Annotated in this window: 48 protein-coding genes and 6 pseudogenes (2 of these 54 running past the window's edge); 28 read left to right on the plus strand and 26 right to left on the minus strand. The window is 73.8% G+C overall.

Annotated features, from left to right (window positions below):
- Both IE185_RS12440 and IE185_RS12445 read right to left on the minus strand, forming a co-directional pair.
- A protein-coding gene (locus IE185_RS12440) for a serine/threonine-protein kinase (RefSeq protein ID WP_138893973.1) crosses the window boundary here: on the minus strand, positions 1-722 show its 5' portion. 1,525 nt of this gene lie to the left of the window's left edge; 722 of the gene's 2,247 nt are visible here — the first part of the coding sequence; it begins with the start codon at positions 720-722; the stop codon falls past the left edge of the window.
- A gap of 429 nt (positions 723-1,151) precedes the next feature.
- The gene (locus IE185_RS12445; protein ID WP_138893974.1) at positions 1,152-1,742 is read right to left on the minus strand and encodes a hypothetical protein; all 591 of its coding nucleotides are present in this window, start codon (positions 1,740-1,742) and stop codon (positions 1,152-1,154) included.
- Between the two features lie 119 nt (positions 1,743-1,861).
- On the opposite strand from IE185_RS12445, the pseudogene IE185_RS33085 reads away from it, so the two are divergent.
- Positions 1,862-2,098: pseudogene (locus tag IE185_RS33085) on the plus strand (DUF2252 family protein); the annotation flags it as partial.
- 237 nt (positions 2,099-2,335) lie between these two features.
- Here IE185_RS33085 and IE185_RS12455 read toward each other — a convergent pair.
- From IE185_RS12455 to IE185_RS12470, 5 genes and pseudogenes are all read right to left on the minus strand, one after another.
- The gene (locus IE185_RS12455; RefSeq protein WP_138893976.1) at positions 2,336-3,526 is read right to left on the minus strand and encodes an acyl-CoA dehydrogenase family protein; all 1,191 of its coding nucleotides are present in this window, start codon (positions 3,524-3,526) and stop codon (positions 2,336-2,338) included.
- A 53-nt stretch (positions 3,527-3,579) separates the two neighbouring features.
- Positions 3,580-4,509 carry a DUF72 domain-containing protein gene (locus tag IE185_RS12460; RefSeq protein WP_138893977.1) on the minus strand — a complete coding sequence of 310 codons (930 nt, stop codon included), beginning with the start codon at positions 4,507-4,509 and terminating at the stop codon, positions 3,580-3,582.
- A 2-nt stretch (positions 4,510-4,511) separates the two neighbouring features.
- Entirely contained in the window at positions 4,512-4,928 is a 417-nt protein-coding gene (locus IE185_RS33090; protein WP_167518848.1) for a CBS domain-containing protein, read from the minus strand.
- Between the two features lie 87 nt (positions 4,929-5,015).
- A pseudogene (locus IE185_RS33650) lies at positions 5,016-5,213 on the minus strand (CDGSH iron-sulfur domain-containing protein); the annotation flags it as partial.
- The gene (locus IE185_RS12470; RefSeq protein WP_138893979.1) at positions 5,197-5,847 is read right to left on the minus strand and encodes a HemK2/MTQ2 family protein methyltransferase; all 651 of its coding nucleotides are present in this window, start codon (positions 5,845-5,847) and stop codon (positions 5,197-5,199) included. The gene IE185_RS12470 and the pseudogene IE185_RS33650, both read right to left, overlap by 17 nt.
- 59 nt (positions 5,848-5,906) lie before the next feature.
- Here IE185_RS12470 and IE185_RS12475 point away from each other — a divergent pair, with 59 nt between their 5' ends.
- Positions 5,907-7,448, plus strand: coding sequence for an FAD-dependent oxidoreductase (locus IE185_RS12475; protein ID WP_138893980.1), 1,542 nt, complete (start codon positions 5,907-5,909; stop codon positions 7,446-7,448).
- Complete coding sequence (locus IE185_RS12480; protein ID WP_138893981.1) at positions 7,445-8,461, plus strand: iron-containing redox enzyme family protein; 1,017 nt, start codon at positions 7,445-7,447, stop codon at positions 8,459-8,461. The genes IE185_RS12475 and IE185_RS12480 overlap by 4 nt, the downstream gene beginning before the upstream one ends.
- A 12-nt stretch (positions 8,462-8,473) precedes the next feature.
- Here IE185_RS12480 and IE185_RS34095 read toward each other — a convergent pair.
- Both IE185_RS34095 and IE185_RS12490 read right to left on the minus strand, forming a co-directional pair.
- Positions 8,474-9,501 (minus strand): annotated as a pseudogene (locus IE185_RS34095) (MerR family transcriptional regulator); the annotation flags it as partial.
- A gap of 329 nt (positions 9,502-9,830) precedes the next feature.
- Positions 9,831-10,031, minus strand: coding sequence for a hypothetical protein (locus tag IE185_RS12490; RefSeq protein WP_138893982.1), 201 nt, complete (start codon positions 10,029-10,031; stop codon positions 9,831-9,833).
- 177 nt (positions 10,032-10,208) lie between these two features.
- On the opposite strand from IE185_RS12490, the gene IE185_RS12495 reads away from it, so the two are divergent.
- Positions 10,209-10,517: a hypothetical protein gene (locus tag IE185_RS12495; protein WP_138893983.1), complete on the plus strand. Its 309-nt coding sequence runs from the start codon at positions 10,209-10,211 to the stop codon at positions 10,515-10,517.
- A gap of 9 nt (positions 10,518-10,526) precedes the next feature.
- Here the strand turns inward: IE185_RS12495 and IE185_RS12500 are convergent, their stop codons facing one another.
- Both IE185_RS12500 and IE185_RS12505 read right to left on the minus strand, forming a co-directional pair.
- The gene (locus IE185_RS12500; RefSeq protein WP_189715148.1) at positions 10,527-10,829 is read right to left on the minus strand and encodes a type B 50S ribosomal protein L31; all 303 of its coding nucleotides are present in this window, start codon (positions 10,827-10,829) and stop codon (positions 10,527-10,529) included.
- 161 nt (positions 10,830-10,990) lie between these two features.
- Positions 10,991-11,550 (minus strand): annotated as a pseudogene (locus IE185_RS12505) (GlxA family transcriptional regulator); the annotation flags it as partial.
- A 135-nt stretch (positions 11,551-11,685) separates the two neighbouring features.
- Here IE185_RS12505 and IE185_RS12510 point away from each other — a divergent pair.
- From IE185_RS12510 to IE185_RS12525, 4 genes and pseudogenes are all read left to right on the plus strand, one after another.
- A pseudogene (locus IE185_RS12510) lies at positions 11,686-12,564 on the plus strand (MFS transporter); the annotation flags it as partial.
- Between the two features lie 152 nt (positions 12,565-12,716).
- The gene (locus IE185_RS12515; protein ID WP_189715149.1) at positions 12,717-16,658 is read left to right on the plus strand and encodes an nSTAND1 domain-containing NTPase; all 3,942 of its coding nucleotides are present in this window, start codon (positions 12,717-12,719) and stop codon (positions 16,656-16,658) included.
- A gap of 13 nt (positions 16,659-16,671) precedes the next feature.
- On the plus strand, positions 16,672-17,532 hold the full coding sequence (locus IE185_RS12520; RefSeq protein ID WP_138893985.1) for a C40 family peptidase: 861 nt from the start codon (positions 16,672-16,674) through the stop codon (positions 17,530-17,532).
- A 27-nt stretch (positions 17,533-17,559) separates the two neighbouring features.
- Complete coding sequence (locus tag IE185_RS12525; protein WP_138893986.1) at positions 17,560-17,952, plus strand: hypothetical protein; 393 nt, start codon at positions 17,560-17,562, stop codon at positions 17,950-17,952.
- 73 nt (positions 17,953-18,025) lie between these two features.
- On the opposite strand, the gene IE185_RS12530 is transcribed toward IE185_RS12525, so the two are convergent.
- Positions 18,026-18,517 carry a GtrA family protein gene (locus tag IE185_RS12530; protein ID WP_229843465.1) on the minus strand — a complete coding sequence of 164 codons (492 nt, stop codon included), beginning with the start codon at positions 18,515-18,517 and terminating at the stop codon, positions 18,026-18,028.
- Between the two features lie 265 nt (positions 18,518-18,782).
- Here IE185_RS12530 and IE185_RS12535 point away from each other — a divergent pair, with 265 nt between their 5' ends.
- Entirely contained in the window at positions 18,783-19,499 is a 717-nt protein-coding gene (locus tag IE185_RS12535) for a flavodoxin family protein (protein ID WP_138893987.1), read from the plus strand.
- A gap of 160 nt (positions 19,500-19,659) precedes the next feature.
- A complete protein-coding gene (locus IE185_RS12540) occupies positions 19,660-20,148 on the plus strand; it encodes an ANTAR domain-containing protein (RefSeq protein WP_229843466.1) in 489 nt (162 codons plus the stop codon).
- 63 nt (positions 20,149-20,211) lie between these two features.
- Here the strand turns inward: IE185_RS12540 and IE185_RS12545 are convergent, their stop codons facing one another.
- From IE185_RS12545 to IE185_RS12575, 8 genes are all read right to left on the minus strand, one after another.
- Positions 20,212-21,849, minus strand: coding sequence for a phytoene desaturase family protein (locus IE185_RS12545; protein WP_138893988.1), 1,638 nt, complete (start codon positions 21,847-21,849; stop codon positions 20,212-20,214).
- Positions 21,850-21,881: 32 nt separating this feature from the next.
- Positions 21,882-22,337: an SRPBCC family protein gene (locus IE185_RS12550; RefSeq protein ID WP_138893989.1), complete on the minus strand. Its 456-nt coding sequence runs from the start codon at positions 22,335-22,337 to the stop codon at positions 21,882-21,884.
- Positions 22,338-22,546: 209 nt separating this feature from the next.
- Positions 22,547-24,205: a catalase gene (locus tag IE185_RS12555; protein ID WP_138893990.1), complete on the minus strand. Its 1,659-nt coding sequence runs from the start codon at positions 24,203-24,205 to the stop codon at positions 22,547-22,549.
- Between the two features lie 130 nt (positions 24,206-24,335).
- Positions 24,336-24,467 carry a hypothetical protein gene (locus IE185_RS33655; protein ID WP_268245820.1) on the minus strand — a complete coding sequence of 44 codons (132 nt, stop codon included), beginning with the start codon at positions 24,465-24,467 and terminating at the stop codon, positions 24,336-24,338.
- Between the two features lie 159 nt (positions 24,468-24,626).
- The gene (locus IE185_RS12560) at positions 24,627-25,832 is read right to left on the minus strand and encodes a type III PLP-dependent enzyme (RefSeq protein WP_189715150.1); all 1,206 of its coding nucleotides are present in this window, start codon (positions 25,830-25,832) and stop codon (positions 24,627-24,629) included.
- The gene (locus IE185_RS12565; protein WP_189715151.1) at positions 25,829-27,586 is read right to left on the minus strand and encodes an IucA/IucC family protein; all 1,758 of its coding nucleotides are present in this window, start codon (positions 27,584-27,586) and stop codon (positions 25,829-25,831) included. Before IE185_RS12565 ends, IE185_RS12560 begins: the two co-directional genes overlap by 4 nt.
- A gap of 142 nt (positions 27,587-27,728) precedes the next feature.
- Complete coding sequence (locus IE185_RS12570; protein WP_189715192.1) at positions 27,729-29,504, minus strand: IucA/IucC family protein; 1,776 nt, start codon at positions 29,502-29,504, stop codon at positions 27,729-27,731.
- A 41-nt stretch (positions 29,505-29,545) separates the two neighbouring features.
- Positions 29,546-30,736, minus strand: a complete 1,191-nt coding sequence (locus IE185_RS12575; RefSeq protein ID WP_138895059.1) for an ATP-grasp domain-containing protein — start codon at positions 30,734-30,736, stop codon at positions 29,546-29,548.
- Between the two features lie 179 nt (positions 30,737-30,915).
- On the opposite strand from IE185_RS12575, the gene IE185_RS12580 reads away from it, so the two are divergent.
- The gene (locus tag IE185_RS12580; RefSeq protein ID WP_138895056.1) at positions 30,916-31,785 is read left to right on the plus strand and encodes a (2Fe-2S)-binding protein; all 870 of its coding nucleotides are present in this window, start codon (positions 30,916-30,918) and stop codon (positions 31,783-31,785) included.
- A gap of 7 nt (positions 31,786-31,792) precedes the next feature.
- Here IE185_RS12580 and IE185_RS12585 read toward each other — a convergent pair whose 3' ends face one another.
- Entirely contained in the window at positions 31,793-32,005 is a 213-nt protein-coding gene (locus tag IE185_RS12585; protein WP_229843467.1) for a hypothetical protein, read from the minus strand.
- Positions 32,006-32,160: 155 nt separating this feature from the next.
- On the opposite strand from IE185_RS12585, the gene IE185_RS12590 reads away from it, so the two are divergent.
- Both IE185_RS12590 and IE185_RS12595 read left to right on the plus strand, forming a co-directional pair.
- The gene (locus IE185_RS12590; protein ID WP_138895054.1) at positions 32,161-32,619 is read left to right on the plus strand and encodes an RrF2 family transcriptional regulator; all 459 of its coding nucleotides are present in this window, start codon (positions 32,161-32,163) and stop codon (positions 32,617-32,619) included.
- Between the two features lie 116 nt (positions 32,620-32,735).
- Positions 32,736-34,007, plus strand: coding sequence for an acyl-CoA dehydrogenase family protein (locus IE185_RS12595; RefSeq protein ID WP_138895053.1), 1,272 nt, complete (start codon positions 32,736-32,738; stop codon positions 34,005-34,007).
- A 44-nt stretch (positions 34,008-34,051) separates the two neighbouring features.
- Here IE185_RS12595 and IE185_RS12600 read toward each other — a convergent pair whose 3' ends face one another.
- Complete coding sequence (locus IE185_RS12600) at positions 34,052-34,540, minus strand: isochorismatase family protein (protein ID WP_138895052.1); 489 nt, start codon at positions 34,538-34,540, stop codon at positions 34,052-34,054.
- 432 nt (positions 34,541-34,972) lie between these two features.
- Between IE185_RS12600 and IE185_RS12605 the strand changes: the two genes are divergently transcribed.
- The 9 genes and pseudogenes from IE185_RS12605 to IE185_RS12645 form a co-directional block, all read left to right on the plus strand.
- Positions 34,973-37,132 (plus strand): hypothetical protein, encoded by a 2,160-nt coding sequence (locus IE185_RS12605; RefSeq protein WP_373303717.1) that lies wholly within the window; start codon positions 34,973-34,975, stop codon positions 37,130-37,132.
- Between the two features lie 69 nt (positions 37,133-37,201).
- On the plus strand, positions 37,202-38,707 hold the full coding sequence (gene pelF, locus IE185_RS12610; RefSeq protein ID WP_138895051.1) for a GT4 family glycosyltransferase PelF: 1,506 nt from the start codon (positions 37,202-37,204) through the stop codon (positions 38,705-38,707).
- On the plus strand, positions 38,704-40,065 hold the full coding sequence (locus IE185_RS12615; protein ID WP_138895050.1) for a hypothetical protein: 1,362 nt from the start codon (positions 38,704-38,706) through the stop codon (positions 40,063-40,065). Before pelF ends, IE185_RS12615 begins: the two co-directional genes overlap by 4 nt.
- 54 nt (positions 40,066-40,119) lie before the next feature.
- Entirely contained in the window at positions 40,120-41,127 is a 1,008-nt protein-coding gene (locus IE185_RS12620) for an SDR family NAD(P)-dependent oxidoreductase (protein ID WP_138895049.1), read from the plus strand.
- A 32-nt stretch (positions 41,128-41,159) separates the two neighbouring features.
- Positions 41,160-41,873 carry a nucleotidyltransferase family protein gene (locus IE185_RS12625; RefSeq protein WP_138895048.1) on the plus strand — a complete coding sequence of 238 codons (714 nt, stop codon included), beginning with the start codon at positions 41,160-41,162 and terminating at the stop codon, positions 41,871-41,873.
- Between the two features lie 7 nt (positions 41,874-41,880).
- Positions 41,881-42,786 carry an NAD-dependent epimerase/dehydratase family protein gene (locus tag IE185_RS12630; RefSeq protein ID WP_138895047.1) on the plus strand — a complete coding sequence of 302 codons (906 nt, stop codon included), beginning with the start codon at positions 41,881-41,883 and terminating at the stop codon, positions 42,784-42,786.
- A complete protein-coding gene (locus IE185_RS12635) occupies positions 42,783-43,481 on the plus strand; it encodes a spherulation-specific family 4 protein (protein WP_373303718.1) in 699 nt (232 codons plus the stop codon). Before IE185_RS12630 ends, IE185_RS12635 begins: the two co-directional genes overlap by 4 nt.
- Positions 43,478-44,263: an endo alpha-1,4 polygalactosaminidase gene (locus IE185_RS12640; protein WP_138895046.1), complete on the plus strand. Its 786-nt coding sequence runs from the start codon at positions 43,478-43,480 to the stop codon at positions 44,261-44,263. The genes IE185_RS12635 and IE185_RS12640 overlap by 4 nt, the downstream gene beginning before the upstream one ends.
- Positions 44,264-44,281: 18 nt before the next feature.
- Positions 44,282-45,550, plus strand: a pseudogene (locus IE185_RS12645) (FAD-binding protein); the annotation flags it as partial.
- Here the strand turns inward: IE185_RS12645 and IE185_RS12650 are convergent.
- A complete protein-coding gene (locus IE185_RS12650; protein ID WP_138895045.1) occupies positions 45,492-46,502 on the minus strand; it encodes an isopenicillin N synthase family dioxygenase in 1,011 nt (336 codons plus the stop codon). The pseudogene IE185_RS12645 and the gene IE185_RS12650 overlap by 59 nt on opposite strands.
- Positions 46,503-46,911: 409 nt before the next feature.
- Complete coding sequence (locus IE185_RS12655; RefSeq protein ID WP_138895044.1) at positions 46,912-47,703, minus strand: LysR family substrate-binding domain-containing protein; 792 nt, start codon at positions 47,701-47,703, stop codon at positions 46,912-46,914.
- 67 nt (positions 47,704-47,770) lie between these two features.
- On the opposite strand from IE185_RS12655, the gene IE185_RS12660 reads away from it, so the two are divergent.
- From IE185_RS12660 to IE185_RS12670, 3 genes are all read left to right on the plus strand, one after another.
- Positions 47,771-48,154, plus strand: coding sequence for a DUF5997 family protein (locus IE185_RS12660; protein WP_138895043.1), 384 nt, complete (start codon positions 47,771-47,773; stop codon positions 48,152-48,154).
- Positions 48,155-48,829: 675 nt separating this feature from the next.
- Positions 48,830-49,459: a hypothetical protein gene (locus IE185_RS12665; RefSeq protein ID WP_138898456.1), complete on the plus strand. Its 630-nt coding sequence runs from the start codon at positions 48,830-48,832 to the stop codon at positions 49,457-49,459.
- A 274-nt stretch (positions 49,460-49,733) separates the two neighbouring features.
- Positions 49,734-50,636, plus strand: coding sequence for a DMT family transporter (locus IE185_RS12670; RefSeq protein ID WP_138898457.1), 903 nt, complete (start codon positions 49,734-49,736; stop codon positions 50,634-50,636).
- 46 nt (positions 50,637-50,682) lie between these two features.
- On the opposite strand, the gene IE185_RS12675 is transcribed toward IE185_RS12670, so the two are convergent.
- Positions 50,683-51,972: an AI-2E family transporter gene (locus IE185_RS12675; RefSeq protein ID WP_229843469.1), complete on the minus strand. Its 1,290-nt coding sequence runs from the start codon at positions 51,970-51,972 to the stop codon at positions 50,683-50,685.
- A gap of 206 nt (positions 51,973-52,178) precedes the next feature.
- On the opposite strand from IE185_RS12675, the gene dhaK reads away from it, so the two are divergent.
- The 3 genes from dhaK (at position 52,179) to IE185_RS12690 (ending at position 54,313) form a co-directional block, all read left to right on the plus strand.
- The gene (gene dhaK, locus IE185_RS12680) at positions 52,179-53,171 is read left to right on the plus strand and encodes a dihydroxyacetone kinase subunit DhaK (protein WP_138898458.1); all 993 of its coding nucleotides are present in this window, start codon (positions 52,179-52,181) and stop codon (positions 53,169-53,171) included.
- Between the two features lie 156 nt (positions 53,172-53,327).
- On the plus strand, positions 53,328-53,906 hold the full coding sequence (gene dhaL, locus IE185_RS12685; protein WP_138898609.1) for a dihydroxyacetone kinase subunit DhaL: 579 nt from the start codon (positions 53,328-53,330) through the stop codon (positions 53,904-53,906).
- On the plus strand, positions 53,903-54,313 hold the full coding sequence (locus IE185_RS12690) for a PTS-dependent dihydroxyacetone kinase phosphotransferase subunit DhaM (RefSeq protein WP_138898608.1): 411 nt from the start codon (positions 53,903-53,905) through the stop codon (positions 54,311-54,313). The genes dhaL and IE185_RS12690 overlap by 4 nt, the downstream gene beginning before the upstream one ends.
- 64 nt (positions 54,314-54,377) lie before the next feature.
- Here IE185_RS12690 and IE185_RS12695 read toward each other — a convergent pair whose 3' ends face one another.
- A protein-coding gene (locus IE185_RS12695; RefSeq protein WP_189715152.1) for a phosphodiester glycosidase family protein crosses the window boundary here: on the minus strand, positions 54,378-56,703 show its 3' portion. 1,196 nt of this gene lie beyond the right edge of the window; only the last 2,326 of its 3,522 coding nucleotides appear in the window; the start codon falls outside the window, past its right edge; its stop codon occupies positions 54,378-54,380.

Raw genomic sequence — 56,703 nt, forward strand, 5'->3', positions numbered from 1 at the left:
GGCGGCTCCGGCTGCGTGTCCCGGTGGCCGACGAGGACGGCCCAGGCGTCGTCGAGGTCGAACGGCGGCACGCCGGTCGCGATCTCGTACAGCACGCAGCCCAGCGAGTAGAGGTCGCTGCGGTGGTCGACCTCGACGCCGCTGATCTGCTCGGGCGACATGTAGTGCGGGGTGCCCATGGCGATGCCGGTGCCGGTGAGGCGGGAGGTGAAACCGATGTCGTGACCCAGGCGCGCGATGCCGAAGTCACAGATCTTCACCGTGCCGTCGGCGAGCCGCATGATGTTGGCCGGCTTGAGATCCCGGTGGACGATGCCCTGTTCGTGCGTGTAGGCGAGCGCCCAGGCGACCTGCTCGGCGATGTCGACGACGTCGGCGACGTCCAGCGGGTCCGCCTTGTTGTCCTCCAGGAGCTGGCTGAGGTTGCGCCCGTCGAGCAGTTCCATGACGAGGTAGAGCACGCCGTCGTGCTCGCCGAAGTCGTGGACGACGGTGACGCCTCGGTGCTGGAGAGCGGCCGCGACGCGCGCCTCCCTGCGGAAGCGTTCCCGCAGCACACCGGTGAACGACGGGTCGTGCTGGGGTCCCACCGGCTTGAGGCATTTGACGGCGACCTTCCGCCCCAAGGACTCATCGTGGGCACGCCACACCTCGCCCATGCCCCCGCGCCCGATCTGATCGAGCAGCCGGTACCGGCCCTGGATCAGCCTCGTGTCCGCCATCTCGTACTGTCGCCCCCGTCACTCCGCTGCGCCCTCCCCGGCCCGTCCAGTATGGCCGCCTGTCTGCGGAGTTTGTACGGTGCGGGGCGCGCGTCGGGGCCGGCGCCGGCCATTGCATTCAGAATGTGACCGGGCGCCGGTCACCGCCGCGTACGGGACGAGCCGCGGTGCGGGGATCTGTCCGATCGGTACGAGTCCGCGGGGCGACCGTTTCCGGGGGCGGCGCGGGGCGTCCGTACAGCTCCGTGCGTGTGGGGAGGCGCAGGGCGGCAGTGAGGCGTACGCGCGTCAGGCCACGCGCCGCCGCAGCCGTGCGCGCGCCGGTGCCGGCAGCGGGCGCGCCGGCGGCCGCGCGACGGAGACCGTCGGCATCACGGCCTTCCGTCCGGAGCCGTCGTACGCCGCTCCCGCCGAGGGCAGCCCCGGTGGTCACCAGCCGAGCTGCTCCTCCCCCAGGACCTCGCTGCCGATGTGCGCGGCGAGCTTCCGGGCCCTGGGGAGGTCGCCCCACTTGTCCACGTGCACGAAGACGGTGTGGTGCTCGGTCCACCGGCCCCACTGGGCCTGGTCGCCGTGAAAGACGACCTGGACCCCGTCGTACTTCGCGACACCGTGGCACTCCGCGTCGGGGTCGTCCGGCCATCGGCCCGACCAGTCGATGCCCGCCATGCCCCGCCCGAGCGCCGGGACGAAGAGATCCTCGACGCTTCCCTGGGCGATGTCCTCCATGATCTCCAGCGGCAACTCCGCCTGGAGCGCGGCGTCGTCCGCCGTCGTCACGTCCAGTTCGCACCAGAGGTACTCGCCCGTCGCCGGGTCGGTCCGGGGGTCCACGTACTCGTACCGCGCCCCCGGCAGCAGCTCGGCCATGCGGCGGACATCCTCGACCGTGTTCAGTTCGGCCATCAGGCCCACCTCGTCGTCGCACCGTTCCAACAGCGCGCACAGGCGCCTGGCCTGCGCGTATGCCGCGGCGGCGTCGGTGGTGCGGAAGACGGGGTATGCCCTGGAGTTGCCCATGCGCCGAACCGTCGCACGCCGCCGCGGCCTCCCGCCACTGAATTGCTCCGGTCCGAAAGCCTGGTCGGCAGGGACCTGTACGGACTTGTCCGACCGGCGGGACCGTACCGCCGTGCCGACCCGCTCGATGTGAACCCAAGGAGGCCGCCGACTCCGTCCTGAGCCCTCACCTGGGAGGTACCCGGTTCGCCACGCAGGGCGAGCGGGTGGTCGCCGGGCAGCGGCTGATGCAGGCCGCCGGCGACATCTTCCTGGGCTGGGAAAGGGTCCAGGGGATCGACGGCCGCGAGCGGGACTTCTCCGTACGGCAGTTGCGGGACTGGAAGTACGTACCGGAACCGTCCCTGATGGTCCCGTCACAAGCGCACCGCGGCGGAGCAGCTCGAACGCAGAGCGCCCCGCCGTGAGCGAACCCGAATCGAGGCATGATGACCTCCATCCCTGAGCACCGCACCGACACGCCGACAGGCAGGGGCATGGGGCCGACGGGCCGGGGGCGTGCGAAGTGAGGCGTACGGAGGCTGCGGCCGACCGCCGTCGGCGTGGCCACTGTCGTGCGCCGCCGGTGGTGATCTGCTGCCGGCGCCCGCGAGTCAGCGGCGTACCCGTGGCATGCCCAGGCCGATCCAGGAGATGATCTCGCGCTGGATCTCGTTGTTGCCGCCGCCGAAGGTGAAGATGACGGCGCTGCGGTAGCCGCGTTCCAGTTCGCCGTGCAGGACCGCGCCCGCCGAGCCCTCCTTCAACGGGCCCGTCGCACCGACGACTTCCATGAGCCAGGCGTAGGCGTCCCGGCGGGCCTCGGAGCCGTAGACCTTGACGGCGGAGGCGTCCTGCGGGGTGAGCGTGGCGTGCTGCAGGGCGGACACCATCTGCCAGTTGAGGAGCTTCATCGCGTCGAGCCTGGTGTGGGTCCGCGCGAGGCGGCCGCGCACCCAGCCGAGGTCGATGACGCGACGCCCGTCGGCGAGTTCGGTGTCCGCGGCCCAGCGCTGCACGTTGTGCAGGGCGCGGATCGCCATGGTGCCGTGGGCGGCGAGGGTGACGCGTTCGTGGTTGAGCTGGTTGGTGATCAGCCGCCAGCCCTTGTTCTCGGCGCCGACGCGGCGGGAGACGGGGACCCGGATGTTCTCGTAGTAGCTGGCGGTGGTGTCGTGCGAGGCGAGGGTGTTGATGAGGGTGCAGGAGTAGCCGGGGTCGCTCGTCGGGACGAGCAGCATGGTGATGCCCTTGTGGGGCGGCGCCTGCGGATCGGTGCGGACGGCGAGCCAGACCCAGTCGGCGGTGTCCCCGTTGGTGGTCCAGATCTTCTGCCCGTTGACGACGTAGTGGCCACTCGCCTCGTCGCCCTCGCGTACGGCGCGGGTCTTCAGGGCGGCGAGGTCGGTGCCCGCGTCGGGCTCGCTGTAGCCGATGGCGAAGTCGATCTCCCCGGCGAGGATCCTGGGGAGGAAGTACGCCTTCTGTTCGTCCGTACCGAACTGCATGATGGTCGGGCCCACGGTGTTGAGGGCCATGAGCGGCAGCGGTACGCCGGCCTGCGCGGCCTCGTCGAAGAAGATGAACTGCTCCACCGGCGAGAGACCGCGTCCGCCGTACTCCTCCGGCCAGCCGACGCCCAGCCACCCGTCGGCTCCGAGGCGGCGGACGGTGGCGCGGTAGAAGCGCTTCTGGGCCGCCGGTTCGGCGTACCGGGCGTAGGCGTTGTCGGGCACCAGCTCGGCGAAGTACGCACGCAGGTCGGCGCGCAACCGCGTCTGCTCAGGCGTGTATTCGAGGTGCACGGCCCCTCCAGGGTGTCGCGTTCCCTACGGCGGCGCACAGACTAGAACGCGTTTCAAGAATCTGGAAGGGCTTCCCGCACCCGATCGCTGCTGTCGCTTGGGCCCGGCCCTTCCGCCAGCAGCCCGGACATGGTCTCGGCCGCCTCGACCGACGCCCGCGCGCAGCAGTTGTTGAAGAGCACGTGGACCTGTTCCGTGCGCTCCGCGAGCGCGCGGACGCGCGGGACCCAGCCGCTGAGCTCGTCGCGGGTGTAGTGGTGCCGGTACTTGCTCTCCTTGGTGCCGGTGCCCCAGTGCGGGCTGCGTCCGTGGAACCGTACGACCGAGAGTCCGGGAGCCGTCGCCTCCGCGACGGGCGGCACCGAATCGGGCAGTCCCTGGAGCGTGTCGACGGCCACCAGCGGGATGCCCCGCTCGCGCAGGAAGCGCGTCGTCGCGGCGATACGGTCCGGTGCGAGCCACTGCGGATGCCTGAACTCCACGGCGATCGGCGCCCCGGCACGCTCCGCGCACTCCTCTATGTACGCCTGCGCCCGGGCGCCCGGGCGGAACCAGGGGGAGAACTGGAACAGCACGCTGCCCAGCCGGCCCGCGTCGCGCAGTGGTGCGACACCGGCCCTGAACCTCCCCCACACCTCCTCCACCACGCCCGGCGGCATCTGCGACTTCCGTACCCACGCGGCCGGTTCGAGACCGGTCGGCCGCAGGGGCGCGGGCAGCGCGCCCACCCGGGCGCCGTGGCCGGTGAGCAGGGCGAACGCCTTCACGTCGAAGAGGAAGCCCTCGGGAGTGCGTTCGGCCCACAGCGCGCTGACGCGCTCGGCGGGCAGCGCGTAGAACGTGCTGTCCGCCTCGACGACGGGGAACCGGGAGGCGTAGTGCCGCAACCGCCCCTCGGCTCCCCTCGCACCTTTCGGGTACCAGCCGCTGGAGACCAGGGCCGGGTCGGTCCACGAGCAGGTGCCCACGAGAATCTCGCCCATGGTCAGTCGGTGGACAGCGCCTCCAGGAGCTCACCGACGCGTGGTTCGGGCAGCGCCCTGGCGACGTCGGCCTGGGCGATCATCCCCACCAGCCGGTGGTCGTCGACGACCGGAAGCCTGCGCACCTTGTGCCGTGTCATCGTGCGGAGCACCTCCTCCACACTGTCGTCGGCCCGTACGAACACCACGTCCCCCTGGGCGAGTTCGGCGGCCTTCGTGGTGTTCGGGTCCTTGCCCGCGCCGAGAGCCCGCACCACGATGTCGCGGTCGGTCACCATGCCCTTGAGCCTGTCGTCGCTCCCGCAGACGGGCAGGGCGCCCACGCCGAGCCGCGTCATCGTACGGGCCGCGTCCCCGAGCGTCTCCTGCTCGCCCACGCACTCCGTGCCCCTGGTCATGATCTGGCGTGCGGTTGTCATCGTCCCTCCCGATGTGACGGTCCGTTCGCTGGAGTCCGTCGGGTACCCGGGCGCGGGGCGGTCAACCTTGCGGCGGCGATGACTGGTGTCGCACCAGGGGTAGCGGCGGCTGCGCCGGCACGTGCAGACGGCCACCATGAACCGGTCGGACCGGGCCGTCGTACCGTCCGCCAGCGTGATCTCGACCGGCCCCTCCACCAGTACCGGCCCCTCGGGATCGACGACGACCCGCCGGGCCGGGCACACGTCCGGCACTGCTTCGCGGCTCTCAGTCTCGCCAGGCACGGATCACCACCAGCTCCTCCTTCGTCTCGCCCGGGTCCACCAGACCCTGGGCCTCCAGCCACGCGGCGTGCCGGCGCATCACCGGGCCGTACGGGACGGTCTCCCGCGCCACGGGCTCCGCCCGCAGCCCCTGGGCGGCGAGGGCCGCCACCGTCGGCCCGACCCCGGACAGCGCGGACTGCACCAGGAGGAGTACGCCGCCGTCCCGCAGCAGGGGCGGCGCCTGGACGCACAGCCGGTCCAGCACCGCCCGCCCGTCGGCACCCGCCCACCAGGCCAGGTCGGCACCCCGCACCGGTACGCCGCCGGGCGAGGCGACGTACGGTGGGTTGGAAAGGATCAGGTCGAAGCTCCGCCCCGCGAGCGAACTCAGCAGGTCACCGCGGTGCACCCGGATCGGATGCCCTCGCAGCCGGGCGTTGACCCGGGCCGCGAGGACGGCTCTGCGCGACAGGTCGGTCGCGGTGACGCTCGCGGCGCCGCATTCGGCGGCCACCAGGGCGAGGGCGCCGGTGCCCGTACCGACGTCGAGCACGTCGGCTCCGAGCGTCCGCGGTTCTTCCCGCGTCACCCGTGCGAGGAGTTCGGTGTCTTCCAGTGGGGCGTAGACCCCAGGTGGTCTGAGTAGGCGCATGGGACGGGGGTACCTCAAAGTGCCCTGGTCATAACGGCCACCGCCGTAAGGAGCAGCTAATGAGGGATGTCCCCGACCGCCCCTTTTCCTACTGGATGGAGTACGGCGACGCACCGGCGCACCCCCCGCCGCCCGACGGCCTCGACGTGGACGTGGCGGTGATCGGCGCGGGCATCGCCGGAATCTGTACGGCCTGGGAGCTCGCCCGGGCCGGGAAGAGCGTCGCCCTGCTGGAGGCGGACCGTGTCGCCGCGGGAGTCACCGGCAACACCACGGCCAAGCTCTCGGCTCTGCACGGCGTCGTCTACCAGCGGCTGCGCGGTACGCGCGGCCGGGAGGGCGCAGCGCTGTACGCACGGTCGCAGCAGGACGCCATCGGCCATGTCGTTGCCGTGTGCGAGGAGCTGGGGATCGACTGCGACCTGGAACGCGTCCCCGCGTACACCTACGCGGAGACCCACGCGGAGGCCGTCACGGTCGAGGCGGAGGCGGAGGCCGCGCGCGCCGCCGGGCTGCCCGCGTCGTACGTGAGGGAGACGGGGCTGCCGTTCCCCGTCGCGGGCGCGGTGCGTGTCGAGGAACAGGCCCAGTTCCATCCGCGCAAGTACCTCTTCGCGCTCCTCGTTGATTTGGAGCGGCACGGCGGGCAGATCTTCGAGGGCACCAGAGTCGTCGGGCTGCGCGAGGGCGAGCCGTGCCGGCTGACGACCGAGGACGGCCGCACGGTCGCCGCCCGCGACATCGTGGTCGCCACGCACTACCCCGTCTTCGACCGCTCACTGCTCTTCGCCCGCCTGAAGCCGCACCGCGAGCTGGTCGTGGCCGGGGTGATCCCCGCCGCGCAGGACCCCGGGGGGATGTACCTGACGCCCGAGGGATCGACGCGTTCGGTGCGGACCGCCCCGTACGGCGACGGGGAACGGCTGCTCATCGTGACCGGCGAGAAGTTCACCCCGGGAGCGGGCCGTGTCGAGGAACGGTACGAACGGCTGGAGCAGTGGACCACACAGCGCTTCCCCGACGTACGCCTCACGCACCGGTGGGCCGCCCAGGACAACGAACCGACGGACGGCGTGCCGTTCGTCGGCGCGCTGCACCCGCGCGCGCACCACGCCTTCGTGGCGGCCGGTTTCAACGGCTGGGGCATGGCGAGCGGGGTGATGGCGGGCAAGCTGCTGGCCGCGCGGATCACCGGGCGGAAGCTGCCGTGGGCGGACCTGTACGACCCGGTGCGCCTCCAGCCGCTCAAGGAGGCCCCGTCGCTGCTGCGGTTCCAGGCCGCCGCGGCCGGGCACTTCGTGGGCGACCGGCTGCCGTTCGTGACGGGCGGCGGGCCCGCCTCGGCGATCACGCCCGGTGCGGGTGCGGTGGTGCGCAGCGGCGCCCGTCATGTCGCGGTGCACCGCGACGACGCGGGTGAGCTGCACGCCCTGTCGGCCCGGTGCACGCACCTGGGCTGTCTGGTGCGGTTCAACGACGGGGAGCGCACCTGGGAGTGCCCCTGCCACGGCTCGCGGTTCGGTATCGACGGCGAAGTGCTCCAGGGACCGGCCGTACGCCCCCTGGAACGGATCCACGACTTCGAGGACGACGAGAAATGACCGCTGTCGCGGAGCTGCCCCCCGCGCGCGGGCCGCTTTCCGGCGCCGTGCGCGACATACTGCTCGGCTCTCCCCCGGACGCCGGGCCCCTGCTCGACGAGGCCGCCTCGGCGGACCCGTTCGGGGAGGATCTCCAGCTGGCCCTCTACCTGGCGTACGAACCGCACTACCGGGGCTTCCGCGGCGTGCCCGACACCCGGGAGTGGGATCTGGACCTGCTGCGCCTGCGCGCCGCCCTGGAGGAGGCGTTCCTCGGAGCGCTGCGCGAGGCGGCGTCCGGCGCCGACGACGTGAGCGCCGAACTGGACGCCCTGCTCGTCGAACCGGTCGAGGGGCGCGGCGTCTCCCACGAGCTGATGCACGACGGCACGTGGGAGCGGATGCGCGAGTACCTCGCGCACCGTTCGCTGTACCAGCTGAAGGAGGCCGACCCGCAGGCCTGGGTGATCCCGCGCCTGGAGGGCCAGGCGAAGGCGTCCCTGGTGGCGGTCGAGTTCGACGAGTTCGGCGCCGGACGCGGCACCCAGGTGCACGCCAGGCTGTTCGCCGGCCTGATGCAGGGCGCGGGCCTGGACGCGCGCTACGGGCTGTTCCTGGAGTTCGCGCCCGCCGTCACGCTCGCCCCCGTCAACGCGATGTCTCTCTTCGGCCTGCACCGCGCTCTGCGCGGCGCCCTGGTCGGGAACTTCGCCACGCTGGAGATCACCTCGCCGCCGGGCGCGCGCCGGATGGCGAAGGCGCTGGAGCGGCTGGGCGCGGGCGAGGAGTGCACGCGCTTCTTCACCGAGCACATCGAGGCGGACGCGGTGCACGAGCAGGTCATGCGCCGTGACGTGATCGGGGACCTCCTCGACAGGGAGCCGGAGCTGGCGGCGGACGTGGCGTTCGGCATCCGGGCGAGCGTGCTGCTGGAGTCGCGCTGGGAGGAGCACGTGCTGGGCGCCTGGCGGGAGGGCCGGAGTTCGCTGCGGCCCGGCGCCCCCGGCATCAGCCGCCCCGCACCGCCCCGATGAGCTCCAGGGCTGCGCCAGGCCCTTCGCGCGGTGCACGCCCTCGGTGGGGCGCGTACGGCTCCAGCCGGGGCCCGCGACCAGCACGGCGGGCCGGTACGGGCCCCTGTGATGCCCCAGGCCGTGGCGCGTATCCGGCCGGGCAGCGACCGGTCGGCGGTGGGGCGCGTCTGGGACCACAGGACGACGCCGCACGGCCCGGTCCTGCGCACAGCCTCGGTCAGGGCGCCGGCGGGCACCGCGGCGCCGAACATCCTCACCGGCGTCCCGAGCTCCCCGAGGGCCGCCGTCAGGGCCTCCAGCGCCAGGGTGTGCCCCTCCCCGGGCGCGCAGGCGAGCAGGACGGGGCGGTCGTGGGCCGCCCGCCGCCGTCCGGGGCGTCCGGGGCGGGCCACGGGCGGCGCAGGGCGCAGGAGAGGTGCCAGGACAGCAGGCGCTCGGCCTCGACGTAGCGCTCGGCCGCCTCGTCGCCACTTGCGCCCACCTGCGGCCGATGGCGCGCAGGGCGGGCGTCATCACGTCCTCCCAGGCGGGGACGAGGCCGTAGTCGGCGACGGCGGCGAGGAGGCCGTCGAGCAGGGGCGAGTCGAGCCGTACGGCGGCCCGGCACAGCCCCCGTGCGACCCGCGCCGGGTCCGTGCCGCCCGCCCCGCGCTCCCGGTCGCTCCCGCCGTCCTCGTCGGCCCGTGGCGCGCCGCCCGCCGCCGAGGGCGCCGGGGACGCGCCCGCCGGCCGGCCGCCGCCGTCCGTGCGCGGGCCGGGCACCGTGGCGGCCCCGGGGCCCGGCCACTCCTGGGGCGTGTCCTGTGCACGGGCCGGCCTGGCGGCCTCGGCCGGCGCGACGCCCCGCGCGGTGAGCCGGCACATGCGCTCCAGTACGGCCACGTCGGCGGGGGTCCAGCGCCGGTACTGCCGCCCTCGCGCGCGGCGGGTCCGAGGCCGTAACGCCGGTCCCAGGACCGCAGGGTCGTCGGCGCGACACCCAGCCTCAGGGCGAGTGCCCCGGTGGTCGGTCCGGCGTCCTGCGAGGGCTGTCGTGCCACGTCCACGCACGGACGATACGACACACGAACGACGCGAGTTGCCCGCTCACGCGAGCCGGTCCGAAGGTGATGCCGGAAGGACGGCGGCCGGCCCGCGGTTCCGGGGCATCCGTGTGGTCGGCCATGCGGATGCCACCGGGCGCACCGTACGGGGCAGGCGGGCTCGAAGAGGCGTCACCGGAGCAGCGGCCCCCGTGACGCCGAACCGGCCGCCCGGCCCGCTCCAGGGCTCCCCCCGGGGCCGGGCGGCTCCCCGCCGGCACTCCGCCCCGCACAGAGCGTTCTGTGCGGGGCGGAGTGCGTGCGTACCGGTGTGATGTCAGGGCTCTCTAAGGAAGCTGGGTGTCGAGCGCCGCCCGGCCCTCCTTCTCCAGCCGGCGCCGCGCCCACTCCAGAGTCGCCGGAGTCACGTCACGCCCCGAGGAGAGCACCAGGTCCTCGGGCGTCACGTTGTCGGTGGCACCGGTGTGGAGCAGGCTGTCGGGGGTCACCTCCGACGGCTTCGGCCTCGAAACGGATTCCTCGCTCATACCGCCTCCTTGTTTCGTCGATCAGTCGGCATTCTGGTTCCCGCGTACCCGCGGCGCATCCGGTGCACATCCCCGGCTCCGCTCGTTCTCACGTTCCGGATGCGAGGGGCGCCCGCCTGCGGGAGCGTGGGCAATGTGGGCAGCCCAATCGGGCCAACGAGGCACGGAGTGGGACACATGAGCGAAGACAACACGGTTCCTCCCGAGGACGACGGCGTCCTCGACGCGCAGGACACGCTCGAGAGCGACGACCTGGAGTACGACCCGCTCGATGCCGGGATCGCGCCCCCCGAGCACTGGTCGCCCGCGGAGTTCTTCGGCAACACGGCGGAGGAGGCGCATCGGGGCGAGTCGCTGGACCAGCTTCTCTCCGAGGAGGAACCGGACGTCGATCCGGACGCCCTCGACGATGAGGAGGAGGACGACGAGCTCAAGGGCCTGGACGAGGAGCTCGAAGGCCTCGACGAGGAACTGGAAGACATGTAGCCGACGGCTCTACGCCGGTGGCCGGTCCTGGCCGGCCGGACCGCTCTGCCCGTGCCCATCGCCCTGCCCTTCCTGCCCGTACCGCCGCTGGAACTGCGCGACCCGCCCCTCCGTGTCCACGGTCCGTGCCTTGCCGGTGTAGAACGGGTGGCTCTCCGAGGAGATCTCGACGTCGACGACGGGATACGTGTTGCCGTCGTCCCACTCGATGGTGTTCTCGCTGGTGGCCGTCGACCGGGTGAGGAACGCGTAGCCCGCGGCCCGGTCGCGGAAGACCACCTGCTGATAGGAGATGCTGGCGTCCGGCTTCACGTGTGGCTCCTTGCCTCGTGGTACGGGGAGTGCGCGCGTACGGATCGGGCCTTCTCAGGCTAAGCCGGACGGCGCCCGTCGGCATCCGTCACCGCGGGGGAGACCCCCAGGGCGGCATGCAGGTGCTGGCGCAGCGACACCGCCGTACCGAAGCCGACCGCCGCCTGGCCCCCGTCGCGGTGCGGCGGCACGACCGTGCCGCGTGCCACCTCGTTGGCCACCCGTGAGCCGTGGTCGGCGCGGATCATGTGCAGGCACAGGTCGATGCCTGAGGCGACGCCCGCCGCCGTGAGTACGCCGTCGTCGTCCGTGTAGAGCACGTCCGGGTCGACCCGCACGCGAGGGTGCAGCCGTTGGAGGTCGGCGGCCGAGCGCCAGTGCGTCGTGGCGCGCTTCCCGTCGAGGAGTCCGGCCGCCGCGAGGACGAAGGAGCCGGTGCAGATGGAGGCGACGCGCGCGCCGGGACGGATCCGGTGCAGGGCCTTCGCCAGCGCGGGCGGGAGACAGGGCGCCGCGCGGGGGGTGCAGTCCTCGTCGGAGGCCGGGACGATCACGGTGTCGGCTTCGGCGAGGATGTCCGTGCCGTGCGCGACACGGACGGTGACATCGGCGTCCGTGCGCAGGTCGCCGGTTCCGGGGTGCACGTCAGGACCTCGTAGAGCGGCTCGCCCGCCGGGGACAGGGCCTGTCCGAAGAGCCGGTGGACGATGCCCAGTTCCATGGTGAGCAGCCCGTCGCGGACGAGTACGGCCGTGGGGGTCTCCTGCGGAGCGCTGTTCACCGCGGTGATGACGGAGCCCTGGCAGTACGTACTGGGGTGGGCTTCCTCGTCGGAACGGGCTGCGGGTCGATGGCGATGACGGTGGCCGCGACCGTGACCGGCCGCTGGTTCGCGCGCCGCCGCGGCCTGGTCACCGGCGCGCTCACGGCGGCCGGCGTGTTCGGGCAGTTCGTGTTCCCGCCGTTGCTGTCCTGGACGGTCGAGCGGTACGCGTGGCGCGCCGCGACCGTGACGCTCGTGGTGGCGGCGCTGGCGGCGCTGGCGGCGCTGCCGCTCGTACTCCTGGTGCTGCGCGATCGTCCGACGGATGTCGGACTACGGCCCTACGGCGCTCCGGAGAACGACGCCGACGCGTCCCGGGAACGGTCCGCGACCGTTCGCGGGGCGGCCCGTCGGACGGTTCACGTGCTCGCGCGATGGGCGCGCACGGGTCCGTTCTGGCTGCTGGCGGCGACGTTCGCGATCTGCGGCGCGTCCACGAACGGCGTCATGTGGACCCACTTCACCCCCGCCGCGCACGACCACGGCATGCCCGGGACGACCGCGTCCTCGCTGCTCGCCACGATCGGCGTGTTCAACATCGCGGGAACACTCGCCTCGGGCCGGCTGACCGACCGGTTCGACCCCCGCCGGCTGCTCGCCGCGTACTACGCGCTGCGCGGCCTCACCCTCCTCGTCCTGCCCCTGCTGCTGACCGCGCACGTCGGAACGCCGCTGGTCGCCTTCGTCGTGCTCTTCGGGCTCCTCGACGTCGCCACGGTGGCGCCGACCCTGGCGCTGTGCCGGGAGTTGTACGGCGGGGACAGTGCCATCGTGTTCGGCTGGGTCGCGGCGGCGCACCAACTGGGCGCGGGCCTGGCCGCGTTCGCGGGTGGCGTGGCGTGGGACGCGTTCGGTTCGTGCGACCCGCTGTGGGTGGGGGTCGGCGCGCTGTGCGGGACCGGCGCGCTGCTGGCGCTGACGGTCGTACGGCCCCGGGCGGCGGCGTCAGGAGGATCCGGCCCCCTACCCCAACCCAGGGGACATCAAGCCCCGCTCAGCAGAATTCAGGCAAAGGCGGTACTACGCGAGGAAACTGACTGTAATCGACCTGTACGGTGCCCGGCATGGACGGGGTTCGGGGCGCATGCTCCTTCGGGGAAGAGCTACGGCGCCTGCGGGGCGAGCGGGGCATCTCGCTCACGGCGCTCGCCCGGTCGATCCACTACAGCAAGGGCTACCTCAGCAAGATCGAGAACGGTGGCAAGCCGCCCACGCCGGACGTGGCCAGACGCTGCGACGAGGCACTGGACGCGGGCGGCGCCCTGCTGCGGCTGGTCGCCGACGTACCGGCGGCCCGCCGCCCGCCCGCACCGTCGTCGTCGGCAGCGGCGCCGGCTGCGCAACTGCCGCACCCCGCCGACGCGGTGTGCCCGTACCGGGGCCTCGCCGCCTTCGGGCCCGAGCACGCGCGGTGGTTCTTCGGGCGGGAGCGGGCGACGGCCGAGCTGGTCGGCCGGCTCGCCGAACGGGCCGGCACCGGACCTCTCGCGGTCGTCGCCTCCTCGGGGGCGGGCAAGTCGTCGCTGCTGCGGGCCGGTCTGGTGCCCGCGCTGCGGCGCGGCGCACTGCCCGTCGAGGGTTCGAGCGGCTGGCCGGTGGCGGTGTGCACGCCCACCGCGCACCCGCTCAAGGAGTTGCTGCGCTGTGTGACCGAGGCGCTCGGATCGGGGCCCGCCGTGAGCCCGGAGTCGTTGCGCACCCGGCCCGGGGGGCTGGCCGACGCCGTACGGACGCTGCTGTCGACACGTCGGCTGGTGCTGCTGGTGGACCAGTTCGAGGAGACGTTCACGCTGTGCGCGGACGAGGCGGAGCGACGCGCGTTCGTCGCGGTGCTGTCCGCGCTCGCCGTCCCGGCGGACACGGACGGGGACGATGTACCGCCGCCGGGCGTCGTGGTGCTGGGGGTACGGGCCGACTTCAGCGGCCGGTGCCTCGACCACCCGGAGCTGGCGGCCGTCTTCTCGCACGGCCTGTTCGCGCTCGGCCCGATGACCGGCGCCGAACTGCGCGAGTCCATCACGCTTCCCGCCCGGCGGGCCGGGCTGACCCTGGAGGCGGGGCTGGTGGGCCTGCTGCTCCGCGACGTGGGAGCCGCCGGCACCGGCCGGGGCGACGGCCAGGACGACCTCGCGCCAGCCTCTCCCGGCGCCCTGCCCCTGCTCGCCCACGCCCTGCTGGTCACCTGGCAGCAGCGCACCGACCGCACGCTCACCGTCGCGGGGTACGAGACGACCGGCGGCATCCACGGAGCCATCGCCCGGACGGCCGAGGCGGTGTTCACCCGGCTGCGGCCCGTCGAGCAGGAGATGGCGCGCCGGGTACTGGTGCGACTGGTCCAGGTCGGCGCGGGGGACGGCGGCGGCGACGGGGGCGGCGACAGCGACGCGGCGACGCGGCGCAGGGCGAGCCGTGAGCGGCTGCTGGAGCAACTGCCCGACCGGCACGCGGTGGAGACGGCGCTCGACGCGTTCGTCCGGGCCCGGCTCGTCACCGTCGACCGCGACGCGGTGGAGATCACCCACGAGGCGCTGCTGCGCGCCTGGCCCCGGCTGCGCGGCTGGATCGGCACCAACCGCGCCGGGCTGCTCATCCACCAGCAGCTCGCCGAGGCCGCCGCCGAGTGGGTGCGCGAGGGTCGCGACCCCGGGCTGCTGTACCGGGGGACGCGGCTCGCCGCCGTGCGGGAGTGGGCGGAGCAGACCGACGGGCGGGCCGGACTCGGTCCGTACGAGCACGAGTTCCTGGACGCGAGCCGGGCGCAGGAAGTGGCCGGGAAGGAGGCCCAGCGGCGCCGGGTCCGCACCCACCGCAGGCTGCTGGTGCTGCTGGGGGCGCTGCTCGTCCTGGCGCTCCTCGCCGGCGGCACGGCGTTCCACCAGCGCTCGCGCGCGGTCGACGAGCGCCGGGTCGCGCAGTCCCAGGCGATGGCGGTACGGTCCGGCGCGCTGGCGTCGGGACAGCCCGAGGCGTCGATGCGCCTGGCGGCCGAGGCCTATCGCACCGCGCCGACCACCGAGGCGCGCGGCGCGCTGCTGAGCACGCAGGCGCAGTACTTCGCCGGGCGTCTCGTCGGGCACACGGGGCGGGTCAACAGCGTGGCGTTCAGCCCCGACGACAGGCTGCTGGCATCGGCCAGTTCGGACGGCACGGTGCGGTTGTGGGGCGGCGCGGACCACCGTCGCGCCGTGGACACGCTCACGGGTCACGGCGGCCCGGTGCTCTCCGTGGCGTTCAGCCCGGACGGGCGGCTGATCGCGTCGGCGGGCGCCGACGGCACGGTGCGGCTGTGGGGCGCGGCGGACCGTCACCCGGCCGGGACGCTGCTCGGCCACGGGGGCGCCGTACGGTCGGTGTCCTTCGGCCCGGGCGGGCGGACCCTCGCGTCGGGCGGCGCGGACCGCACGGTGCGGGTCTGGGACGTGCCGCGCCGCCGGGCGCTGGCGACGCTGCGGGGCCACCGGGACAGCGTGCACGGGGTCGCGTTCAGCCCGGACGGGCGCAGCGTCGCCTCCGGGAGCGCGGACCGCACGATCAGGATCTGGGACGCGGCCGGGCGCGGGACGCCGGTGACGCTGCGGGGGCACAGCGACGGCGTTCTGGGGATCGCCTTCAGCCCGGACGGGCGCGGCATCGCCTCGGGCGGCGCGGACCGCACGGTCAGGCTCTGGGACGTACGCCACCGGCGCGCCGAGGCCACCCTCACCGGGCACAGCGACGACGTCAACGCGGTGGCGTACGGCGCGGACGGCGCCACCGTCGTCAGCGCCGGCGGGGAAGGAGTGGCGAAGGTGTGGGACACCGCGAGCCACCGGGTGACCGCCGCGCCGGCGGGGCACACCGACTACGCGCTGGGGGCGGCGGTCAGCGGCGGCAATCTCGTGGCGACGGCGGGCTTCGACCAGTCGGTGGTGCTGTGGGACCTGGACCGGGCGGCCCTGACGGCGCGCCCGTTCGCCGAGGCGTGGCAGTCCGCGGTCGCCCCGGACGGCCGGGTCGTGGCGTCGGCGAGCGTGGACCGTACGGTCAAGGTGTGGGACGTGCGGCGGCACCGACCGCTGACCACCCTCACCGGCCACACCGGCTCCGTGTTCGGCGTCGCCTTCTCCCCCGACGGACACCTCCTCGCCTCCGCGAGCGCCGACCGTACGGTCAAGCTCTGGGACATACGCCGCCACCGACCGCTGACCACCCTCACCGGCCACACCGGCTCCGTGTTCGGCGTCGCCTTCTCCCCCGACGGACACCTCCTCGCCTCCGCGAGCGCCGACCGTACGGTCAAGCTCTGGGACATACGCCGCCACCGACTGCTCACCACCCTCACGGGCCATCAGGACTTCGCGAACGCCGTCGTGTTCAGCCCGGACGGGCGGACGCTGGCGGCCGGCGGTGACGATCTGACCGTGCGGCTGTGGGACGTGGCGGACCACCGGGCACGCGGTGTGCTGCGCGGGCACACGGGTTCGGTGCGCGGTGTGGCGTACAGCCGGGACGGGCGGACCCTGGCGAGCAGCGGCAACGACGGCACGGTGCGCCTGTGGGACCCCGTGCGCCGGCGCCCCACCGCCACGCTCACCGGCCACAGCGGCGCGGTCCGGGCGGTCGCGTTCGACCCCGGTGCGCGCACGGGACCTGCCGGAGGCGGCGGGATGCTGGCGAGCAGCGGGAGCGACGGCACCGTGCGGCTGTGGGACACCACGCGCCACCGGCTCACCGCCACCCTCACCGGCCACACCGGCGCGGTGTGGGGCGTCGCCTTCGACCCCCGGACGCGAGCCGTGGTCAGCAGCAGCAACGACGGCACCGTGCGGCTGTGGAACACCGACGTGAGAGCCGTTTCCCGGAGCGTTTCCCGTTTCCTGTCGCACCAGGAGACAGCTGAGTCCTCGACAGCCGCGGGCTCCACGCCCCAGGCTCGAAGGGCCGGACCGAACGGGTCGAACCCGGCGAACACCACGAACCCGGTCAAGCCTCGCGAGGCGACCGGCCGGACTCCTGACGGAACATGAACGGGGATCAGACATGCGCAACCGATGGAGAGCGGCGGCAGCGGCGGCGGCCGTGGCACTGTCGCTCGTCGCCCGGCCTGCCGCTGCCGGGCAGCCCGCCCGGGCCGCGGCGCCGCAGGCGGCGGCCGCCGAGGGGTGCGACGTCCTCGCGCCCGGAGCCTCGGCGGCGGCCGAGAAGGCGGTACGCACCGCCTGTTCGCAGATCGGTGTCTGGTACTCGTGGGGCGGCGGCCACGGCCCGGCGCCCGGACCCACCTACGGGACGGTGGATCCGACCGACCCGGCCAGCGCACACGACCCCCAGCGGCGCGGCTTCGACTGCTCCGGTCTGGTCAGGTACGCCTACGCCGAGGCGACCGGCCGGGACATCCTGAACGGCACCGCCCACAGCCAGTACACCAGCCCGTACGCGACGGCCCGTTTCGGCGCCTCGGACGGGACCGGGCCGCTGGTGCCCGGCGACCTGCTGGTCTGGGGCAGCGCCCGCAAGGTCCACCACGTCGCGCTCTACCTGGGCGCCGGAAAGATGGTCGAGGCGAGGCAGTCCGGCACCCGCGTCACGGTCAGCGACGTGCGCACGGGCGGCGACTTCTTCGGAGCCGTGCGCGTCGGCGGTTCGCCGGGGCAGGGAACGTTCAGCACGTGGGGGACGGACGTGTGGACGCACGTGGAGCCGTCCACGACGAGCGCCCGGGTGCACAGGTTCGCCGGCCCGACATCCGTGCGCGTCGAGTGTCAGAAACACGCGCAGTCCGTGACCGCGGAAGGCATCACCAACGACGCCTGGTCCTATCTGCCGGACCACAGGGCGTGGATCACCAACATCTACATCAAGGGCCCGGCCTGGCTCGACGGCGTGCCCACCTGCCGATAGCACACACCACACCTCAAGGAGACAACGATGAACACCAACCCGAAGCTCACCCTGGCCAAGAAGCTCGCGATCACCGTCGCCGCGACCGCGCTGACGGCCGGCCTTGCGGGCGCCACGGCCCCCGCCACGGCCGCGCCCGCCGGACCGGCCGCCGAGTGCGGGGTCCGCTCGGACGGCAAGCTGTACTGCGGGAACCGGGCCGGCGCCAAGGGCTACGAGCACCGCTCGTACGCGTCCGCGGTGCGCGGGCAGATGAACACGACCTTCAGCTGGTTCTCCTGCTGGGGCCGTGGCGACAGCCACCCGGGCGGCAACAACATCTGGTACTGGACCAAGCTGGACAACGGCCAGTGGGGCAACATGGCGGCGGTGGACGTCCACACGTCGGTGGACCCGGCGCCCGGCCTGCGCGAGTGCTGACGGGTCCTGAGTGAGCCGTGTGCCGCCCCCGGCCGACGAGGGGCGGCACACGTGCGTTCCAGGCAGCCAGGCGCTACGCCGCGATGACCACGGCCGCCCTGCTGAGGGCCGGTTCGGCGCCCGGAGCGGGGGATCCGGCGGCCGGATCCGGGCATTCGGCGAAGACGACGAGCCGCAGGACCGCGAACCGGCCGACGCCCGCCAGAGCCGAAGCGCCGAGGTAGACCGCCTGCTCGGTGAGGACCGAGGGATCGGGCCGCAGGGCGTACAGGCCGAGCAGCGCACCGGTCGTGAACGCGTAGCCGACCAGGACGGTGAGGCCGGACTGGAGGTGGACCGCCCAGCCGCTCCGCTCGCTGCGGAACGACACCCGGCCGTGCAGTTCGGTCGCGACGAGGGTGGACACGACGGTGACCAGAGCGTTGGCGACGGCGAGCGGCATGTGCGCGTGGAGCAGCAGGAGCACACCGCTGGAGGCCAGCCCGACACCGCCGCCGCAGACGACGAAGCGCGCGAAGGCGAGGGCCGTCGGGTGAAGCGGACGCGGGTGCGTACGGGTGGTCACGGGGAGCCTCCGGGGAGCGGGTGAGCCGGTGGTCCGATTCCACCGCACGGCTCCCCGCCCGCACATCACCCGGACGGCAGGACCCGACCCCGACTCTTGTCGGGGTTCCTCCCACCGCGTCCCTAGGGCCGAACCCGGGCCCGGCGAGAACCCCGTGCGGCGCGGTAACCGGCCGGACGGTGTGTGGCGGCCGGGTCGGTGCGCCGGATCCGTCCCTCCGTGCGCCAGGGTTGTCCGGGGGGACGACCCGCGAGGAGAACCGCCGATGACCACGCCGACGTACCGCTACGACGACCTGCGCGCCCTGTTCCTCAACTGCACGCTGAAGCGCTCCCCGGAGGTCAGCAACACGCAGGGGCTGATCGACAGGAGCCGCGCCGTGATGGAGGACAACGGCGTCACGACGGACGTGGTCCGCCCTGTCGACCTCGACCTGGCGACCGGTGTGTGGCCGGACATGACGGAGCACGGCTGGGAGTCCGACGCGTGGCCGGGGCTGTACGAGCGGGTCATGGCGGCCGACATCCTGGTGCTGTGCGGACCGATCTGGCTCGGTGACAACAGCTCCGTGATGAAGCAGGTGACCGAGCGGCTGTACGCGTGCTCCGGCATCCTCAACGACCGGGGGCAGTACGCCTATTACGGGCGGGCCGGCGGCTGCCTGATCACCGGCAACGAGGACGGCGTCAAGCACTGCGCCATGAACGTCCTCTACAGCCTCCAGCACCTCGGCTACACCGTCCCGCCGCAGGCCGACGCCGGGTGGATCGGTGAAGCGGGGCCCGGGCCCTCCTACCTGGACGCCGGCTCGGGCGGTCCCGAGAACGACTTCACCAACCGCAACACGGCCTTCATGAGCTGGAACCTGATGCACCTGGCGGCGATGCTCAAGCAGGCGGGCGGCGTACCGGCCCACGGCAACCAGCGTTCCGCGTGGGACGCCGGCTGCCGGCCGGACTTTCCCAACCCCGAGCACCGCTGAGGCGGTGGCCGGCAGCCTTCGGACATCAACATCACCCCCCACCGCCTCAAAACGGCAGAAACAGGGAATCAAGCAGGAAGCACGTCCGAACGGCGGGCCGCCGACCGCCCCCCGCATGCGCCCCGGGGCCGTCGGCAGACTGGTCAGAAGGGCCGGAGTCATGACAACGAACGACGACCGCACCACCACCGCGGACACCACCACCGCGGACTCGCTCGCCGCGGACATGCTCGCCGCGGACAGCGAGGCTCCCGTGCACCGGGAACACGACGACCAGTCCTGGCACGCGTCGGACGCCGCCCAGTGTCACGCCGCCCAGGCGGCCCTGGAAGCGGTCCCGGCCCCGGCGCCCGTCGCGGACAAGGCACGCAAGAAGGAACTGACCGTCCTGTGGCACACCTTCGAGACCCGCCCGGTGATCGGTCTGGCGCGCACCGTCGTCATGACCCTGGGAGGCTGCACCCACGAGGAGGCGTTCCAGGTACTGGTGGACGTCTCGCGGCACACCAACATCGAACTGCGCGAGATCGCCCAGCGTCTCGTCGACAGCGTCGACGGGCCGCCTCCCAGCGGGCCGCTGCGCACCGCCCTGCACCACGCCTTCGCACGGCTCGAATCGCGCTCCGCGCGGCCCGACACCGCCGTGTGAACGGTCGCCCGCCCCCGTCCCCGGACGCCGGGCGGGCGTTCCCCGGCCCCGGCCCGGCGTGGTTCACGCCCGGTCGGGGTCTTCGCGTTCGCCGCTCCGGTCGCGCCGGCTGAGCACACGCTGGCCACGGGTGAGCACGCCGCGCACGGAGCGGGCGCGCAGCGCCGCCCGGGCCGCGTTGGCCCCCGGGGCGCCGTGGACGCCGCCGCCGGGGTGCGCGCCGGCCGAGGCGAGGTAGAGCCCCTCGACGGGTGTCTCCGGGCGGCCCGTGCCGGGGACCGGGCGGAAGACGAGCTGCTGGTGCACGGCGGTCGTGCCGCCGTTGATCGCGCCCCCGTGGAGGTTCGCGTTCATCGCCTGGAGCGTCGGCGGAGCGAGGACGCGGCGGGCCAGGATCCTCGACCGGAAGCCCGGAGCGTACCGCTCCACCTGGGCCTCCACCCGGTCCGCCATCGCCTCCCGCTCGCGCTCGTCCCACGCTCCCGTCAGGCCGTCGTCGCCAGCGTCGCCCTTGATCACGTGCGGGACGTGGGTGTAGGCCCAGGCCGATTCGGTGCCGGCGGGTGAACGGGTGGCGTCGGCCGTCGTCATCTGGCCGAACAGCGCGAAGGGCCGGTCGGGCACCTGGCCCATGGCGATCTGGGCGGCGAACCGGGTGAGGCCGTCGACGCCGTCGGCCAGGTGCACCGTGCCCGCGGTCGACGCCTGCCCGGCGGTCCACGGCACGCGGCCGTCGAGGGCCCAGTCGACCTTGAACGTGGCGAAGTCCCACTGGAAGCCGCGCAGGTCGCGTACGAACCGGCCGGGCAGGTGCCGTACGTCGACCAGCCCGCCGTAGAGGTCCGGCACGGCCACGTCCGCCAGTACGGCCTTCCCGGCCGGCACCGTCTCGCCGCCCGCCGTGCGCACGGCCACGGCCCGCCCCGCCCGTACGACGACCTCGACGACGCGCTCGCCGCAGCGCACCACGCCGCCCCGGCCCTTCAGGCGTCGTACGAGCGCGGCGGTGAACTCGCCGGCGCCACCGGCCGGCACCGGGAAGCCGTGACTCTGGCCGAGCATCGACATGAGCCAGCCGAAACCGCCACTGCCCGCCGCCTCCGGGGCGAGGTCCGCGTGCAGGGCGTTGCCGGCCAGCAGCAGCCTGCCCGCCTCGCCCCGGAACTCCTCCTCGCCCAGCCGGCGTACCGGGAGCAGCATCGTCCGGGCCAGACGCAGCCCGCCCGCGCCGCGCAGCCGGGCCGCGAGGCGGACGCCGGAGCGTACGGGCGGGAACGGGGTGAACAGGGCACCGAGGATGTCCGGACCGAGCCGGCCCCAGACGTCGCACAGCCCCTGCCACGCCGCGCCGTCGCCAGTGGCGAACTCCTCCAGTCCGGCGACGGTGTCCGCCGCGCGGCGTTCGAGGACCGCGCACCGCCCGTCGGCGAGCGGATGCGCCAGAACGGCGGGGGCGTGGCTCCAGCGCAGCCCGTACTCGTGCAGGCGCAGGCGGGCCAGCACGGGGGAAGCGGCGGCCAGCGGATAGAAGGCGCTGAAGAGGTCGCTGACGAAGTCGGGGTGGACCCCCCGGTCGCTGCGGACGGCGCCGCCCGGTTCCGGCTGGGCCTCCAGTACCTCCACGGTCCAGCCGGCGTCGGCCAGCAGGTTCGCTGCGACGAGCCCGTTGGGGCCCGCGCCGATGACTACGGCGTCCGGCATCGCTGACTCCTGTCCACCCCGGCCACGCGGCTTCAGTACGACGCGTTCGCGCGCCTCTGCGTGCTCTCGACGACCTTGGCCAGTCTGCTCAGCATGCTGCGGTGCCGCAGTTGGATCACGGCGTCGAGCGCCGTGTTGTGCAGCGCGCCGCCCACGCCGCGCAGGGGGTGCTCGTCGAGGACGACCAGGGCGTCGTCTCCCCAGGGGCGGACCTCGATGGCGATCCTCGCGGTGCCGAGCGACCCGCTGTCGGCCTCCAGCTCGATCTCGTACGGGGGCGCGGTGCGGCGGACGATCGTGCGGCCGGTCAGCGTCCAGGGCCCGATGGACACGGTGTACTCGATCGACGCTCCGACGTCCGGCCAATGCCCCTCGGCGGGCCGGGAGTCCGAGGTGCCGACGACCCAGTCGCTGTACCGCGACCCGTCCGCCAGGACCGCCCACACCGCTTCGGGCGAGGTGCGGATCAGCTGATGACGTACGGCCATGGGCCCTCCAACGGCTGGACGGATTCGATCACCGGCCCCCGGGTGCCCAGCCTAGGACGCCCCACTCCTGCCGGCCTCCCGGAGACAGCGAACGGGCCCGGTGGGTGGCCTCCGCACGTACTCGCCACGTGCGCCGCGCGTGCACGTGACGTGCACGCGCGGAGGCCGCCCGCCGGGCCGCTCCCTGCCCGCCGCTCCCCCGGCGGACGTCACCGGGTGACGACGTGCCGTTCGTTGGGAACGCAGTGCGTCATGGTCAGGCCGGTCACGTCGCGCGGAGGGTTGTCGCCCAGGTTCGCGAGGCGCTTGCGGTCGTCGTCGGTGAGGTCCTGGCTCGCCAGCGGCTCAAGGCCCGCGACGTCCTGCGGACTGATGCCGAGTCCGTCGCCCACCCGCAGCCCGAGCTCGTTCTCGACCAGCAGGAAGTGCCACACCATCCGTTCCTGCACCGGACGGTCGCAGTCCGAGAGCAGGGTGACGAAGTTGTGCACCAGGTCGTCCCGCTCCCAGTCCTCCATGAGCCGGAAGCGCTGACCGGCCTGCATGTAGTCGTTGGTGCGCGGGATGCGCTTGCGCGTGAGCCGGCCGCGGATCTCGGGGCCCTGCTCGTCGTGCGTGGGGTACTGGCCCTCGCGCAGGCCGCCGGTGATCGACGGCTCGTAGTTGACGCTCGGGTTCTCCCCGGCCCCGTCGGCGTGGTACGTCATGAGGCCGTCGCGCTGGTTGGTGCGTACGTCGGCGTTCTTGGCCTGGTTGACGGGGAGCTGGAGGTAGTTCGGTCCCACGCGGTACCGCTGGGTGTCGCTGTAGGAGAACGTACGGCCCACCAGCATCTTGTCGTCGGAGAAGTCCAGGCCGTCGACGAGCACGCCGGTGCCGAAGGAGATCTGCTCGTTCTCGGCGAAGAAGTTGTCCGGCATGCGGTTGAGGACCATCTTGCCGACCGGCTTCGGCGGGAAGTCCTGCTCGGGCCAGGTCTTCGTGTCGTCGAGCGGGTCGAAGTCCAGCTCCGGGTGGTCGTGGTCCTCCATCATCTGGACGACCAGCTCCCACTCCGGGTAGTCGCCCCGGCCGACGGCCTCGTAGAGGTCCTTCGTGGCGTGGCCGAGCCCCTCGGCCTGGACGTTGGCCGCGTCCTCCTCGGTCATGCTGCGCACGCCCTGCTTGGGCAGCCAGTGGTACTTGACCAGGACGGAGTCGCCGTCCGCGTTGATCCACTTGTACGTGTTGACGCCGAACCCCTGCATGTGGCGGTAGTCCGCCGGGATCCCGCGGGGGCTGAACAGGTTCACCAGCATGTGCATGCTCTCGGGGGTCTGCGACATGAAGTCGAAGATCCGCCGGGGCTGTTGCTCGAAGCTGATCGGGTTCGGCTTGAGCGCGTGGATGACGTCGGGGAACTTGATGGCGTCGCGGATGAAGAAGACGCCGAGGTTGTTGCCGACGAGATCCCAGTTGCCGTCCTCGGTGTAGAACTTCACCGCGAAGCCGCGCGGGTCACGGGCCGCCTCGGAGGAGTCGCGGCCGCCGATGACGGTGGAGAAGCGTACGGCCAGGTCGGTGCGCTTGCCGCGCTCCTGGAAGATCTTCGCCCTGGTGAAGCGGCTGATCGGCTCGTCGCCCCAGGCCCCGTACGCCTCGAAGTATCCGAACGCGGTGACGCCCCGGGCGTGCACGACTCGCTCGGGAATGCGCTCGCGGTCGAAGTGGCTGATCTTCTCCAGGAACTGGTAGTTCTCCAGGGTGGCCGGCCCCCTGGCTCCCACCGTGCGCTGGTTCTGGTTGTCGTAGACCGGGTGGCCCTGCCGGTTGGTCAGTACCTTCCGGTCATCGTCCGGGGACGGGCCCTTGCCGGATACATCCGTCACGATCTTCAACCCCTTCTGTGCCCTTTTTGTGCCGATTACTCCACACTATTCCCCTTCGAGCAGAAGCCCGGCTCGCCCGAAGGTGTTGCGCAGGCGCGTTGCTGCCCCCCAGTACCCCTCGGCACCGAAGTCATACGGCCGCCCCGGCGGAATCCGGCTCCGGCGCGACGGCCCGCTTCGGCCGGTCCACGGACGCCCCGGACGCCGGGCCGCCGGGGTTCTCGGCGGCGAGGGCCTGGTGAGCGTCGGCTGAGGGCCGCATGCGGTGCCCGGTACGGCGTAGTCGCGCCGCCACGCAGTGCCACGAGGGCTTCGTCGGGTCCGGCCGCGCTGTCGATGCGCGGTGCCACGCCGTGTGGGCGCTGACCGCGCCGCCGGACGGCTTCGCCGTCGTCGTCGGCAACGCGCGGCCGCCCGGTCCTCAGCCGCCCAGGTAGTGGAAGCCCGGGCGGGGGTGCATCAGGAAGTCGTGGTGCGAGATGTTCCACGCGTACGCCCCGGCCAGTGAGAAGGCCACCCGGTCGCCCGCCCGCAGACCCGCCGCCGGGACGTGCCGGGCCAGCACGTCCTTCGGCGTGCACAGCTGTCCGGCGAGGGTGACCACGTCCCCCCGGGCCGCCGGGCGCGGCCAGGGGTGCGGCCAGTCGTCCACCGGCAGGACCGAGCACGGCTGGTCGTGTCCCTTGGTCGCCGGAGTGCGCAGGTGGTGCGTTCCGCCGCGTACGACCGCGAACTCCTCGCCGTGGCTGTGCTTCACGTCCAGCACCTCCGTCGCGTACCAGCCGCAGTACGCGGTAAGGGCGCGGCCCGGTTCGATGCGGAGCGTCAGCTCCGGGCGCTCGTCCGCGAGTTCGCCGAGGCCCTTGCCGTACGCGGCCCAGTCGAAGCGGGTCTCCGGCCGCGTGTAGTCCACCGCCATGCCGCCGCCGACGTTGACCTCCGCGAGCCGGACGCCGTGCCGGTCCGCGAGCGCGGTGGCCCAGACCACCACGGACCGCGCCACGGCCAGCTGCTCGTCGGCCTCCAGGCCGCTGGCGAGGTGGGCGTGGATCCCGCGCAGCTCCAGTCGCGGGTACGTGCCGTCGGTGAGCAGCCGTACGACGGCGTCGGCCTCCGCCGGGTCGATCCCGAACGGCGTCGGGCGGCCGCCCATCGCCAGGGCGCTCTTCTCCAGCGAACCGTCCGGCACCGGCAGGTTGAAGCGCGGCAGCACCGCGAGGCGCGCGCCGGGGACGGTCCGCTCGGCGAGCACGGCCAGCATGCGCACCTCGTACGCACTCTCCACGTGGAAGCGGCGTACGCCCAGCTCCAGCGCGGTGGTGATCTCCCCCGGGGTCTTCCCGGGGCCGCCGAAGGCCAGCGGGCGGCCGGGGACCGCTCGGTGCACGTGGCTGAGCTCTCCCCCGGACGAGACGTCGTAGCCGTCCACGAACGGGGCGAGCGCGGCCAGGATCTCCGGGTCCGGGTTGGCCTTCGCGGCGTAGTACAGCTCGACGCGTTCGGGCAGGGCGGCCCGTACCGCCCCGGCGTGCTCGCGCAGCGCCGCCAGGTCGTAGAGGTATGCGGGCAGCGCGGTGGAGGGCAGGGACAGCGCGCGCTCGCGCACGGCGGGGGTGGGGCGGGTCATCGGGCGTTCCAGGGGGTGTCGGCGCCGGTCGCTCCGCACAGGACGTCCTCGGCGAGCGGGGAGGGGAGCCGGACGTAGCCGGCCTCCCGGTCTGCCTTGCGCTCCCAGCGGGTGAGCAGGTTGGCCTTGGCGGGCAGCGGTACACCCGCGAGCAGGGCGGCGAGCCGGGGCGGGCAGCCGTGCCGGCCGGCGTGGTCGCGCAGGGTGGCGCGGACCTGGGCCCACAGGGCGGGCTCGGTGTCGGGGTACAGGTCGGCCAGGGCGGCGAGCATCTCGGCGACGTGGTTGACCAGCAGGCAGTAGACCACCCGGTCCCAGCCGCGCTCCGCGTCGTACGTGAGCGGCCCGGCGACCTCGGCGGGGAGCGCCGCGAGGGCGTCCGCGTGGTGCTCGGGCAGCAGTTTCACGCCTTCCAGGTCGCGCAGGAGCACCTGGGCGGGCATGGAGTCGTCGTCGACGCAGACGACGACGTTCTGCAGGTGCGGCTCCAGCACCACGCCGTGGTCGAAGTAGGCGGCGAGGACGGGCGGCAGGAGCAGGCCGAGGTACGCCTCCCACCAGTCCAGCGCGAACCGCGGGCCGGCGCCGCCGACGAGGTGGGAGATGTGGCCGGGCCCGGTCGGGTACTCGTCGGCGACGGCGGCCGCGAGCAGCGCCGTGGTGCCGGGGAGCTGCCGCCGCGCCAGGCCCTCGCGGACGATCACGCCGAAGCCTTCGAGCAGGCCGGGATCCGGTACGCCGCCGGGCCCGGGCAGGGCCAGGCTGCGGTAGGCGGGCTCGCGGAGCAGGGCGGCGCCGGGGAACCGGGCCGCGAGGTCGGCCAGGGCGGGGCGCAGGAGGCGGGTCAGGGCGACGGCTCCGGCCAGCTCGTACGCGGCGCTCTTGCGCACGCAGTTGGTGATGCGCACGTTGAGGCTGAACTTCAGGAACGTCTCGCCGTCGTAGAGCGTGCGCACCGACGCGGTGGCGGCGAACGGGGCGCCGCCCTCGCCGAGGTCCACGATGTCGCCGCGCGCGGTCGCCGCACGCAGCGCGGGGTGCTCGCGCAGCAGCCCGTACTGCCACGGGTGGGCGGGCAGCAGCCGGTAACCGGCGGGGACCGGGCCGGTCCCGTCCCGCAGCCGGTCCAGTGGGCCGGCGGCCCCCGGCTCGGCGCTCTCCTCGGCGATCAGCTCCTCGCGTACGGCGAGACGGCGCAGCGGGAAGGAGGCCCCCGCCTCGGGGGCGTACGACGCCCAGGCACCGGGGTCGCCGCCGCGCGCCTTGGGCGTCGGGTGGAAGCGGTGGCCGAGGAGGAGGGACTGCTCGGAGGCGAGGTACGTGCGGTGGCGGCCGGCGACGGCCGGGCGGGGGCCGGCCGCGAGTGCGGCGCGTACGCCCCGGTGACTGGAGGCGACCTGCTCCAGGAACTCCTCGTTGTGTGCGCCGGTACGGAGCGAGAGCTCGGCGTGCGCGCAGTCGGCGAGCCGGCGCCAGCCGATCTCGGTCCAGGCACCGCCCCGCCGCTCGGTCACGGGGCCGGTGAAGCGGTGCGCTCCGAGCAGCGAGGTGCGGCGCAGCGCGACCCGCAGGAGTACGCCGCACCGGGGCAGGCGCACGAGGAGCCGTCCGGCGGCGACGGCGGTCTGGTGTTCGGGGCCCGAGACCTCGCGCAGCAGGCAGTTCAGGAGGGTGTGGGCCACGGCCTCGTCGGCGGTGGGCAGGCCGCGGGGGGCGGACGCGCGACGGGGTGCGGCGCCGGTGGGCAGTGTCATCAACGGCTCCCGCGAGGACGGAACGTACGGCGGACCGGTGCGAGGAGGGCGGCCCGTGACCTGGCGACCGCGGCGGCGCGGCCGTCCGGCGCGGCCGCGCCGGGGCGTGACCGGTCGCCTGCGGCGGTGTGGCAGGGGGCGCTCATCCCGCGTCCCCGGTCCGGGCGAGGTAGTTGGGGCCGTCGGTGTAGTGCTTGTTGATGTCGGCGGCGCCCGAGCGCTCCTTGCTGAGGAGCGTGCCGGCCGTGACCATCGCCTTGACGGGCAGGCGGACGGCGTCGAGCACGTGGTCACGCAGCACCGCGCCGGGCTCGCCGCCGAGACGTTCGACGGCCTCGGCCAGCCGGTCCCGTACCAGCGTCAGGAGCACGTCGAGGGGCGCCCGGCCGTGTCGTGCGAGCCCGAAGGCGTACGCGCCCGCGCAGAGGTGGACCGTGATGGTGGTGAACAGGTCGCTGAGCTGCCGGTCGTCGTCCGTGAAGATCCGCCGGTCGGCGAAGTCGGCCGGTGCGGGAGCGTCGGCGCCCAGGCGCTCGCGCAGCCGGGCGGTGTGCAGGCGCGGCCCGTCGTTGTCCTTGAGCAGGAGCCGCAGCCGGGTCGCTCCCTCGCGGGTGTCGAGCACCAGGGAGATGTTCTGCTGGTGCGACTCCAGCGCGATGCCGTATCCGAAGAGGGTGGTCTGCCAGTCGAGGAGGAGGGTCAGGCAGGTGTCGAACAGGGCGACGGGGTCGCCGCCGTAGAACCGGTCGGCGAGATGGTCGATCACGAGCCTGCCGTCGGGCGCCTCGCTCAGCAGCGCGGCCATGGGGACGACGGACGAGTCGTCGAGGCCCGCCGGGTGGCGGCGGCAGAGCACGGCGAGCAGTTCGTGTCCCGCGTGGGCGTACGTCGACTCGTCCGCGAGCAGGACCGTCTCACCGAACCGCCGTTCGCGGCCGATCACACGCTCCAGCAGCCGCTGTCCCGCCGCGCCGTCGACGAGCGTGCCCGGCTTCATGGTGCGCCGGTTGCGCAGCCCCAGGGAGGAGGTGGCCAGCGGCATCTTGAGGTGGAGGGCGGGGTCCTCCGTGAGGGCGACCGTACGCATGGACAGCGTCGGCACGGCTTCCAGGTACGGGCGCTCCGCGAGCACCGCACGGTCCGCGAGCCCGGTCTCGCGCAGGGCGTCGCGCAGTGGGGCGCCGGCCGTCAGCGGGTGGACGGGGAGCACCAGATGGCTGGTGTCGAGGCCGGGCAGGCCGAGGAGCGCGGGGGTGGGCCAGCACCCGGGCAGTGCCGCCCGGCCGGCGGCCAGGGTGACCGCCTCGCGGGGGACGGCGATCCAGCGCAGCGCCAGACGCGGGTGGAACTCGGGTGCGCAGGCGCGTAGTTGGCGTCTGCCGAGTCCGGACCGGCCGCGGGCGGTCGGGTAGACGGGATGGTCGTGGTGGGCGGCGAGGGTGTCGTGGGCCAGGCTGCCGGCCGGGCCGGTCCAGTGGGCGGGGGCGGCGCCGTACCGGGTGGTGAGGGCGCGCATCACCTGCGGGCGCGCCTCGGTGTGCAGCCGGACGGTGTCGAGGGTCTGGCGGCACTCCTCGGCGAAGTCGTCGAAGCCGCCCCGGTCGACGGGGTCGGCCAGCGCGCGCAGCGCCGCGAGGATCTCGTCGGTGGTGGTCAGTGCGGCGCCGTCGGACTCCCGGCGCAGGAGCGGCAGCCGGGCGGTGTCGGCGCACTGGAAGCCGTCGGTGGTGACGGGGAGCAGCAGCGCGTCCCCGTCACCGGTGGGCAGCCGCAGCCAGCGGCCGTCCGGCAGACGTACGGGGGCGCCGCGCGTCCGCAGGCCGACGACGTCCTCGCGCAGCAGCGCCCCGAGGACCCGCAGCAGCAGAGCCTCCTCGGCTGCGTCGGGCTCGGGGGCGGGGGTGGCGGGCCCGGGCAGGGCGGCTGCCCCGGCGGCCGGGGCGGGGATGCGGCCGGCGGTCACGGGGTGAACTCCCAGCGGTGCTCGGCGAGGAACGCGGTCGCGGCCCGGTCGACGGCCTCCTGGTCGGCGCCGACGGTGCGGAGCGCGCCGAGGTAGTCGCGGTTCGTGTGGTGCACCGCGTGCCGCTCCCCCACCTCACGCAGCGGCCGGTACGCCAGCCGTACGCCGCCGACGGTCAGGTCAGTGGCCGGCGGGGCCGCGACGAGCGTCCCCGCGCTGTCGGCGCACGGGTAGTCGACGCGGGCCCGCCCGTCGGTGCGCGCCCCGAGGTCGGCGGGGAGCGGTTCCCCCAGATGGGTGCGCAGGATGTGCTCGAACAGGGGTATGCCGAGCAGCTCCCGCAGCATCAGGTCGCACTGGTCGCCGATCACCCGGTAGTTGACCTCGATGATCCGCGCCCGGCCCTCGTGCACCACGAACTCGGTGTGGCAGGCCCCGAATCCGACGCCGAGCGCGTCGAGCTGCGCGAGCACCTGGGAGACGACCGGCGCGGGGTGCTCGGGTACGTACGTGAGACGCGTCTCGATGAAGTACGGCGGCGGGGACACCTCGGTGCGGAAGCCGCCCAGGACATGGCGCAGCCGGCCGTCGCCGAGGGTCTCCAGCGTGCGGAGCTCACCGGCGAGATACTCCTCGACGACCAGCGCCTCCCCCGGCCGCCGCGCCTGTATCTCGGCGCAGCGCGCCACCAGTTCGCCGGCGTCCGCGGCCAGCACGACGTCCTCGCTGGCCACGCCCTCGCGGGGCTTGATCACACAGGGGTAGGGAACGGCAAGCGCCGGCAGCTCCACGGGGGTCTGTCCCGCCGCGAGTTCGGCCGACCACACGGTGTCGGCGCCGGTGGCGGCGAGGTGTCTGCGCATCTCGGCCTTGTCCTTGGTGCGCAGGGCGGCCCGCCAGTCCTTGCCGGGCAGGCCGAAGTACGCGGCGGCCAGGGCGGCCTGGGTCTGGAGGTGGTCGCTGTTGGTGAACACCGCGTCGGCCGGGTGGTGGGTGGCGATCCGGGTGACGACGGCGCGGTGGTCGCGTACGTCGCACTCCAGGACCTCGACGTCCGGAGCGAGGCGCCGGTGCGGTGCGGGCCGGTCGGTGAGCAGGGTGACGTCGAGACCGAGCCGACGGGCGGCGGGAAGGAAGCCCTCGGTGACGGAATCGGTCGGGTTCAGGGCAAGCAGGTACATCCGCACGGGCGGCAGGCCCTTCCGGTCCGGGGGTCGCAAGCCGTCAGATTAAGTTAGGGCGACCTAACTCTGTCAACTTCACCCGGCCGCCCGCCATGTGACGGCGTATCCGCTGGTCAGTCGGCGAGCACCGCGACTAAGGTTAGGCTGACCTTACGTCCTGTGCCACTGAAGGGGAGTTGACGATGCCGGTCCCGGCACCCACCGCGCCCGCCCCGCCGGTGCGCCGCGCCGTACCGCTGCCGGCCGACGCCCTGGCCGGCACGTACCGGCACCTGACGCGGGTCTGCGCGTCGCTGCGCGTGGAGGTCGCACGGACCGCGCACCCCACCGCCGGGTGGACGGACGGCGCGCGGCTGGTGGCCGAGGACGCACGGCTCGACGGCTTCGTCACCGGAGAGGCCCTGCGCATCGAAGCCGCGCACGGGCACACCGCCCGTCCGGACGTCGCCGCTTCCAGGGCGCTGCACCACTACCTCTGGTCGGTCTGCCTGCTGATGAGCGGGCCCTGGTACCTGGCCCGCCGGGTGCCCCGCCTTCGCCCCGAGGACGTACACGTCGAGCTCGGCAGCGGCGACTTCGCCGTCGTCCCTGGCTCGTTCACGTGCCTGCCGGACGATCCGGCAGCCGGGTCCCCCGGCGTAGGCGTGGCCCCCGACGAGGAGGCGCTGCGGGTCGAGCTGCGCGCCGCCGTGGTGGATCACGTACGTCCGCTGCTCGACGCCCTGGGGCCCCGGCTGCGCCGGCGGCAACGGGCGCTGTGGGGCATGACCGGCGACGACCTGGTCTCGGGCATCTGGCACCTCGGGCGCGTACTCGGGGAGGAGGACCGGTCGGTGCGCGCGGCCACCGCACTGCTGCCGGGTCCGACGGCGCCGTTCCCCGGCGGCGCCGACTTCCGCCGGCTGCGCGCCGCCGGCGGCGGTCCGCCGCACACGACCCGCACGCGGCTGGGGTGCTGCCTCTACTACACGATCAGCCCCGGCGACGCGTGCCTGACGTGTCCTCGCGTCTGCGACACCGAGCGCCTGGCACGGCTCGCCCCGCCGTCCTAGGGGCGCGTCAGTGGCGGGGCTCGGCTCCCCAGTAGTCCGGGCCGCCACCGCGCCAGTCGATCAGCGGGGAGACCACGGCCTCGGTGTCCTCCATGTCGAGCCCCGCACGGCTCAGGAACTCGACCAGGTCGGGCAGGCCCGAGGCGAGGCCGACGTCCTCACCGCGCACGGTCACGCGACGGCCGCTGTCGCCGAGCGGCGGGTGAACGATCACAGGCATGTGTCCGGACATGGCACCTACCCTCCCCCGACTCGCCGCCGTGCGCATCCGGACAAGGGGGCCATGCCCGCCGGCACGGCCGGGAGCCGGGGCGCCGGGTTCATCCGTACCGGCACGGCCGGGCGCACCCGTACCGGTGCGGGATAATGCGGGGCATGCGGATTTCAGCCAAGGCGGACTACGCGGTACGTGCCGCCCTGCAACTCGCCGCCGCGGGGGACGGCGAGCCCCTCAAGGCGGAGGCCATCGCCGAGGCCCAGGAGATCCCGCACAAGTTCCTCGAAGGCATCCTCAACGACATGCGCCGGGGCGGACTGGTGGTCAGCCGGCGCGGCGGCAACGGCGGTTACCGGCTGGCGAAGCCCGCCGGGTCCATCACCGTCGCGGATGTCATCCGCGTCGTCGACGGACCGCTCGTCTCGGTGCGCGGGGTCCGGCCGCCCGAGCTGACGTACACGGGGCCGGCCGAGTCGCTGCTGCCGCTGTGGATCGCGCTGCGGGCCAACGTCCGCGAGGTGCTGGACGGCGTGACGCTGGCCGACCTCGCCTCGGCCGAGCTGCCGACCGCCGTTTCGGCCCTCGCCCGGGAACCGGACGCCTGGACCAATCCCTGACCGTCCCGAGGGGCGGAATCGAACGTCCACTCCTTGGTCGCCCTCTTGGGCTGGAGCACCACCTCTGACAGTATCCCTACCAATCCAGTGGGAATACTAGGAACGGGGGCGCCGGGGTGAGCAGCGGAGCACCGGGGAGATCCGCCACGAAGGACGGGGCGTCCGCCGATCCGGACGGGGACGCCGACGAGGCGATATGGCCGCGCGTCACCCGGGAACTCGCGGACGACCTCGCGGTGGACGCCATCGTCCGCGACCGGGCGGGCAAACCGCCGTACGACGAGGTCTCGCGGCTGCGGGAGGCCGGGCTGCCCGCCCTGCTGACGCCGCCGGGCCCGGGGCGGCCGGGTACCGGCTGGCGCACCGCCTGTACCGTCGTCCGGGAGATCTCGGCGGCCGACAGCTCCATCGGTGAACTGCTGGCCCACCACTGCGCGTTGTCCTGGAGCGCCCGCTTCTTCGGCGGCTCGCCGAAGGACGTTCCGTTCGAGAGCCGGGCCGTCGCGGAGCAGTGGCTGCTCGGCGGCAGCACGCGTCCGCCCGAGAAGGACGGGGGGCCGGGCCTGACGCTGACACCGACGCGCGGAGGGTACGTGCTCAACGGCCGCCGGGACTTCCGCGCGGGCGTGACCGTGGCCGACCGGCTGGTCCTCGGCGCGACGTGCGGGAGTACCGGTGACTTACTGATCGCCCTCGTCGACCCGGCTCAGGCCGGTGTGCGGACCGACACGGCGAACGAACGCCTCGGCCAGCGCCTCACCGGAGCCGGCGGCATCGGGGTCGACGGCGTGGCGGTGAGCGCCGACGACATCCTGGGCGCCGTCCCCGGCGACGAGGACACCGCCACCCCCTTCGGCTCGCTCGCCCCCGTCGCTCTCGGCCTGCTGCTCGCCCACGTCGGCCTGGGCATCGCCGAAGGGGCCCTGGCCGAGGCACGGGACATCAGCCGCAGGACGCCGCCCGCCCGCTCCGCCGGGAGCGCGGGCGACGCGTACGCCGAGCGGCCGAGCGGCGACCCGTACGTGCTGCTCGCGTACGGCGAACTGGCGACCGCCGCCCACACCGCCGCCGCCGTCGTCGACCGGGCGACGGAGGCGCTGGCGGGAGGACTGCTCAGGGGGCCGCAGCTCGGCGTGGACGAACGCGCGGACATCGCGGTGCTCGTCGCCGCGGCCGAAGCCGTCACCAGTCGCTCCGTCGCACATGTCACCGCCCGGGTCCTCGAACTCACGGACGACGCGGGCCGCCTCGACGGCGGTACGGGGCTCGACCGGTTCTGGCGCAACGCGCAGGCCCTGACCGCGCGGTCGTCCCCCGCCCACCGACTGCGCGACATCGGCGAGCACTACCTCAACGGAACCCGTCCCCGCCTCACGCGGGGCGCCTGAGACGGCTGCCCGACGGGTGCCCGGGCCCGGCTCCGGGCGCCGGCTCAGGCGTAGTCCGCCGTGTGACGCACCGCGCCGAACCGGGGGAAGACCCGTTGCACGGCGAAGTCGTGCTCGTCGGCGGCGAATCCGGACATCGCGTCGGCGACGAACTCCACCGCGTAGCCGTGGTCGCTCGCGGCCCGCGCGGTGGACTCCACTCCCATGGTGGTGACCAGCCCGGCGAGCACCACCGTGTCGACGCCGTGGCGGCGCAACCTGTCGTCCAGGCCGGTTCCGTGGAACGCCCCGACGGTGCGCTTGACGACCACGAGGTCGCCGGGCAGCACCAGACCCTCGACGAAGCCGCTGCCGGGCGGCTGCTCGGCGACGCCGGGCCGTTCCACCCGGACCGGCACCACGGGGCGGCCGTTCGCCCTGAACGCCCCGGCGAGGCGGCGGCAGCGCTCCACCACCTCCTCGCCGGTGTGCGGGGCGACGGGCAGGGCGACGATGCGCGGCATCAGGTCGATCAGGATCAGGGCTGAGGTCACGGAACAGATCGTAGGCGCCGGTACGGGGTCCGGCCGGGCACCGGCGCCGAGCCGTTCGCGGTGGCTCCGGTTCCGCCCGCGTGGCCGAATTCGATAAGTGGCGCGAGAACTCTTTCTGTGGTCCAGACCACATGAGTGCGCCGGTCAGGGCGACCGGCGCGCCCGGCGCCCGTGAGCTGTGGCGGAGAAGCGGAATGCCTGTCACCAAGAGTGCAGCGGGGGCATGCTCAGACCCGGCCGGGGGCGCGCCGGCCCGGCCGGGCCAGGTGTGTTTCTCGCCAGGTTTCACCACGCCCACACAAATTCTCCATGCATGACCCCACTATGTGATCCGACAGAGCGGGAAGCGCGCGGCGGTGTCCGGGCGCCCATTCCGCTGGGGGAGGGGCACGCCGGTCGCACGTCCGGCATGCCCTTTGCGGGAAGGGACCCATGCACCTCAGAAGCCGTACGGCCCGATGGGCCGTGAGATCCACGCTGTCCGCAGCGCTGGCCACGACCCTGTTCGCGCCGGCGCACACGGCCGCGGCGGCGCCCGCGCCGCGCGTCGACCTGCGCGTACTGGTGGTGAGCGACGGAGGCCCCGCCACCGCGGCGATCGCCGCCGAACTCGACGGCGCGGGCACGCCGTACACGGTCCTGGACCTGACCCGCCAGGACCGCCCCGTGATCAACGGCGGCTATCTCGCCGACACGGTCGACGGCCGTCCGCGGGCCAAGTTCCAGGCCGTGGTACTGCCCAACGACAACCCGTTCGGGGCCGGTTCCGCCGAGATGGGGGCGCTCGTCGCGTACGAGAAGACCTTCGCCGTCCCCCAGGTGGACGCCTACACCTACGCCCGGCCCGAGGTCGGCCTCGACCACCCGGCCAACGGCGGCTACAGCGGCTCCCTGGACGGGGTGCGCGCCGAGGTGACGCCCGCCGGCGCGGCAGGCCCGTTCGGCTACCTCGACGGCGGCATACCCTTCGAGGACAACTCACCCTCGGTGAGCGAGAGTTACGGGTACGTGGCCAAGCCCCTGCCGGGCGCGGACTTCACCAGCTACGTCGAGGCGCCGCTGCCGGGCACCGGGCAGCGGGGTTCGATCGTCGGCGAGTACCGGCACGACGGCCGCCGCGAGCTGGTCGTCGGCTTCGTCTACAACCAGTACCAGCAGCAGTTCCGGCTTCTCGCCCGCGGCATCGTGGACTGGATGACCCAGGGCGTACGCCTCGGCGCGTCCCGCAACTACTTCGCGGTCCACGTCGACGACGTCTTCGCCGCCGACGACCGCTGGGACACCGAGCTCAACTGCACCCCCGGCGACGTGGACTGCGCGCCCGGCCAGGGCGGTGAGCCCGACCCGATCCGGATGACGGCCGAGGACGCGCGGTACGCGACCGAGTGGTCAGCCGCCAAGGGCTTCACCCTGGACATGGCGTACAACGGCGGCGGCAGCGAGCTCTACAAGGAGGAGCACGGCGGCACCGACCCGCTGGCGCAGCGGCTGACCGCTGACAAGAACGCCTACCGGTGGATCAACCACACGTACAACCACCCCTTCCTCGGCTGCGTGCAGGACGTCTCGGTCGTCCCCTGGGTCTGCGCCAAGAACCCCGACGGAAGCACCAAGTACGTCACCCGCTCCGAGATCTCCACGCAGATCAGGGAGAACCGCGCCTGGGGGCAGCGCGCGGGACTTCCGCTGGCGACCGGCGAGCTGGTGACCGGTGAGCACTCCGGTCTGAAGGTCCTGCCGCAGCAGCCCGACGACAACCCGAACCTCGGGCCCGCCCTCGCGGACAACGCCGTCACCTGGCTCGGCTCGGACAACTCCCGCGACCGCGCCCAGCGGAAGGTCGGCCCGGCGCTCACCGTGCCGCGCTACCCGATGAACATCTTCTACAACGCGGGCCGCACCACCGAGCAGATCGACGAGTACAACTGGATCTACACCAGGGCCTCCGACGGCGGCAGCGGCGTGTGCGAGAGCGCGGCCGGCACCACCTGCCTGCCGGAGCCGCTCGACACGGTCACCGGTTACGCCGACCACATCGTGCCGCTGGAGTCCCGCATCGCCCTCGGCCACGTCCTCGCGAACGACCCCCGGCCGCACTTCATCCACCAGTCCAACCTCGCCGAGGACCGCATCGCCTACCCGGTGCTCGACCGCGTGATCGACGACTACACCGGGCTGTACGCCGCCGACACCCCGCTGGTGAATCTCCGCCAGCAGCAGATCGGCACGGAACTGCGCGACCGGTCCGCGTGGAACACCGCCGTCAAGGCCGGTCAGGTGACCGCGTACCGCATCGGCGACACCGTCACCCTGCGGGCCCCGGGCGGCGTCCGCGCCACCGCCACCATGCCGGCCGGCACCCGGCAGAACATGCTGCTGGGCACCGAGTCCTTCGGCAGCCCGTACGCCGGATCGCTCTCCGGCTGGGTCTCCCCCGGGCTCCTCCAGGACCGGGTGACGCTCACCCTGCCCGCCGGCACCACCGCCCAGGCCGCCACGGCGGACCGGGCCGACCCGGTGGGCAGCGCCGGGCCGCGTCTTCCGGTGCCGGCCGGGGTGCGGCAGAGAGTGCCGTACGGCGTCACCGGCTGACCCGCCCACGACCGCCCGCACCGTTCCGGCCGACACAGCACCAGCATCTCCACGGGGGACCGTCTCGTCATGCCCGATGTACTCCGCGTGCCGCAGTCCGACGCGGCCCGGGTCACCCTCCTCACCGAAGGCACCTATCCGCACAGCCACGGGGGCGTCAGCGTGTGGTGCGACCAACTCGTCCAGGGAATGCCCGACTTCGACTTCCACGTGATCGCGGTGACCGGCACCGGCCGGGAACCGCTCGCCTGGGAGCTGCCGTCCCATGTCGCACCTCCGGTCACCGTCCCCATGTGGGGTCCGGACCCGGTCGGCAGGGCGCCGCGCGGCCGACGCCGCAGGCAGCTGATGGCGGCGTACGAACGCTTCCTGACCGCGCTCCTCGACCCCGGCGCCGAGGACCAGTTCGGCGCCGCGCTGCACGAACTGGCCCGGTCGGCCAGGGACGGGCTGCTCGCACCCGCCCTGCGCACGGACCAGGCCGTCGCCGTCCTGGCCTCCGTGTGGGGCCGCCCCGGCCTGCCGGTGCACGCGGCCCGGCCCACCCTGCACGACGCCCTGACCGCCACCGATCTGCTGGAGCACGCCCTGCGCCCGCTCGCCGCCACGCCGCCCGAACACGGCGTCTGCCACGCGGTGAGCGGCGGCCTGGCGGTCCTGCCCGGGCTCGTCGGGCGGCGGCTGCACGGGGTGCCGCTGCTGCTCACCGAACACGGCGTCTACCTGCGCGAGCGCTACCTCGGCTACCGCACGGGCCCCTACCGGTGGCCGGTCAAGGCGCTGCTCCTCGGCTTCTTCCGGCTGCTCGCCGAGGAGACGTACCGCACGGCGGACCTGATCACCCCGGGCAACCGCTACAACCGGCTCTGGGAGGAACAGGGCGGCGCCGCACCCGAGTTGATACGCACCGTCTACAACGGCGTCGATCCGGCGGCCTTCCCGGCCGCCGGGCCCGAGCCGGACGTCCCCACCCTCAGCTGGGCGGGCCGGGTCGACCCGATCAAGGACCTGGAGACCCTCATCAGGGCCTTCGCCCTGGTCAGGGCCGAGATACCGGACGCGCGGCTGCGGCTCTTCGGCGGCACTCCGCGCGGCGGCGAGGCGTACCGGGAGCGCTGCGAGGCGCTGGCGGCGGAGCTGGGACACGGGGACGCCGTCGTCTTCGAGGGCCGGGTCGAGGACATCCGCGACGCCTACGCGGCGGGCAACGCGGTGATGCTGTCCAGCATCAGCGAGGGCTTCCCGTTCACGCTCATCGAGGCCATGTCCTGCGGGCGGGCCACCGTCTCCACCGACGTCGGCGGCGTGCGGGAGGCCGTCGGCGACACCGGGCTCGTCGTGCCGCCGAGGGAACCGGAGGCCATGGCCCGCGCGGCCCTGGAACTGCTGCGCGACCCGGAGCGCAGGGCCGCCATGGGGCGGGACGCGCGGCTGCGGGTCATCGAGCAGTTCACCCTCCGGCAGACCATCGACACGTTCCGGTCCATCTACACCGAGCTGGCCGCCGGGGGAACGGCCGGAAGCGCGGACCTGCCCGCGTGGCGGGAAGAGCGGCGCGCCGGGGCTCTCGTATGAGCGGCCCGCTGCGCCTGCTGCCGGGCGAGGGCGGCAGCCTGCCCGCCCTGCCCCGGCAGCGGAAGGGGCCCCGGGCGCGGCCGAGCTGGGCCGCCGACCCCATCGACGAACTCGCCGAGCGGCTGATGGAGCCGGTGTCCGCCGCCGTCCACCCGTACGAGGTCGCCGCGCTCCTGGAGTCCGACGGGCTGACGGGCGACCAGATCGGCACCCGCTACGGCCGTCCCGGCCTGTTCGCGCTGGCCGCCGACCTGTACGCCCGGGTGCCCCGGCACTACCCCGAACCGCCGCCGACCGCCGACCCCTGGCGCCCCGACCACCTGCGGTGCGCCGTGCGCGGGCTGGTGTTCGCGCTCCCGGGACTGGCCTACGTACTGGGCTCCGGGCTGCTGGGGGGCGAGGGGGCCGTCACCGGGCTGGTCGCCGCCGGGCTGGTGGCCTGGGCGTGGAACCAGGCGCTCAGCCACCGTGCCTACCTGCGGCTGGGCACCGCCGGTGCGGCGGCCGCGGGGCGCACGCTGCGGCTCGGCGCTCCCGCCGGGGCGCTGACGGCCTCGGTGGCGGGCCTGGTCCTCGCGGGGCCGGGGCAGGCCGGCGCCTTCTCCGCCGGGCAGTCCTGCTACCTCGGCGCGGCGACCGTACTCCTGGTCCTCGGCCGCGAACGGACCCTGCTGCTGGCGTTGCTGCCGGTGGCCGGGGGCGCCGTCGCCACCCTGTGGTGGCAGCCGCCGGCCGTCGTGGCGGTGGCCCCGCTGCTCGCCACCGTCGTCCTCGCGACGCTCGCCGCCGCCCACGGGGTACGGGCCGCGCTGCGCTCGGGCCCCGTGGCCGCCGGCGCCGCGCCGGGGCTGGCGGTGTCGCTGCCGTACGGGCTGTTCGGTCTCGCCGCCGGGGTGCTCGCGATGCTCACGGGGGCGGCGGACCCGTACGCCGTCGTCGTCCTCACGCTCAGCATGGGCTTCGCCGAGTGGCTGCTCTACCGCTACCGGGGCCTGGCCGTAGCGGCCCTGCGCGCCAGCACCGCACCGCGTGACTTCCGGCTGCGGGCCGCCCGCGCCCTGGCGCTGTGCCTGGGCGCGTACGTCGCCCTGCTGGCCGCCGGCGCCCTGCTCACCGGGAGCGGCCCTGCTCCCCTGCTCGGCCTCGGGGCGGTGCTGTGGACCGCCCTGCTGCTCCAGGCGTTCGGGGTGGCCTGGCCGCCCGCGGCGGTCTGTCTGGCGGCGGCCGCGGCGGAGGCCGCCGCCCCGGCGGCGGGGCTGCCCACCGGTCTGGCCCAGCCGGTCTGCCGCACCGTCGCGGCCCTCGTCCTCCTGTACCTGGCCTGCCGGATCCTCGGCCGGCCCACCGCACACCGCTGAATCCGCGAACCGCTCACCTTCCCGCATTACCGTCACCGACAGAGGAGCACCCCTGTGACCGCACCAGCCTCGTCACTCGTCGCCGTCACCGGCGCCGAGGGCTTCATCGGCTCCCACCTCACCGAGGCGCTCGTCGCGGCCGGCCACCGGGTCCGCGCCATGGCCCAGTACAACTCCTTCTCCTCCTACGGGTGGCTGGAGACCCTGTCCGCCGAGACGCTCGACCAGGTCGAGATCGTCCTCGGCGACGTCCGCGACCCGGGCTCGGTCAACCAGCTGATCGAAGGCGCCGAGGCCGTGTACCACCTGGCCGCCCTCATCGCGATCCCCTACTCCTACCAGGCCCCGCACAGTTACGTGGACACCAACGTGACGGGCACCCTCAACGTCCTGGAAGCGGTGCGCCGGCAGGGCACCCCGCGCCTCGTGCACACCTCGACGAGCGAGACGTACGGCACCGCGCAGACCGTGCCGATCACCGAGGACCACCCGATCAGCACCCAGTCGCCGTACGCCGCGTCGAAGGCGGGCGGCGACCGGCTCGCCGACAGCTACCACGCGAGCTTCGCCACCCCCGTCGTGACCCTGCGCCCCTTCAACACCTTCGGGCCGCGCCAGTCGATGCGGGCGGTCATCCCGACCGTCATCGGGCAGGTCGCCGCCGGGGAGCGGACGATCACCCTCGGAGACCTGCGTCCCACCCGTGACTTCCTGTACGTGAAGGACACCGCCCGCGCCTTCCTCGCCGTCGGCACCGCGCCCGCCGAGGCGGTCGTGGGGCGGACCTTCAACGCCGGCACCGGCGGGGAGATCTCGGTGGGCGAACTCACCCGGCTCATCGGCAAGCTGATGGACGCCGACCTCGACGTACGCGAGGACGAACAGCGCATCCGCCCGGCCAACTCCGAGGTGATGCGCCTGGTGGCGGACGCCACCCGGCTGCGCACCGCCACCGGCTGGAAGCCCCTGGCCGACCTGGAGGAAGGGCTCGGCCACACCATCGACTTCTTCCGCGACCCCGGCAACCTCTCCCGCTACAAGACCGGCATCTACAACATCTGACCACGACCGCACGCGACGTACAGGGGACTTCCATGCATGCAGTGATCCTCGCCGGTGGCAAGGGCGTTCGGCTGCGGCCGTACACGACGGCGCTTCCCAAACCGCTCGTGCCCATCGGCGACCAGCACGCGATCCTGGAGATCGTGCTCCGGCAGCTGGCCGCGAGCGGCTTCACCAGCTGCACGATAGCCATCGGTCATCTGGGCCACATCATCCGCGCGTACGTCGGCAACGGCTCCCAGTGGGGCCTGCGCGTGGGGTACTCCACCGAGGACAGCCCGCTCGGCACGATGGGCCCCCTGCTCACCATGATGGACAGGCTCCCGGACGACTTCCTGGTGATGAACGGCGACATCCTCACCGACCTCGACTACGCCGAGGTCGTCCGGTCGCACCAGGCCTCCGGGGCCCCGCTCACCGTCGCCACGTACGCCCGCAAGGTCGCCATCGACTTCGGCGTCCTGACGACCGAAGGGGGCCGGGTCACCGGTTTCGCGGAGAAGCCGAGCATGGACTACCGGGTCTCCATGGGCGTGTACGGACTCTCCCGGGAGACCCTCGCCGGGTACACGCCGGGCCTGCCGCTCGGCTTCGACGAACTGGTCCTCGACCTGCTCGCCGCCGAGAAGCCCCCGCACGCCTACGAGTTCGACGGCTACTGGCTCGACATCGGACGCCCCGACGACTACGACCGGGCCAACGCGGAGTTCACCACGCACCGCGGCCTGCTCCTCAAGGGTGCGTGAGCGGCAGATGCGCGTTCTCGTCCTGGGCTCCACCGGGTTCCTGGGCGGGCACACCGCCGAGCGGCTGCGCGCCCTGCCGGGCGTGCGGCTGCTCGTCGGCGGCCGGTCCCCGGCCGCCGGTGTGCCGCTCGATCTGACCGCCGCCCCCGACGTCCTCGCGGACGCGCTGCGCACGGCGGCGCCCGACGTCGTCGTCAACTGCGCGGGCCTGGTGACGGGCAGCGCGGTGCGGCTGACCGACGTCAACGCCCGCGGGCCGGCCGCGCTCTGCGAGGCGATGGGCGCGGCGGCGCCCGGCGCACGCCTCGTCCATCTCGGCTCGGCGGCCGAGTACGGCCCGACCGCGCCCGGCGAAGCCGTCGCCGAGGACGCGCCGACCCGCCCCCAGGGCCCGTACGGGGCGACGAAGCTCGCCGGCACGGCGGCCGTGACGGCCGCCGGTCTCGACGCCGTCGTCCTGCGGGTGTTCAACCCGGTCGGGCCCGGCGCGCCGGCCGCCGGGCTGCCCGGACGGCTCGCCGGGGAACTGCGCCGGGCCCGGAAGTCGGGGACCGTCCGGGTCGGCGACCTGTCGGCGTACCGCGACTTCGTGGACGTACGGGACGTGGCGCGGGCCGCCGTCCTGGCGGCGACGGCTCCCGGGCCGCTGCCGGCCGTGCTCAACATCGGCAGCGGCCGGGCCACCGTGGTCCGCGAGATCGCCGAGGGGCTGGTGCGGGCCGCCGGGTTCGCCGGCCGCGTCGAGGAGACGAGCAGCGGCTCGGCCCGTTCGTCGGAGGTGTCCTGGCAGTGCGCGGACATCACGGCGGCGCGGGCCGCGCTCGGCTGGGAGCCGGGGCGGGTGCTCGCCGACTCGCTGTCCGACCTGTGGCGGGCGGGCCCGGCGGGGGCCCCCGTCCCGGCGACCCGGTGAGCGTGCGGCCCGAGCCGGCGCCGGCGCAGCCGGCGAAGCTGCTCGTGCCCATGTACGTGCACCCGGCCGTCGACCCCGGCGCCTGGTGGACGCTCGTCGAGTCCGCGCCCCTGCTGTACGGCGTGGTGCTCAACATCGCGGACGGCCCCGGCCACGCGCCGGAGCCGTCCTTCGCCGCCGCCGCCCGCGCTCTGCGGGCGGCGGGGGTGCCGCTGCTCGGGTACGCCGACACCGACTACGGCCGGCGTCCGCTGCGGGCGGTCGCGGCCGACTTCGACCGGTACCGCGACTGGTACGCCACCGACGGCTTCTTCCTGGACCAGGCCGCCTGCGCGCCCGGGGCGGTGCGCCACTACCGGCGCCTCGCCCGGGCGGCGCGCTCCCGGGGCGGTCGTACGGTCGTCCTCAACCCCGGTGTCCACCCGGCCCCGGGCTACGCGGCGGTCGCCGATCTGCTCGTCACCTTCGAAGGCGACTGGGCCGCGTACTCGGCTGCGCCCGCCGCCCCCGCCTGGACCGCGGCGCACCCGCCGGAACGGTTCTGCCACCTCGTCCACGGCGTACCGGCCGGACTGTGCGCCCTCGCCGCCCGGACAGCCGCGCTGCGCCGCGCCGCCGTGCACTGCGCGGTCCCCGGCCACGGTCCCAACCCCTGGTCGCTCCTGCCGCCCGTACTGCACCGGAAGGCTTCATGACCCGCGCGCGCCCGCTGTGGCTGCTGTGCCTGCTGGCCCTGCTGGCGGCCTGTTCGGCGCCCGATCCGGAGCCGCCCCCCGTCCGGCCGTGGCGGCCGGCCGTCGGCACGGCCTGGCAGTGGCAGCTCGACGGGCACGTCGACGGCCGGGTCGACGTGCCCGTCTACGACATCGACGGATTCGAGAACGACGCGCGAACGGTGCGCCGGCTGCACCGCGACGGCCGCAAGGTCATCTGCTACATCAACGCCGGGGCCTGGGAGTCGTTCCGTCCCGACCGGCGGGACTTCCCCGCCTCCGTCCTGGGCCGCGGCAACGGGTGGGGCGGCGAACGCTGGCTCGACATCCGCCGGCTGGACGTCCTGCGCCCGCTGATGGCCAAGCGCTTCGACATGTGCCGGGAGAAGGGCTTCGACGCGGTCGAGCCGGATCTCATGGACGGCTACCTCAACGACACGGGCTTCCCGCTGACCGCCGCCGACCAGCTCGCGTACAACCGCATGCTCGCCCGCCTCGCCCACGCGCGGGGCATGTCGGTGGGCCTGAAGAACGACCTGCCGCAGATCCCTTCCCTGGTCCGGGACTTCGACTTCGCCGTGAACGAGGAGTGCGCGCAGTACGGCGAATGCACGGCCCTCGCGCCCTTCGTGAACGCGGGCAAGGCGGTCCTGCACGTCGAGTACGCCGTTGCCGTCGGCGACTTCTGCGCGCGTGCGCGCAAGCTCGGATTCAGCTCGATGCGCAAGAAGCTGGACCTGGGCGTGTGGCGGCAGCCGTGTTGACGCGACCGGGCCGCCCGGGGCGCGTTCGTGACCGTACGGGCCGGGGCGGTGATCCTCGCGACGGGCGCGGCCGGACGGCTCGGGCTGCCCGCCTCCGGTTACCTCTACGGCACGTACGAGAACCCCACCAACGCCGGTGACGGCTACGCCATGGCCTACCACGCGGGCGCCGAGATCACCGGCATCGAGTGCTTCCAGATCAACCCGCTGATCAAGGACTAGAACGGCCCGGCGTGCGCCTACGTCGCCAACCCCTTCGGCGGCTACCAGGTCAACCGGCACGGCGAACGCTTCGTCGACTCGGACTACTGGTCGGGCCGGATGATGGCCGAGTTCAGGGACGAGCTGGCCTCCGACCGGGGGCCGGTCTACCTGAAGCTCAGCCATCTGCCCGAGGAGTCGGTGACGGCGCCGGAGAACATCCTGCACTCGACCGAGCGCCCCACCCGGGGCACCTTCCACGCGGGCCGGGGGCACGACTACCGCACGCACGACATCGAGATGCACATCTCCGAGATCGGCCTGTGCGGCGGCCACTCGGCCTCGGGCGTACGGGTCGACGACCACGCCCGCGCCACCGTGCCCGGCCTGTACGCCGCCGGCGACCTGGCCTGCGTCCCGCACAACTACATGATCGGCGCGTTCGTCTTCGGTGGCCTGGCCGGACAGGACGCCGCGGGGCAGCGCGCGTACGCGGGCGACCTTCCCCTCGAACAGCTGCGGGAGGCGCACGAGTTGGTCTACCGGCCGCTGCGCAGCCCGGACGGGCCGCCGCAGACGCAGGTCGAGTACAAACTCCGCCGGTTCGTGCACGACTACGTGGCGCCGCCCAAGTCCGGCGCCCGGTTGTCCCTCGCGGTGGAGCACTTCGTGCGCATGCGGACCGAGATCGCCGGCATGGGCGCGACCACGCCGCACGAGCTGATGCGCTGCGCGGAGGTGAGCTTCATCCGGGACTGCGCCGAGATGGCCGCCCGCGCGTCGCTGACGCGCACGGAGTCCCGCTGGGGCCTGTACCACGAGCGTACGGACCACCCCCGGCGGGACGACCAGGGCTGGCTGCACCACCTGGACCTGCGCAAGTCGGCTTCCGGGGCGATGGAGTTCACCGCGCGGCCGGTGGAGCCGTATCTCGTTCCCGTCGACGAGTACGCACCGGCCGGCGGCCCGTCGCGGCACCTGGGCGAGGTCGCGCTAGGCGACGGGCACGTCGCCGCCGCACCCGGGGTCAGCCGGCCACCAGTTCGCGGTGGTGGCGCAGGGCGACCTGCGGGTGGGCCCGTATCCAGCCCTTGAGTTCGTTGCGCCCGTACTCGGCGTGCAACGGGTTGGCGGCGTCGTGCGCGATGCCCGGCGCGTGCCGCAGGTAGGGGCCGGGCACGGTGTCGACGACCGCGTCGAGGCGCGGGTTGTAGAAGAACGGCACCGAGTAGCGCTCCACCGCGCCCGGCGGGCTGACGACCCGGTGGTCGGTCGCCGACAGATAGCCCTCGGTCGCGATCTCCAGCAGCTCGCCCAGGTTCACCACGAACGCCCCCGGCAGCGGCGGCACGTCGAGGAACCCGTCGCCCTGGCGCACCTGGAGGCCGCCCACGTCGTCCTGGAGCAGCAGGGTGAGAAAGCCGTAGTCCTTGTGCGCACCCACGCCCTGGCCGGTTCCGGACGGAGCGGATCCCGGGTAGCGGATCAGTTTGGTGTGCAGGTGGGGGCGGTCGGCGAACGCCTCGTCGAAGAAGTCGGCGGGCGCCCCCACGGCCGTCAGCAGGGCGCGCAGCAGCCGGTGGGCCACCGCCGCCAGCCGCTCCTGCCAGGCCAGCACGGCCGTGCGCAGTTCCGGCAGGGCGGCGGGCCACTGGTTGGGGCCCTCCAGCCACAGGTACGCCGGGTCGCCCGGGCCGACGGCGATCGCGTCCCGCTCGGCGCCGATGTCGAGCTGGTCGCGCCAGTCGGACCGGCCGCCGGTGAGTTCGTGGCCGATGCGGGTGTAGCCCCTGAAGTGCGGCGAGTTGAGGTTGCTGACCGCCAGCCGGTCGGCCTCGGGCAGCGCGAAGAACGCCTTGGTGAGGGCCAGGAGGCGGGCGGTCTCCGCGTCGCTGATGCCGTGCCCGGTGAGATGGAAGAACCCGACGTCGTGGGCCGCGTCGTGCAGCGCGCGATGGAACGCGGACCGCTTCGCGGGGTCGTCGGCCGAGGACAGATCGATGACGGGCAGCGTCGGGCCCGCAGGAAAATTGGGCATGGACGGCATGATGGCCTTCCGTTTCTGCTGTGACGAGGCCCTGTTCCCGAAGATGGCGGGATCGCGGGGGTACGGAGAAACCGTCGGCAGGGGTGCGCCGGGTGCCGCTGCCCGCGACAGGACCGGTGGTCTGTGAGAAGAGGTCAGTCCTGGGAACGACAGCCGGGACGACAGCCCATGGTCGTGACACGCGCGTAGTCCACATGGCGCCGCATCGCGAGAAAAGTCACGCCCCGAGCCTAACGCAGCAGGTGGGCCCGGACCGGAGACGTACGCCACACCGGCGGCCGGAATCCGGGCAGCCGATAGGCCCGGGCCGGGTGGACCGGCCGGGGGCCCGGCGGGCGTCAGTACGTCAGGGTGCCGGTGGGGAGACGGAGCGCACCGGCGCCCGCTGTTGCCGCGTCTCCTACGACCGGCGGCGGGGCTTGCCGCGCTTGGCGCCCTTGGAGGGGCCGGCGGATCCGCCGCGGGAGCCCTTGCCGGCCGTCTTGCCTGCGGGCTTCCCGCCCGTCCTGCCCGCCGCGGGCTTCCGCTTGGCGTCGCGCGCGTCGGGGGTCTTGCGCTTCTTCGGCTCCGCCGCGGCCGGGGGCCGCCCGCGGGTGCTGTTGACGGTCCGGCCCCGGACGATCCCGATGAACTGCTCCACCAGGTCGGTGGTCGCGTTCTCGGGCCACGACAGCGCGACGCGCGACTGGGGGGCGTCCGACAACGGCCGGTAGGTGAGGTCCTTGCGGTGGTGCAGGCGGGCGAGCGACTGCGGGACGACGAGCACGCCGATGCCAGCCGCCACCAGCTCGACGGCGTCCGCCGTCGTCGCCGGGCGCTCGTTCGCGGGCTGCCCCGGCAGCTGCTCCCAGCCGAGGGTGTCGTCCAGGGGATGCAGCACGATGTCGTCGGCGAGGTCCTCCGTGGACACCTCCTCGGCCGACGTCACGGCGTGGTCCTTGGGAACCACCACGACCGTCGTCTCGGTGTAGAGGGGGATCGCGCTGAGGTCCGTCCGGTCGACCGGCAGCCGTACGAATCCCGCGTCGGCCTCGCCGCGCCGCAGTATGTCGAACGACTCGGCGGCGGAGACGCCCATGAGGGTCAGCGGCACCTCGGGCAGCCTCTCGTTCCAGATCCGCACCCACTTCGTGGGCATCACTCCCGGCACATAGGCGAGGCGGAACGAAGGGGAAGCATCCGAGGCGGTCACCACGCCAGGTTACCGCCACGGTCCGACGTGGTCGGAGGCAGCACGCATGCTCGATACCCTTGGCACCATGACGTCGCACAAGAACACCCAGACCATGAAGCCCGCGACCGCGGCGAAGAAGCTGGGTGTGTACCTCGAGGCCACCCCCGCCGAGTTCCAGGAGGGTGTCGTCTCGCGCACCGAACTGAACACCCTGCAGACCGACCCGCCCGAGTGGCTGCAGGAACTGCGACGCAACGGCCCGCACCCCCGGCCCGTGGTCGCGGCGAAGCTCGGCGTCTCCATCGCCGGTCTCGCCCGCGGCGGAGTGACGGAGCCGCTCACGACCGAGCAGATCGACGCGCTGAAGGCGCAGGCTCCCGAGTGGCTGGAGCAGGAGCGCGCGAACCTGGCCGAGGTCCGCAAGGAAGCGGTCCGCATCAAGGAGAAGAACGCACAGCGGTCCGCATAGGCGCGCCCCTGACCGACCCTCCCCTTCCCCGTCGGGTTGCTTGAGGGCTGACGAGCCGGGAGCGGACTGACGGTCCCGGCGGCGGCACGGCCCGTCCCCCGGCGGCCACTTCCGGCCCGGCCGTGACCGGGCCGGGCTTTCGCCCGAGCCCTCCGTCGGACTTTCCGCGCACCGCCTCCGCCCGGCGGAGCGCGCGCCTCCACTGCCCGCGCCAAGAATCCGACATATGGTGCGTACTGCCGATCTGGTGGCCCAGGAGGAAAGCGTGCCGGAACTCATCGTCAGCGAGTACGACGACCGTCCAGCAGCGGAACAGCCGCACTAGGGGGCGATGCGGCGGGCTGAGCCGCACGGGCGTCGGCAACGGGACCCGAGGCGCATGCGCCGCCGCGACGCCGCCGCCGAAGCCGTCCGCCCACCAGGGCGGCTTTCCGGTCTCCCCCGCTGTCGGCGTCGGCCGAGCGGCAGCCGGAGCCCTTCGGCGACGCGAGGTCGAGCGCACCCCACCGCCGAGCCGACGCCCCCTCCCCCCGCCGGTCCAGGACCGTCGCGAGGCCGGACAGCGTCGGCAGAGCGGCCACCGGCTTTCCGTCCGCACACCCCGCACATCTCTTGCACTAGTCGGCCGGGCGCGTCAGCCCAGTGAGCGGACACTCCGACGGAAGGAAGAGCCCCATGCCCCCGTACACGCAGGACCGGTCGGGCAAGCGCCGGCTGGCCACAGTCACCCTGCTGCTGGTCGCCGCCGCGTCAGCGATGACCACCCTCACCTCGTGCGGCACCGACGACGACGGCGACGGCGCGAGGAGTACGTCGTTCACCCCGCGCCCCACGCCGCCCGACACGTCCTCGTTCTCGGGCACGCCGCCGTCCGCGCATGCCTCCGCGGACGCTTCGGTCCGCGCCTCGGCGTCCGCCGCGGCGTCGTCCGCGTCGGCCGCCGCCTCTTCCTTCGAGGCATCCGTCTCGGCCGAGACGGCCCGCGCCAACGCGGCGGCCACCGCCGAGCTGAAGAAGGTGCGGGGCGGCGGCAACGCGCGGTCCGACGTCTCGCTGACCGGGAAACCGAGGGCTCAGACCGGCGGCGTTCTCGCCGTCGTCGTCAACATCACCAACCGCACCGACCAGCAGGCGTCGTACGCCGTCCAGGTCGACTTCGCCGACCCGTCCGGCAAGGTGGTGGAGACCAGGATCGTCGGCGCGCAGGATCTCGACCCGGGCGAGAAGGTCCAGCCGCTCGCCATCAGCCGCAAGCCCGCCGAACCGGTCCTGGCCCCCCGCATCGCCAAGGCCCAGAGGTACTGAGCACCTGGCAGGCGCGCTCCCCCGCCGGCTCACCGAGGCGTACGCGAGCGACGACGCGGACCGCCACCATCAGCGGGTCGCCCTCTGCGCATGCTGCTGCCGCCCGGGCCTCGGCCCCGGACGCCCGTGGCGGTCGCGACGCCGGGGTGTCGGAGGCGTACCCAAGGCGAGCCGCAGCGGCGAAGGACATCCAGGCAGGCACAATGCGGCGGAAAAGGGGCCGCCATCGTCGGTCCGGACCGCGACGACAACGCACTGCCGGAGGCCGATCACGGTGGACAACCTGCTGCTGCCCGTTCTCTTCGCGCTCGGCGCGGCGCTCAGCAACGCCCTCGCGACCGTGCTCCAGCGCAAAGCGGCGCTGAGTGTGCCCCGCTCCGACGGCCTGCGTGCGGGGCTGCTGCTCGATCTGATGCGCAGGCCCGTCTGGCTGGTCGGCATCCTCGCCGTCGTGGCAGCGGCGCTCTGCCAGGCGGTGGCCCTGGCGACAGGGCCGCTGACGATCGTTCAGCCGCTGTTCGTCCTCGAACTGCCGCTGGCCCTGATCATCGCGTCGCTCCTGCTGAAACGGCACCTGCCCGTGCGCGGCTGGGCGGCCGTGTCCGCCGTGGTGGCGGGACTCGGCATCGCCCTGTTCGCCGCGTCACCTTCCGGCAACCGCACCCATGTCCCACTGGACCGGTGGGTGGTCGCGCTCGCCATCTGCCTGGGCGTCGTCGTCGTGCTCGTCCTGACGGCCGTACGCCGCCCGGAGGGCGGGGCCCGGGCCGCCTGCTTCGGCGCGGCCACCGCCATCGCGTACGCACTCACCGCGGCGCTCATGAAGGCCTCGATGCACATCCTCGACGCCGGTGGCATCACGGCCTTCCTGACCGCCTGGCAGACCTACGCCTTCGCGGTGGTGGGCGCCGGGGCGCTGTTCCTGCTGGAGCACGCCATGCAGGCCGGCCCGCTGGTCGCCTCCCAGCCCGCGCTGACGCTGGGCGACGCCGGCGTGAGCCTGGCCCTCGGCATCACGCTGTACGAGGAGCACGTGCGCTCCGGCTGGTGGCTGGTGCCCGAGATCCTCGGCATCGCCCTGGTCGCGGCGGGCGTGTTCATGCTCTCCCGGCTGCCGATCGCCCGCTCTGTCGTGGCTCCCGACAGCAGCGCGGAGACCGGCGCGAGCGTTCCCTGAGCAGCACACGGCCGGCGCGAGTGTTTCCCTGAGCGCAGCGCGGGGCCTACGGCTTCCCCTGCGGCCTCGTACGCCGCCTGCGGGCCGGTTCGCCGCGCCGTCCGGTGACCGGCGGGCCGCCCGGCGGATCGGAGACGGCGCTGCGGCGCAGTGCCTGGCGGACCGACCACAGGACGGCCACCAGCGGTACGGCGGTCACCGCCCCGATCACACCGGCCGCGACGGCGCCGCCGACCACCGCGAGCGCCACGACGACGGGGTGCAGCCGTACCGCCCAGCTCATCACGACCGGATGCAGCACGTGCCCCTCGATCTGCCCGATGATCACGATGAGCGCGACGACCAGAGCGGCGATCAGGGGGCCCTTCGTCGCCAGGGCCACGACGGCGGCGACCCCGAGGGCGATGGGTGAGCCGATGAGGGGAATGAAGGCGGCGAGGAACTCCAGGAGGGCCAGCGGCAGCGCGAGGGGCACCCCGAGGGCGAACAGGGCCACGCACACCAGGACCGCGTTGGTCACGGCCACCAGCAGAATGCCGTGGGTGTACCCCGTGAAGGTCCGCCAGGCCGCCCGTCCGCCGACCGACACCCGTTCCCGCGCGACCGGCGGAAGCTGGTCGCGGAACCAGGCCCACTGCCGGTCACCGGAGTGGATGAAGAAGACCGAGCAGAACAGTGCGAGGGCCAGCACCGTCAGGACTTCGACCAGCCGGTCTGCGCCGCTGAGCGCCGTGCTGATGACGGTGGAGCGGTGGCTCGACAGGAACTGCCCGATGCGGGACTGGACATCGGTGAGCGCTTCCGGGTTCAGCCGGAAGGGCGGCTCCTCCAGCCAGCGCTCGATCCTGTCGATCCCCGCCTCGAACTCACGCGCCAGCCCGGCGCGCTGCCCCGCCACCGTCTCGCCGACGAGGGCCAGTACACCGAGGACGAGAACGATGCTGCCGGTCAGGCAGACGGCGACGGCCAGCGGGCGGGGGAGGAAGCGAGCCAGCAGGTCGGCCGCAGGCCGCAGTACGGCCGTGATCACCATCCCGAGGAAGACCGCCACCGCGATCTTGTGGAACTGCCCCAGCAGGGAGAAGACGGCGTAGACGACGATGCCGACGACCACGACGCGCCACGCGTACGCGGCGGCGGTCCGCAGTCCGGCGGGAACGCGCGGCTCGTCTCCCGGACGGCGGCCGCCCGAGGCGCGCGCCGCGGCCCGTCGGAGTCCGGCCGGAGGCCGGGACGGACCGCCGGGCGCTGGGGACGAGCCCGTACGCACCCGGTTCCGGCGGACGGCGGACGGCGGGCGCGGGCCTGTGTGCTCGGAATCCGAAGGCGTGGACATCCACCTGCACGTACCACTGGGCGCACCCTCCGCCACGCGGCCGGCACGGAATTCCCCCGAAGGCACGCGCGGGCGGCCGGCGGAACGCGTTTGGCCGCACCGCGCATGACGGCCGGTCACTAGAGTCGGGGTCGGGCCGGCGTCGTTCCCGCCGGCTCCCGCCCGTCGGTCAGGGGCGCAGTCGCCCGTGTTCCCAGGAGGTACCCATGAGGATGCTCATCAACGTGGCCGAGACGGTCGTCGCCGACGCGTTGCGCGGGATGGCCGCCGCGCATCCCCGGCTGACGGTCGACGTGGAGAACCGTGTCGTCGTACGGTCCGACGCGCCCGTGCCGGGCCGGGTGGGCCTCGTGTCGGGTGGCGGCAGTGGGCACGAGCCGCTGCACGGCGGGTTCGTCGGGCCCGGGATGCTGTCCGCCGCGTGCCCGGGAGAGGTCTTCACGTCGCCCGTGCCCGACCAGATGGTGCGGGCCGCGGCGGCGGTGGACAGCGGGCAGGGGGTCCTCTTCGTCGTCAAGAACTACACCGGCGACGTGCTCAACTTCGACATGGCCGCCGAGCTGGCCGAGGACGAGGGGATCCAGGTTGCCAAGGTCCTGGTCGACGACGACGTCGCCGTGGCCGACAGCACTTTCACGGCCGGCCGGCGCGGTACGGGTGCGACGCTCTTCGTCGAGAAGATCGCGGGCGCCGCCGCCGAGGAGGGCGCGCCGCTGGAGCGGGTCGAGGCGATCGCGCGGCAGGTGAACGCGTCGTCCCGGAGCTTCGGGGTGGCGCTCAGTGCCGTCACCACACCGGCGAAGGGCACGCCGACCTTCGATCTGCCGGCGGGCGAACTGGAGTTGGGCATCGGCATCCACGGCGAGCCCGGCCGCGAGCGACGGCCGATGATGACCTCCGGCGAGATCGCGGACTTCGCGGTCGACGCGGTACTGGAGGACCTGCGGCCGACGCGGCCCGTCCTCGCACTCGTCAACGGCATGGGCGCCACCCCGCTGCTGGAGCTGTACGGCTTCAACGCCGAGGTGCAGCGCGTCCTGTCCGCCCGGGGCGTCGCCGTGGCCCGTACGCTCGTCGGGAACTACGTCACCTCGCTGGACATGGCGGGCTGCTCGGTGACGCTCTGCCAGGTGGACGAGGAGCTGCTGCGCCTGTGGGACGCGCCGGTCGAGACCCCCGCGCTCCGCTGGGGACGCTGAGACGACTCCGCCGTCCGTCCGCCGTGCGTCATCAGTCCCCAGCCCCCAGTCTTCAGCCCTCAGCCCCTCAGCCCCTCAGCCCCTCAGCCCCTCAGCCACGACCGTGTGTCAGGAGACCTCGTGCTTGTACTCGACGCCGCGTTCTTCCGCCGCTGGATGGCGGCCATGGCGGCCGCCGTCGACCGTGAGGCCGGCAGCCTCACCGATCTGGACTCGGCCATCGGCGACGCCGATCACGGCAGCAACCTGCAACGCGGCTTCGCGGCCGTCGCCGCCGCGCTGGACAAGGAGCCGCCCGCCACGCCAGGCGCGGTGCTCGCGCTCGCGGGACGGCAGCTGATCTCGACCGTCGGCGGGGCGTCGGGTCCGCTGTACGGGACGCTGTTGCGGCGTACGGGCAAGGCGCTCGGCGACGACGCCGAGGTCACACCCGGGCGGCTGGCCGCCGCGCTGGGCGCGGGGGTCGACGCGGTGGCGCAGCTCGGCGGGGCGAAGGCCGGGGACAAGACGATGCTGGACGCGCTGATCCCGGCGGTGCGCGCGCTCGGCGAGTCGTCGTTCGGCGCGGCGCGGAGCGCGGCCGACGAGGGGGCGGTCGCGACCGTACCGATGCAGGCGCGCAAGGGCAGGGCGAGCTACCTGGGCGAGCGGAGCATCGGGCACCAGGACCCGGGGGCGACGTCGTCGGCGCTCCTGATCGGCACGCTCGCCGACACGGCGGAGGCGGACGCGTGAGCGCCGGCCGGCTCGTCGGGGTCGTGCTCGTCTCGCACAGCGCGTCGGTCGCCTCCTCCGTCGCCGAACTGGCGAAGGGCCTCGCCGGCGGCAAGGAGAGCGCGCTGGTGGCCGCGGCGGGCGGTACGCCCGACGGTGGGCTCGGCACCAGCGCGGACCTGATCGCCGAGGCGGCGCGGAGCGTCGACGCGGGGGCAGGAGTGGCCGTACTGGTCGACCTCGGCAGTGCCGTGCTCACGGTGAAGGCGATGCTGGCCGAGGGGGACGAACTGCCGCACGGGGCGCGGCTGGTGGACGCGCCGTTCGTGGAGGGGGCGGTCGCGGCGGTGGTCACCGCGTCGGCGGGCGCGGACCTGGACGCGGTGGAGGCGGCGGCCAAGGAGGCGTACGACTACCGCAAGGTGTGACCGGGCCGGGCAGGCGCGCCGGGGCCCCCGGGCGTGGTTCGGGGCCCCGGCTTGCCGTCCCGGCTCACCGCCGGGGTGCGGCTGCCGCTCCGCGCGGTGCGAGGCCGGCCGGTTCTGCCGCGACGCGTACCTCGGCGCGCCGGGTGGCGCCGTTGACCGTCACCGCGAGCGTGAGCGTGCCGGGTCGCAGCGCCGTCAGGGTGCCCGTCGCCGGGTCGAAGGCCGCCGTGTGCCGTGGCCGCGCGTCCTTCGCGGGGCCGATGTGGAGGTTCGGCGAGCCCGTCCAGTCCGCGCTCAGCGGGAAGGCGACCGGCACCCGGCGCGCGCCCTGGGTGACGGTGGCCTTCACCGCCGCGTCCCGCCCCGGCGGCAGAGCGGACGGGGCGTCGAGTGCCAGGGCGTCCACGTGGGCGCGGGTCTGGACCGACACCCAGTCCGGCCCGCCCTGCCAGGGGCGTTGCCGGGCCGCCGCCTGTTCGGTCCGGGAGACCGTGTCGACGCCCACCAGCGACCAGCCGGTGAAGCCGCCCTCGTGCGCGGGGCCGGCCGGTGTCTTCCCGGTGTTGCCGTTGACGAGGTACGGCACACCGTCCACGCGGGCGGCGTGGAACACCCCGACGTGGCTGCCGATCAGGCCCGCTCCCTTGCCGCTCGTACGGCGGAACCCGGCCAGCCAGTCCTCGATCAGCGCGGCCTCCTTGCGGTCGCCCAGCTGGCTGCCCTTCTGTGCGGTCGGGTCGCGCGGCGGGACGTGTTCGATGAGCATGACGGAGCCGACGCGGTCGTCGCGGGACGCGGCGTCGAGCTGTGCGCGCAGGTTCTTGATCTGCGCGAAGCCGCCGCCGCGCAGACTGAGGCTCGAGGTGTCGAGGGTGATGAAGCGGGTGCCCTCGTGGTCGAACGTACGGTGGGCGGGGCCGAACTCGGCGACGAAGTTGTCGATCTTCCCGCCCATCACCTCATGGTTTCCCGGTACGTAGTACCAGGGCAGGGCGTCGCCCAGTTCCTCCGTCAGGACGCGGCGGGCGAAGGCGAGGTCGGCCGGTGCGCCCTCGTCGACGAGGTCGCCGTTGACGACCAGGAAGTCCGGCTTCGCCGCTCTGATCTCGCGCAGGGTGCGGCGGGTCTGCGCCACGATGGCGCTGTCCGGGTCGCGGGCCACGAACTGCGCGTCGGACATCACCGCGAACTGCCAGTCCCTGCGCTCCGTCACGGCCGCCGGATCGACGAGCGGATCGACGGGCGCGGGCCGTTCGGGCAGATCGACGGTGGGCGGCACCTGGGCGGTCAGCGTGTCGATGACGATCTCGCCCGTGTACTGCTTGGTGGCCGCCGTCTCCGCCAGGTAGAAGCGGTGGACCGCCAGCGGCACGGCCGCGCCCGGCGGTACGGCGAAGGTGACCTTCCGCCAGCCGGTCCAGGTGAGGTACGGGCCGCGCAGGAGCTGGTCGGAGCCGGCCGCGTCCTTCAGGTGCAGGGTGGGCCAGGCTCCCTTGCCGTCGCCCTTGATCCACAGGGTGAAGGACTGGGGCTGGCCGGCGACCGGGACCGGCGGCCTGGGCGGGTTGGCGTAGGCGGCGCGGGTCGCGGTCGACTGCGTGAAGTCGTAACTGAGCTTCAGGCCGGTGCCGGTGTGACCGTCCTCGGTCGCCGCGACCGAGCCGCTCGCCCGGGCCTGGCCGAAGGTCCAGGACGCCGCGTCGTCGAGCGAGGAGACCGCCTGTTCGGTGAGCCCGACGCTGACGGCGAGCGCGGTGACGGCGCCGTCCACGGTGGCCGTGATCCGCCCGGCCCCGCCGTCCGTGCGGGCGGCGACGGTGAAGGTGCCCCGGCCGTCGTCGCGGACGTCGAAGAGCGCGCGGTCGTAGTCCAGCCGCACGTCGCGCGGTTCGACCGGGGCGCTCGTGCCGTGGGCGTCGTACCCGACGATGCCGAACCTGCCGTGCGCCGCCGCGTCCGCGAGACCGACACGCCGGGTGGTCGGTTCGATGCGGGCGAGGTCGTCCAGGACGGTCATCCGCAGGTGGCCGTCGGCGGGGCCGCGGTGCGCGCGCACCTGTGCGGTGCCGCCGCGGCGGGCGGTGAACAGCCCGTCGCCGTCGACCCGGCCCACGGACGGGCGGGAGCTGTGCCAGCGCGGGTCGCCCTGCGCCGGGCCGTACGTCTCGTCGTGTCCGGCGGCGGTGAGCTGCCGGGTGAGCCCGGGGAAGACCCGTTCGGGGTGGCCGCCCCTGACCGGGTCGGCGGTCGGTGCGGCGAGGGCGGGCGTACGGGTACCGACCCAGTAGCCGCGCAGGATTCCGCTGCCGTCGGGGGCGGTGAGGGCGAGGCCGTTGGGCACGGTGCGTTCGCTGCCGTCGGACGGGCTGTTCTCCACCCGGAGGGTGTCG

Source organism: Streptomyces chryseus (assembly GCF_014650755.1).
GTDB classification, from domain to species: Bacteria; Actinomycetota; Actinomycetes; order Streptomycetales; family Streptomycetaceae; genus Streptomyces; species Streptomyces chryseus.

What these genes read in the sequence shown, in the direction of transcription:
- IE185_RS12445 (WP_138893974.1), bottom strand. Translation starts at nt 1,742, where the DNA reads ATGGGCAACTCCAGGGCATACCCCGTCTTCCGCACCACCGACGCCGCC.
- IE185_RS12460 (WP_138893977.1), bottom strand. Translation starts at nt 4,509, where the DNA reads ATGGGCGAGATTCTCGTGGGCACCTGCTCGTGGACCGACCCGGCCCTG.
- IE185_RS33090 (WP_167518848.1), bottom strand. Translation starts at nt 4,928, where the DNA reads ATGACAACCGCACGCCAGATCATGACCAGGGGCACGGAGTGCGTGGGC.
- IE185_RS12470 (WP_138893979.1), bottom strand. Translation starts at nt 5,847, where the DNA reads ATGCGCCTACTCAGACCACCTGGGGTCTACGCCCCACTGGAAGACACC.
- IE185_RS12475 (WP_138893980.1), top strand. Translation starts at nt 5,907, where the DNA reads ATGAGGGATGTCCCCGACCGCCCCTTTTCCTACTGGATGGAGTACGGC.
- IE185_RS12480 (WP_138893981.1), top strand. Translation starts at nt 7,445, where the DNA reads ATGACCGCTGTCGCGGAGCTGCCCCCCGCGCGCGGGCCGCTTTCCGGC.
- IE185_RS12490 (WP_138893982.1), bottom strand. Translation starts at nt 10,031, where the DNA reads ATGAGCGAGGAATCCGTTTCGAGGCCGAAGCCGTCGGAGGTGACCCCC.
- IE185_RS12495 (WP_138893983.1), top strand. Translation starts at nt 10,209, where the DNA reads ATGAGCGAAGACAACACGGTTCCTCCCGAGGACGACGGCGTCCTCGAC.
- IE185_RS12515 (WP_189715149.1), top strand. Translation starts at nt 12,717, where the DNA reads ATGGACGGGGTTCGGGGCGCATGCTCCTTCGGGGAAGAGCTACGGCGC.
- IE185_RS12520 (WP_138893985.1), top strand. Translation starts at nt 16,672, where the DNA reads ATGCGCAACCGATGGAGAGCGGCGGCAGCGGCGGCGGCCGTGGCACTG.
- IE185_RS12525 (WP_138893986.1), top strand. Translation starts at nt 17,560, where the DNA reads ATGAACACCAACCCGAAGCTCACCCTGGCCAAGAAGCTCGCGATCACC.
- IE185_RS12535 (WP_138893987.1), top strand. Translation starts at nt 18,783, where the DNA reads ATGACCACGCCGACGTACCGCTACGACGACCTGCGCGCCCTGTTCCTC.
- IE185_RS12540 (WP_229843466.1), top strand. Translation starts at nt 19,660, where the DNA reads ATGACAACGAACGACGACCGCACCACCACCGCGGACACCACCACCGCG.
- IE185_RS12545 (WP_138893988.1), bottom strand. Translation starts at nt 21,849, where the DNA reads ATGCCGGACGCCGTAGTCATCGGCGCGGGCCCCAACGGGCTCGTCGCA.
- IE185_RS12550 (WP_138893989.1), bottom strand. Translation starts at nt 22,337, where the DNA reads ATGGCCGTACGTCATCAGCTGATCCGCACCTCGCCCGAAGCGGTGTGG.
- IE185_RS33655 (WP_268245820.1), bottom strand. Translation starts at nt 24,467, where the DNA reads ATGCGGCCCTCAGCCGACGCTCACCAGGCCCTCGCCGCCGAGAACCCC.
- IE185_RS12560 (WP_189715150.1), bottom strand. Translation starts at nt 25,832, where the DNA reads ATGACCCGCCCCACCCCCGCCGTGCGCGAGCGCGCGCTGTCCCTGCCC.
- IE185_RS12565 (WP_189715151.1), bottom strand. Translation starts at nt 27,586, where the DNA reads ATGACACTGCCCACCGGCGCCGCACCCCGTCGCGCGTCCGCCCCCCGC.
- IE185_RS12580 (WP_138895056.1), top strand. Translation starts at nt 30,916, where the DNA reads ATGCCGGTCCCGGCACCCACCGCGCCCGCCCCGCCGGTGCGCCGCGCC.
- IE185_RS12585 (WP_229843467.1), bottom strand. Translation starts at nt 32,005, where the DNA reads ATGCCTGTGATCGTTCACCCGCCGCTCGGCGACAGCGGCCGTCGCGTG.
- IE185_RS12590 (WP_138895054.1), top strand. Translation starts at nt 32,161, where the DNA reads ATGCGGATTTCAGCCAAGGCGGACTACGCGGTACGTGCCGCCCTGCAA.
- IE185_RS12605 (WP_373303717.1), top strand. Translation starts at nt 34,973, where the DNA reads ATGCACCTCAGAAGCCGTACGGCCCGATGGGCCGTGAGATCCACGCTG.
- pelF (WP_138895051.1), top strand. Translation starts at nt 37,202, where the DNA reads ATGCCCGATGTACTCCGCGTGCCGCAGTCCGACGCGGCCCGGGTCACC.
- IE185_RS12615 (WP_138895050.1), top strand. Translation starts at nt 38,704, where the DNA reads ATGAGCGGCCCGCTGCGCCTGCTGCCGGGCGAGGGCGGCAGCCTGCCC.
- IE185_RS12625 (WP_138895048.1), top strand. Translation starts at nt 41,160, where the DNA reads ATGCATGCAGTGATCCTCGCCGGTGGCAAGGGCGTTCGGCTGCGGCCG.
- IE185_RS12630 (WP_138895047.1), top strand. Translation starts at nt 41,881, where the DNA reads ATGCGCGTTCTCGTCCTGGGCTCCACCGGGTTCCTGGGCGGGCACACC.
- IE185_RS12640 (WP_138895046.1), top strand. Translation starts at nt 43,478, where the DNA reads ATGACCCGCGCGCGCCCGCTGTGGCTGCTGTGCCTGCTGGCCCTGCTG.
- IE185_RS12650 (WP_138895045.1), bottom strand. Translation starts at nt 46,502, where the DNA reads ATGCCCAATTTTCCTGCGGGCCCGACGCTGCCCGTCATCGATCTGTCC.
- IE185_RS12660 (WP_138895043.1), top strand. Translation starts at nt 47,771, where the DNA reads ATGACGTCGCACAAGAACACCCAGACCATGAAGCCCGCGACCGCGGCG.
- IE185_RS12665 (WP_138898456.1), top strand. Translation starts at nt 48,830, where the DNA reads ATGCCCCCGTACACGCAGGACCGGTCGGGCAAGCGCCGGCTGGCCACA.
- IE185_RS12675 (WP_229843469.1), bottom strand. Translation starts at nt 51,972, where the DNA reads ATGTCCACGCCTTCGGATTCCGAGCACACAGGCCCGCGCCCGCCGTCC.
- dhaK (WP_138898458.1), top strand. Translation starts at nt 52,179, where the DNA reads ATGAGGATGCTCATCAACGTGGCCGAGACGGTCGTCGCCGACGCGTTG.
- dhaL (WP_138898609.1), top strand. Translation starts at nt 53,328, where the DNA reads ATGGCGGCCATGGCGGCCGCCGTCGACCGTGAGGCCGGCAGCCTCACC.